The organism is Psychrobacter coccoides (assembly GCF_017498085.1).
Lineage (GTDB): Bacteria > Pseudomonadota > Gammaproteobacteria > Pseudomonadales > Moraxellaceae > Psychrobacter > Psychrobacter coccoides.
This window is the reverse complement of sequence record NZ_JAGBKM010000001.1, coordinates 179,021-236,691: the sequence shown is the minus strand read 5'-3', so window position 1 is coordinate 236,691 and position 57,671 is coordinate 179,021. Positions and strand designations below refer to the sequence as shown.

The window sequence follows — 57,671 nt, the reverse complement described above, 5'->3', positions numbered from 1 at the left end:
CCAAGTCACAGGCGGCTTTGAATGCATGAGAGTTATCAAAGTCGGTAGACATCGGCTGATAGCTTGGATCGCCAGCGTTTTGCTCATCGACGACCTTTGCCATACGCTTCATCGTGTCCATCACTTGCTGCTCGCTGACCACATCATGATGTAGCCAATTGGTGATGTGCTGACTGGAGATACGCAGTGTCGCACGGTCTTCCATCAGGCCGACGTCATTGATATCAGGTACTTTTGAGCAGCCGACGCCTTGGTTTACCCAGCGTACGACATAGCCCAAGATGCCCTGAGCGTTGTTATCCAACTCTTGCTGCTTCTCTTCTTCGCTCCAGTTGGTGTCCTTGGCCAGTGGAATGGTCAAGATGTCATCAAGGCTGGCACGCTCACGTGACTTTAGCTCATCTTGGACATCAGCCACGCTCACCTCATGATAGTGCAGGCTGTGCAAGGTAGCGCCTGTTGGTGAGGGTACCCATGCGGTATTGGCCCCTGCTTGTGGATGCGCCGCCTTGGTATCCATCATCTCTTTCATCTCATCAGGCTTGGCCCACATGCCTTTACCAATCTGAGCATGGCCTTGTAGCCCTGTCTCTAGGCCAATATCGACGTTCCACTGCTCATAAGCGGGCTGCCACGCTTGCGACTTCATCTCGCCTTTTGGTACAAAGGCACCTGCATTCATACTGGTATGCATCTCGTCACCAGTACGGTCTAAGAAGCCGGTATTAATAAAGATAACCCGCTCTTTGGCTTGGCGAATGGCTTCTTTTAGATTGACCGTCATGCGGCGCTCTTCGTCCATGATGCCGATTTTTAGCGTATGACGCTCAAGGCCGAGTAGGTCTTCTGAGGCGTTAAATAAATCATTGGCCATCTTGACTTCTTCTGGGCCATGCATTTTTGGCTTGACGATATACATAGAGCCTTTGCGTGAGTTTGACAGCTCAGTCTTGCCTTTTAGATCATTGAGCGACAGTAGCGGCGTGATCAAACCATCCATTAAGCCTTCAAAGATTTCTTCTTGACCGTCACCCAAGTCGACCAAGATAGCAGGGTTTTGCATCAGATGACCGACGTTGCGGATCAATAGTAGCGAACGCCCTGGTAGTACCAGCTTGCCACCGTCTGGCGTGGTGTATTCACGATCTGGATTTAGTTTACGGGTACGGGTTTTGCCGCCCTTCTCAAAAGTCTCTTCTAGATCGCCATTCATGAGGCCAAACCAGTTACGGTACACTTCGACTTTTTCTTCTGCATCGACAGCAGCGATAGAGTCTTCACAGTCTTGAATGGCAGTAATCGCTGACTCCAACAAGACGTCTTTGATACCAGCAGGATCATCTTTGCCTACAGGATGGCTGCTATCGATTTGAATCTCAGCATGCAGGTTGTTGTTTTTTAGCAAGATACCTGTTGGGCTGTCTGCATCGCCGACAAAGCCGACAAACTTGGCAGGGTCTTGTAGCGACGTGCTGCTCTCCCCTTGTACCACCTCAAGAGCGCCATCAACGACTTGAAAGCCAGTGGCGTCATTGTATGATCCTGAAGCCAAGGCAAAATGCTCGTCTAGGAAGTTTTTGGCATAAGCGACGACCGCTGCTCCGCGGGTGGGGTTGTATTGACGAGTGACCTCTTGGCCGTTTTCTTCACTGATGACATCTGTGCCATATAATGCATCATATAAGCTACCCCAACGGGCGTTGGTGGCGTTTAGTGCATAGCGAGCGTTACGTACGGGTACGACCAGCTGCGGCCCTGCGATATGAGCAATCTCGTCATCGACGTTTTCGGTGCTGACTTTGAAGTCATCGCCTTCTGGCAATAGATAACCAATCTCTTGTAAAAAAGACTTATAGGCTGGATAGTCAATCTCGCCGTCTTTGGCAGGGTTGTCTAGATGCCACTGGTCGATCTGCTGTTGAATCTTGGTACGGGTGGCCAGTAGTGCCTTATTACGTGGTGTAAAGTCCTTAACGACCTGTTCAAAACCTGACCAATAACGATCTGAATCAACACCAACTTTAGGTAGCACTTCATTTTCAATAAAGTCATACAGCTGTTGGTCAATTGCAAGAATGCCTTTTTGGATACGATTGGCGTGAGAAGCCTGGCTCATAGTGGTGTCCTTATCTGTTGGTGAGGGTGATTAATACGGGTTTACTACCATACTGCTTAAATAAACAGACGCTTAACGCTAAGTAGTCACTCCATGTTTGAATACGGCACTAAGCGCCTGTGATAACGCAAACTATAGACTGCCATGAGAGCGCCATTTTTATAGTGATTGCCTAGCGCTTTTTGCTGTGACTGCTACTCACTAGCATAAAACCATAGGTAATTATTTGGCAAGCTGTCACTGTCAGTCTATATATAGGCATTATCTGTATTGTTATATTTTGAGACATCTGTGGCCGTTGATATACTACTCATAGGTCAGTGCTGATTGATGAGTCGTGTCGTATTGGGCCGACCGGCTTTGCTCGGTCAAATGTCTTAATTCGAAATATCATCCTACTATCAAATAATGAAATAAACAAGAAAACATCATTTAGTTAAAAAATGTTGGGGCTGTTTATTAATGATACTCTATGCAAGGTATGCCTTGGCGGTTGTATTGTCCATAATATCATTGGATGATGACAAGCCAGTTTAGAACCGTCAGTCATCAAGATAAGGCCAATCCATAGCTAATGGTTATCTATAATACGGCCATGGCTCATATCGTCGAGACTAAATAGCATCGATACACTGCAACATAGCATTTTTATACACCCATCACACTAAGTAATATTATGACTACATCCCAATCCAATCTCTCAGAGTTTAGTGCAGCTGCTGCGACAGAAGACAGCGCTGATATCAATCAACTGCGTAAACCGCTAAAGGTAGACTTGTCTGCTGTCTATGACTTTTTGGGCAGTCGCACGTCTCAATCTTGGGTCGATGCTGCCATAGCGGATCTACCTACCATCATTCAGGATCATGCCAACTGTGAAAAAAAAGCCGCCGGTACTGCGATGAATCTTATGTTTCGCTATGAGTTCTCGTATGATTTGCAGCGTAAATTGGCGCAGCTGATCCGTGAAGAGATGCTGCATTACGAGCAAGTACTGGGCATCATGCACGAACGTGGACAGGCATGGCAATATCTTAGCGCTGGCCGTTATGCCAAGGGTATGCTCAAACATAAGCGTACTTATGAGCCTGCTGCTATGATAGATGTGCTGATTATCGGAGCCTTTATCGAGGCTCGTTCGTGCGAACGCTTTGCCGCATTGGCAGCGGTCATCGATGATGAGCGGTTGGCGAGATACTATCGCTATTTACTCAAATCAGAAAGCAGACATTTTGAAGACTATCTGGCACTCGCTCAGTCATTGTCTGAAGAAAACATCGATGAACGGGTGGCGTTTTTTAAGACGGTAGAGGCGGATCTTATCTCCAGTCCAGATAATGAGCTGCGTTTTCATAGCGGCACACCTGCTTAGGAGGTATAGTCGGAGTACTTTTAAACCACTACGGTGTTACCCGCCCTAGATGTACTCCGTGTACTATCTGCAGTCGGTCGCCTTGTAGCGATTTTAAAACTCCTTGACTATAGATAAGGTCAGAGCTCTGTACCAATGACAGTCAATAAAGACTGAGGTTCTGAGTTATACTCAAATAAAAAAGCGTTTACCGATCAAGTAATGATGCTCGGTAAACGCTTTTTTTTCAATGATGTCCTGCATACCGCATACATCATTGTCGGTAGTGTTGATCATCAGCACTGATAGACAGTCAGGGTCAGTCTTTGCTTTCCGTGAGCGTGCTGTCGTACTCTTTGCCGCCTTTAGCGACGTTATGTGGGTCATGATCAGGGGTCTGTTGCTCAGCAGCGGCAGGATTGACTTTTTGTAGGGCATCATCAGGCACGATGCCATCATTATCGTCTGCATCCTGTAACTGATAATCTTGCGTCAGGGGTTTGTCCTTTGAGGTACTCATTTGCACTCCTTATAAGGTAGGTATGCTCACCGTCCTGATAAATGGCACTGTGATTACAAATGCCGCTTATTCTATAGCGAGTCTTTTTCGTCAGGATTTAGGACGCGTTTTTGAGCATTATCAACGTTTGCATAGCGATTGCTGTCTGTTACCTGCGCATCACCTACTGTATGTGGGGCTAAAGTATCTTCATTAACGCCACCATCAAAGGCCTGACCTTCTTGATCACGGCGATCTGGTTGACGTGCAGGATTGTCCATATCATTGACATGCTCCGAATCTACTATCCCCTTTTCGAACGTGTCTGTCCCTTTATTTACAGTCGTGTTGTCTTCGATCTTATCGTGTTTGTCTTCATCAGCGATGCGTGTCTTAGTCAAGGCTGGATCCTTGGTTTTCATTATCATATCCTTATATCAATATTAGTAATTTTTATCTGGCCGTCGTCATTTCTTAGTACGATTTATGTGCCATATCAATCATATTGAGACGGTGCGATCTACATTTAAGATAAGTGTCCCAACAGCACATCAATACTTTTAGATTGAGTCAATGCTACTACAGCTTTTTTACCACACCATAAATTGATAGCGATATAAATCAGCGAGATTTTTAGAAACTACTCGTTGTCTGTCTTACCCAATTTACGGGCATCCAAGTCAGCGACATTTTTGCCACCTGCTGGCAGATTTTCTTCTTTTCTAGGATCTACATATATCTCATCTGTCTCTTGCGACGCTTGCTGCGGGCCGTCTATCTCTGGCTCGTACTTACGTCCTGCATAGCTGTCTTCTGGGTTAAGCGGACGAGATGCAGCTGGGTCATCGACGAGTACTTTTTCTTCATTATCTATGTGCTTATTGTCTGTCATGGCATATCCCTCGCTTTCGCATAATATTCGGTTCACATACTATGTTGATAGTATTTACAAAATTTTTGAATAAAAAGTTATTTATCTGTACGCAAGTCGTCATCAATAAAAGGGGTTTTTTCGTCTTCACTCAACGCTTCAGGCGTTTTGACCTGTTTGTCTTCTGTCACCATATTGTTATTTAAATTCTTTTCGATTTGCTCGCTATCTGCATGTTCGGCTGCTTTTTTGATATCTGAAACGTCTTTGTCGTTATTGTTGTCGTTATTATTTGTGGCATTACTCATCACTCTACTCCTATTGGGTCTATTTTTATTAGTCCTGTTTTTATTGGTTCTGTCTGTCCTTTGTATTGGGGCCGTGTAATGTCTGTGTAATGATGATATGACGTGCTTTTTTATTTATCACAGATGACTTTATTATAATGAGATGCTGCACGCCTTAACCAGTGTACGGCAGTATCAATATGTGAATAAATGTGAGGAGAAAACAAGGTTTGTAACTGCAGCGTATCGTGGGTCTCCATGTCAAGCATAAAAACCCAGTCGACAATATGCGTTGTAAAATTGGATATAAAAAGAGTTGATATAAAGCGTTCAGGCGGCTCTAGCTGGTTTCTCCCACATGGTTGATGGTTTTTAGCAAGTGCTCTTGAGCGATATGTATAGGCTCATTGGGTTTAGGCTGGACTTGCGTCCATGCACCCGTACCATCTAGGGTCCAAGCCTGCATATTGTCCTTTAGATAGTTTTGTAGACCGTCTTTATAAATCTGAGCAAACAGTTTTTTATTTTCGATCGGAAATGCCACTTCGACACGGTGAAATAGATTGCGATCCATCCAATCGGCGCTACCACAATACATGCGCTCATCGCCGTTATTATAAAAATAATAGACACGAGTGTGCTCCAAAAAGCGTCCCACTACAGAGCGAACCGTGATGTTTTCAGACAGTCCTTTGACTTGGGGACGCAGACAACAGATAGAACGCAATATCAGCTCAATCTTTACCCCTGCTTGTGACGCATCATAGAGCTTGGCAATCAATCGACGCTCGGTCAAAGCATTTACTTTGACGATGATATGAGCACGCTTGCCAGCCTTGGCATGAGCGATCTCAGCATCGATAAAGCGCATCAGTTTGTCATGCAACGTAAAAGGCGCATGCAGTAGCTTTTTGAGATTGGCGGGCTTGCCCATTCCGGTCAGCTCTTGAAATATTTTATGGACATCCTCTGAGATATCATAGTCAGCGGTAAACAAACCATAGTCCGTATAGACTTTGGCATTACCTGCATGATAGTTGCCTGTCCCTAAGTGCACGTAGCGGCGGATACGGTCCTCCTCACGGCGCACGATAAGCATCAGTTTTGCATGGGTCTTATAACCGACGATACCATAGACGACGACCGCTCCAGCCTCTTGCAGATAGTTGGCGACAGCGATATTGGACGCCTCGTCAAAACGAGCACGCAGCTCGATGACAGCGGTGACCTCTTTACCATTACGAGCGGCAGCGGCCAGCGCTTGAACAATCTCTGAGTTGGTCCCAGAGCGATATAAGGTCTGCTTAATCGCCAGTACCTTGGGATCACTGGCAGCTTGACGCAATAGATTGACCACGGGTGAAAACGCATGAAAAGGATGGTGTACCAATACATCAGACTTGCGCATAGCACCAAACATACTGGTCGATCGATCTAGCTTGTCAAACTCACGGCGAAAGGGTTTGGGTACGATGTGGGTGAAGGGCTCATAACGCAGTCCTGGAATGTTAAAGTCAAACAGCAGGCGTGTTAAGTTCACAGGCCCATTGACTCGGTATAGCTGCTCATGGTGCAGCTCAAACTCATTAAGCAGGTAATCGCTGATGGGCGCAGGACAGTCGGTGGTGACCTCGAGGCGTACTTTATCACCGAAGCGGCGGTTTTCGAGCTCACCTTCTAAGGCTTTGGCAATGTCGTCGACATCATCTGCTAAGTCCAAATCTGCATTGCGTGTCAGTCTAAACTGGTGGCAACCTGTGACACTCATACCCGGAAACAGCTCGCCGATGTGCTCATGAATCACTGCTGATAGCATGACGTGGTGCTCTTTGCCCCCTGTCAGCTCATCTGGCAGACGTATGACACGTGGTAGGCTACGGGGTGCAGGGACAATAGCGAGATTGATATCTCGACCAAAGGCGTCTTTGCCCTCCAAAGTGGCGATGAAATTTAGGCTCTTATTGACCAGCCGTGGAAATGGATGCGCAGGATCGATACTGATCGGTGTCAACACAGGCGACACTTGCTCAGTGAAGTAGCGCTTCATCCATGCAGACTGCTCACTATTGAGCTCATCACGCTTTAGGTAGCGGATGTCTTGCTCGGCCAGAGCGGGTAACAAGGCGTCATTGAGTATGCGATACTGCTCATCGATAGCGTCATGGGCGACCAAGGATATCTCTTTGAGCACTTCACTGGGGCGCATGCCTTGAGGCGTGTTGCTGACATCGCCATGATTGAGCTTTTGTATGAGACCTGCCACACGAATCTCAAAAAACTCGTCCATATTGGATGAAAATATAATCAGAAAGAACAGGCGCTCAAGCAGTGGATGATGCGGACTGGCGGCTTGTGCCAATACACGTAAATTGAACTGCAATAAAGACAAGTCACGGTTGATAAAGCTGCTCGGTGAGTAGCTGCCATCTTCAGAGCGCTGCCAAGACACTTGTGTTTGGCTGTGACTGGCTATGATGTTTGCTAAATGATTGAGACTGTCCGGTGTCTGAGTTTGCTGAGTACGGTCATCTTGGGTGTTGCTCTTATTGCTTTGACTGTCGCTATTTTGACTTTTTTTTGCCTGTGCCATACCATCGCTCCCTATTTATTATCATGTGCCGCACACCCCCGCTAATCCGCCAGTGGTGAGCGACATATAGTTATCCTTATATTACCGCAACTGTATGGCGCTGCAACTATATAATGACGCTCCTTATATGGTAAATCCCTTTGAATCATCTTATCACCGGCCTATCAGCCTCTTGTTATGGTAACGCAGCACTGTTCATGCGCTTTTTAACAATGCGCTGCTTGTTGCGCAGGCGTCTGTCGTTTTGGTTGTCTTGATAGTACTTGGGGTTGGTCAACATACTGATTAATAACGCCGATTCATCCCGATTCAGCTTGGCGGCAGACTTATGAAAATAATGCTGAGCGGCTGCCTCAATGCCATATATGCCCTTGCCAAACTCGGCCACATTGAGATACGCCGTCAAGATACGCTGTTTGTCCCACAGGGTTTCAATCATCACCGTGATAATGGCTTCCTCGCCTTTACGAATATAAGAGCGGTGCGAGGTCAAAAATAAGTTTTTGGCCAGCTGCTGGGTAATGGTCGACCCGCCAGCAGACATCTTGCCCGTTGCTTCGTTTTTTTTGCGAGCCACCTCGATGCCTTCAAGATCAAAGCCGTTATGCTGACTAAACTTGGCATCTTCACTGGCAATCGCAGCTTGTTTGGCAGATTTGGCGATGGCATCGTACTCCGCCCAAGTCTGGGTTACTGTGCCGCCTGTGAGACGATGGGTCAACATAAACATGCTATTATTAATCGGCTGCGTTTTCCAAATCAGCAGCAAGCCTGCGACCAATACATGAAAAACCACCACCAACAGCATAAACGCCAATAAAAACCGTTTGATAAATTTGCCAAAGCTTGTCATGGGTGTGATATCCAAGGGGTTAAGAAGAGAGTGAGATAAAGTAGATAGGACGACTACAAAACTAGATGACTATAAAACTAGATGACTATAAATAAGTTAAGTTAAATAACGGACGCTTAACTTAATATTGACTGTCGTAGGCTATGGCTTTAGCCCAGTATATATTCAGATAGATAAATTGAAAATGGGTAATTTAAGTGGATACTTATAAACCGCACGTCATCTTACCTAATCTCACAATCGCTGTCATTATTTCTCCGTCTTCTTTATCATGTATCCAAGTCGTACCTATAACGTCATACCTATATAGGTATATTTAATCAAATTACCAAGAAAAAACAGTTTTTAACTAGGGCGTATCTTCATTTTAAAAATGGTCATAAAAATGAGATAAATTGCTGTCAGACAAGGAAAATAACGCAGATAATATCGGGATATTAATCAGTTATTTGACGCAGTATGACAAAATTTAGCCATTTATTTCTAGCCCATTTAGATATCATCATTTGAATTAAAGACACGCCCTAGCATTAGGCTAAGAGAATGAAAATGCAAAACGACAATAATATAACAGCATTGCGGGCAGAGATAATAAATGCAAAGCCAAGCCTTAATACGCCTGACAATAGCACTAAATGGTGGTTGCTTGGCACCTCCAACTGTCACCTGTGTGAGCTAGCAGAGCAGCTACTGACACGCTTCGGTGCCGTGTACCCTATTGAGTATCAGTTGGTCGATATTGCTGACTTTGATGAAGCTTTGATGATGAAATTTGCCACGACCATCCCTGTACTCTTGACGCCATCAAAGCGCCTAGATTATCCATTTTCGGTTATGGACTTGCAGCAGTTGCTAGCGGCATCATAAAACCCTAAGAGCGAGAAACGCATGAAAGACTTAAAAAAAATCACTGAGATTGAAGATTTGCGCTGTGTGGCCGAGCGTAAAGTGCCGCGTATGTTTTATGACTATGTCGATTCAGGCTCATGGACACAGACTACCTACCGTAGCAACGAGACCGACTTTGACCGTATCAAGCTGCGTCAGCGGGTATTGGTAGATATGGATAACCGCAGCCTTGCCACGCAGATGATTGGCGAACAAATCAAAATGCCAGTCGCCATCGCTCCGACAGGCTTTACTGGTATGATGTGGGCAGACGGGGAGATTCATGCGGCACGGGCAGCAGAAAAGTTCGGTGTGCCGTTTTCGCTCTCGACCATGAGTATTTGCTCCATTGAAGATGTGGCGAGCCATACCAGTGCGCCATTTTGGTTTCAGCTGTATGTGATGCGTGATCAGGAATTTATGGCAAACCTGATACGCCGTGCCAAAGACGCCAACTGTTCAGCGCTTATCCTGACTGCTGATTTGCAGGTGCTCGGCCAGCGTCATAAAGACATCAAAAACGGTCTTTCAGCGCCGCCAAAGCCCACGCTTGCCAATATTTTGAATCTGATGACCAAGCCTCAATGGTGCATGAATATGCTCGGCACCAAAAGACGCACCTTTGGTAATATCGTCGGTCATGCCAAAAACGTTGCTGATATGTCGTCGCTGTCGGCATGGACAGCAGAACAATTTGATCCAAGGCTGAGCTGGGATGATGTGGCACGTATCAAAGACGCTTGGGGCGGCAAGCTCATCATTAAAGGCATTATGGAGCCAGAAGATGCGATACTGGCGGCTCGTAGCGGTGCTGATGCGCTGGTGGTGTCAAACCATGGTGGTCGGCAGTTGGACGGTGCGCCCTCTTCCATCGCCGCTTTGAGTGACATCGTGCAGGCAGTACAGTCCGAAAACAGCGCCATCGAGATTTGGCTGGACAGTGGCATTCGCTCTGGTCAAGATGTGCTCAAAGCCCTCGCACTTGGTGCCAAAGGAACGATGATCGGGCGGTCATTTTTGTATGGATTGGGTGCTTACGGCGAAGACGGTGTGCGCCGTGCACTTGAGATTATCTATAACGAGTGCGATATCAGTATGGCGTTTTGTGGTCATACCGATATCAACCAAGTGACAGATGATATTTTAGTCAAAGGCACTTATGAGCATCTCAAGATGGCACCGCCTTTTTGACCATGTATTTTTTAATCTTCTTTATCAATCATTTGTAATAGGCACAAAAACCTATGACCATACAGAACCTATTAAAAACCGCACCTGTCACCGCACTGCTCTTAGTCAGCTTCATTGGGCTGTTTATCATGCAAGTGCTGACTGGTGTCGATATCAATAACCCCTCGACAGAGGCGCTACTCAAGTGGGGCGCTAATGCCCTGCCATTTACGATGGGCGATCAGCCGTGGCGCTTGGTCAGTAGTGCGTTTTTGCATATTGGTTTGATGCACTTATTGTTCAATGGTTTTGCGATGTATTTCTTTGGGCAAGTCGCTGAGCCTATGTTTGGTTCTGCTAAGTTTTTGGCCTTATTTTTACTGGCCGCAATCGGCGGTAACTTACTCAACAATCATGTCACCTGGCTAGGTATCTTGGACGGTACGGGACAGCCAGGGCTTTCAGCTGGCGCCTCTGGTGGCATCATGGGTATCGGCGCTGCCCTACTCATTGCCGCACTGTTTAAGATATCGGTCAATGGCATGGTGCTCAATCTCAAAAGTTTGGTGTTTATTATGGGCATCAACTTGGTCTATGGTTTTGCTGTACCAGGGATTGATAATGCAGGTCATATCGGTGGGGCTATTACAGGACTGGTGATCGCACTGGGGTTTGCGGTCGCTCATCGTCACATGGCAGCCAAGCAGCAGGCCATTCCTAGCATACCTATCTATCAAAACCGTTATCCGACCGAGCAAACTGACGATATTGATGCACCTATTGGCAGCCATACTGACAGCGACATGCCTATGGACTCAACCATATACCCTTACCATGTTCGCACTGTCTCTGCCCAAGCAAATATCTCTGCCAAGCCCGCTGTAATCTGGCGACTGTTGCCTTGGATAGTGATGTTGGTTATTACGCTTGGTTTTATCTGGTGGTGGCAAGACATCCACTGGCAAATCATCGAGATACTAAAAACCATTGAGTAAACCGTCATACTTATCTATGATTAATCAATAGAGTATGAATACAGAGTATCTATAGTTGATACACTTTAAAACCGATACAGTGCTACTGGGATAAATTTTGTGCAGCTTCGAAAAGTGCGAAGCGCACAGCAAGCAAGGAAAGTTTGTACCAGTAGCACGACAATTATAGACGTATCGATTTTATTTCGAATTGACTATACCTTAAATTTGGCCTTTTCTACTCATTTACTTCCATACTGTCACCTACTAACGAGACTAAGTTATGTTTAAACTTGCAGCGCTATCCAACCTTCCTACTGGCACTCTTTATAGCGCATTGGCGGCGACTCTATTATTCAGTGCCGCTGGTGTGGCAACTGCTGCCCCCTTCAAAAACCTGCCAGCCGATCAAGATGCCCAGCTGAGTGTCGGGGCAAACGCCATGATCGTCAGCTCAGGCTACGATATGGAAGACAGCACCGAAGTGCGCGTATTGCCGGGCGTATTTTATGACAACAATAAAATCTATGCACGTGGTGCCCAAGCTGGTGCTTATCTCATCAATGATGGCACCAATCAGCTATCCGCTTACGCTCAGCTTGCTGGCAGCCAGTTCGATCCTGACGATGCCAATGGCGCACTGCAAGGCCTTGATAAGCGCAAGTGGTCAGCCGCTGCAGGTGTCACTTATCTACGCCGCACGCCTATTGGCGGTTTCCGTGGCCAGATTGCTACCGACGTACTGGGGCGCAATGATGGCACCTTTGGACGCTTGACCTATCTGGCTCGGGTGTCTAAAGACAAGCTGACGGTCTATCCTAGTATCGGTATCGAGTGGAAAAACAAAGACTACAATGACTACTACTATGGCGTCAGCGATGCCGAAGCCACTCGTACTGGCGTCGCCGCTTATCGTCCTGACTCAAGCTTTAACCCCTATATCAATATCAGCGCCAATTATGACTTTAATGATAAGTGGGCAGGGTTTGCCAATCAAAGCTTAAGCTATCTAGCGGATGAGCAATACGATAGTCCGATGGTTGACTCACGTACCGAATCACGTACCACGCTTGGCTTGTTGTATAAGTTCTAGATTTTTTCAAACTGCGTTTTTTAGTCTGCAATATAGAAAGACTGGGCTTTTTGTCCAGTTTTTTGTTTTTGTTCATGCGTTTTTTGCTATAAAGCCCTAGGGTCTTTTGAACACAAACATAAGATTTATTAGGGTATATAAAGGATAAAGGACTGCTCTTATTATGATACGTTCTACCTTTTGGATGATTGGGGCACTGACTTCATTTTGTTTGATGGCAGTGGGGGCACGTGAGCTGAATGGCCAAATCAGTGTGTTTCAGATTTTATTTTTCCGCAGTATCGTAGGCCTGTTGGTATTATTGCCAATCTTACTTTTATCTAAAAGACGTGGCCTTTTATTTCCCAAGCGCATGAGCTTACACGTCGTCAGAAACTTATTTCATTTCGCAGGACAATACGGCTGGTTCTTGGGTATAGGGCTGCTGCCTTTGGCAACCGTATTTGCGATTGAATTTACCGTCCCTTTTTGGACCATCCTCATCTCCTCTCTTTTCTTAAAAGAATCAATAACCCTGAAAAAAATTATTGCGGTATTGTTAGGCATTTTAGGCGTCATAGTCATCGTACAGCCCAGTTTGGAGGTCGCCCACTATGGGTCGCTCATCGTTTTGAGTGCTGCCATTTGTTATGCCCTCTCCCATGTGGCGACAAAGTCACTGTCCAATACTCAGCACCCTCTAAGCATTATTTTTATGATGTGTCTGATACAAGCGCCTTTGGGATTACTTTTATTTATAGAAGGGTGGACCACGCCAGTAGGCATAGAGTGGCTGTGGCTGGTCATCGTGGGTTTGACCGCCCTGTCAGCGCATTACTGCATGACCAAAGCCATGCAATATGCAGAGGTGACATTCGTGGTGACCATGGATATGTTTAGATTACCGCTTATCTCACTCATTGGTGTACTCTTATACTCTGAACACTTTAGCGTGGCTTTGGTACTTGGCATGCTGCTGATCGTTGCTGGTAATGGAGTAAATATCTACAGTAAGAGAAAAGCCCTTGAAATTTAGTAGCCAGTCTTCATATATATAGTAGGTAAGATACACAGTAAACAAGCAAATATAAGGAGACTGTTATGAGTAAGTTAGTAACACGCAACTCTATCTTTGACAACTTCTTTGATGAAATGGCACCCAGCTTTTTGATGCGCCCACTCCATGGTGATGGCTTGCCTAGCGCTCATCAGATCAAGATTGATGTCAATGAAAAGGACAATAAGTTTTACGTCAATGCTGAGATTCCTGGCGTCGCCAAAGAAGATATTGATCTGTCCATTACTGGAGATGTCGTCTCTATTAGCGCAGAAATTCAGCAAAAAGACGAACAAAAAGAAGGCAATAAGGTACTACGCAGTGAACGTTACTTTGGCTCAGTGTCACGTAGCTTCCAGTTGCCAGATAAGATAAAGGTCGATGACGCAGAAGCATCATATGAAAATGGCGTACTCAAGTTGGTATTGCCAAAAGAGACGGGCTCAGATCGTAAGAAGCTTGAAATTAAATAAAAATAAAGAAGCTTTGATAAAAATTGAATGAAACTATAAGGGCACATGATTGATTCATGTGCCCTTTTTTTTGCGGAACTATTATAGGCTAAAGGAGTGCAGTCAATGAATGTAAGGTGCGCCCAGTGCAAAGCAGGAATAGCTCCAAAATTTAAAACAAAAAAAACCTTGCCACTCTATCTAAGAGCAACAAGGTCATTTAAATTATTAGCTGAATCAACTCACCAAAAACTAGCCTTTGAGCTTGACGATAGAGGCGACGTTACAGCCCTTATAAAGAATCTCACTGTTGGCGTTTTGGATATTAGCCGAGGACTTATGATAATTATTCAAACGCAATGGCCCTGTCATAATACTAAAGTTTTCTTCATCCCCAAATACCGTTGAGATATTATCAGTACGTGCTAGATTAATGGGTAAAAATCTCTTTTTGCCATTTAAATTGGCTTCTGCAAAGGTCGGTAAATACTGTTTATTAAAGCCATAAGTGACGCTGATTTTATTATTGTTTTGGCAGGTATAATTCACTTGTCTATGCTTGATGGCGGTGTCATAGCTCTCGCTCGGTTCCATCACTTGATCTGAATAAGCGAGCGCTGAACCAGAACCAAGTGCAGCCATCAAAATACCAACAGATGAAAGTGCAGCAGTTAATTTATTCATAATACGACCTCAATTAAATGATTAGAAGGGTTATAGATAAGCAAAATATAAACACGGACTGTATCGGCGAGCTATTTATAGTTGTGCTAATTGCTCGCTCTTATTGTCTTTGTTATTATTTAGGGCTGTTATTTAAGAATTGTTATTCATCAGCGCTTACCTATGCGACTATTTTAACCAAAATTTTTGTTGGTGCTGTTATAAATATTAGTTGGCTTGTTGTCTGAGCGTAAGACATTGTTTCGCGCGATGTATGTGGTTCAATCAATAGACAAAAAAAGACCTTGCCACGATATGTGACAAGGTCTTTTTACTATTCTAAGAAAGTATTAGATGACTTACTTAGGATGTACCATATCTTCTGGTGTCACCCACTCATCAAACTGAGCTTCGGTCATCAGATCCAGCTCTACTGCCACTTGCTTCAGGGTTTTGTCTTCTTTATAAGCGGTCTTAGCAATCTTGGCGGCATTTTCATAACCCACATGACGGTTAAGTGCGGTCACTAGCATCAGCGAGTTGTGCAAGAAGTCGTCGATTTTCTCTTTAACTGGTTCAATACCCACCGCACAGTTGTCATTAAAGCTGTTGCACGAATCGCCAAGCAGTTTGATCGATTGCAGTAGGTTATAAGCGATGACTGGCTTATAAACGTTGAGCTCAAAGTTACCTGCAGAACCGGCAAAACCGATTGCAGCGTCATTGCCCATCACTTGCGCTACTGCCATGGTCATGGCTTCTGACTGCGTGGGGTTGACTTTGCCTGGCATGATAGATGAGCCTGGCTCATTCTCTGGAATCGTCAGCTCACCGAGGCCACAGCGAGGACCTGACGCCAGCCAGCGAATATCATTGGCGATTTTGTTTAGGCTAGCGGCGAGCGTCTTTAATGCACCAGAGGCAAAGACTTCGGCGTCACGAGCAGCTAGGGCTTCAAATTTGTTTGGAGAGGTCACAAATGGCAAGCCTGTTAGCTCAGCCAATTGCTCAGCGGCTTTTACGGCATAATCTGGGTGCGAGTTAAGACCAGTACCGACTGCAGTACCGCCTAGTGGTAGCTCATACAGTCCTTGTAGCGCATTATCAATACGGGTCAGCGCATGGTCAAGTTGGCTGACATAGCCGCTAAACTCTTGGCCTAGGGTCAAGGGCGTGGCGTCTTGTAGATGGGTACGGCCGATTTTGACGATACTATCGAACTCTTTGGCCTTAGCGTCTAGTGTGTCACGTAGCGCTTTTACTGCTGGGATAAGCAGGCTGTTGATCTGACGAGCCGCGGCAACACGAATAGCGGTTGGGAAACTGTCGTTGGTCGACTGTGCATGGTTGACATGGTCGTTTGGGTGTACTGGTGCATAGCTACCACGCTCAGAGCCTGCGATTTCATTGGCACGGTTGGCCAGTACTTCGTTCATGTTCATGTTTGACTGGGTACCAGAACCGGTCTGCCAGACGACGAGTGGAAACTGATCAGTAAGACCACCGTTAATCACTTCATCAGCGGCTTTTACGATCAAGTCGCGCTTGTCTTCTTCGATGCGATCAAGGCTGGCATTAGTGATGGCGGCAGCTTTTTTGACCAGTGCCATCGCTTCAATCATCGGACGTGGCAAGGTCTCGCCACCAATTTTAAAGTTCTCACGGCTACGCTGAGTTTGTGCGCCCCAGTACGCATCCGCTGGGACTTCTACGTTGCCCATAGTGTCTTTTTCGGTACGAGTTGCCTGATTCTGTGACATAACGGTCCTCTTTGGTTTTATTTATCCATAGAAAGTGCAACGCCTGCTGCACATAAAGGAGAGTAGGATGTAAAGCGTCATTATGATAGCATGACTTATCAAAAATTTCTCCACGTCTGCGAGAGAAACAAATGCTAAATACTCAAACAATGTCTCCTGTTAATCCACCCAGACGTCAGTTTACTCGCCAGCGTCGACAGCTTGTAGCCAGTGAGCGTAGAGCGTGTGGTCGGGCCGCAAGCTTGCACTTAATTAAGCTACAGCAGCGCCTACCACCGAACGCTCGTATCGGCTTATATTATGATGGGTTTGGCGAGCTGCCCACGCAGCCCTTGCTCGATTGGTGTTTGCGTTTAGGCTATCAGGCTTATTTGCCCGTCGTGGGTTCGCTCGGGCGTGATGATAAGGGAGATGATGATAAGCGTCTGCGCTTCATACCCATCTATCATGACAAATTAATCAATGTACCGACCCAAGTTCACCCCTTAGGCATGAAACAAAGCCACAATCGCAAGTTGTTTTGGGCATCAGAGTTGGACGTCATTATTTGTCCCTTGGTAGCGGTCGATAAGCAAGGCAATCGTATGGGCATGGGTGGTGGTTTTTATGATACGACTCTTGGTAAAGACTACCAGTCGGGGGTAAAGAAACCGCTGAAAATCGGCTGGTGTTATGACTTTCAAGTGGTTGAGCAGCTCAAGCGGCAACCGTGGGATGTACCTTTAGATGGTTTGATTACCCCAAGCGGTATAAGGTGGTTTTGATGAGCAATAATGATAAACAGTCTGATAAAAAACAATCTAGCGCTGCTCATTCTAGTGCAGATAATGTTGCACAGCATTTGCGTGCGCTAGGAGATGATGACACTAGAGAAACTCGTTACTATAGTCAGGAACAAGCCTTTAGCGCTGATGAGTTATCAAGCGTTATTAATGAGGCGCGTTTAAATGAGTTATTGGCGCAGAGTGATGAGTTTTTGAATAGTTTAAGCGGTGAGATTGAAGATTTTGATGAGGAAGATGATAGGTAAATAAAAAATATTGAACAGTTTTTAGGGTGTGCTCAGCGCAGCTATCAATTGAGGCTAAGCCTGTAAATAACAAAGTTATAGTCTTTGAACCAAAAACATCTAACAATCAAACCAAAAAGGCGAATGACTATAAAATCACTCGCCTTTTTTACCTCTCTAAAAGTCTATATAGTCAGCTGAATGTAAAACTGTTATGGATTTAAATGCGCTACTGGTATAAATTTTACTTGCGTGCTGCGTTCCCAGAGGCTGCGCAAAATTCACCCCAGTAGCGCTATGACATTTTTAGAGTGTATCGACTATAAGACCCATTAAAGCACCATCGCGGCAATCCAACCAAAGGCCAGTAGCGGAATATTATAATGAATAAAGGTCGGTACCACGCTATCTCTGATATGGTCATGCTGCCCATCCACGTTGAGACCCGAAGTCGGTCCCAAGGTCGAATCGGACGCCGGCGAGCCAGCATCACCCAGCGCCCCTGCCGTACCGATAATAGCCACCGTAGCCAGTGGTGAGAACCCTAACGACATACATAGCGGCACGTAAATCGCTGCGACAATAGGAATGGTTGAGAATGACGAGCCAATACCCATGGTCACAATCAGACCTATCCCCAACATCACTAAAGCGGCGATGACTTTATTGCCAGCAAATAGATTGGTCGCGCCATCGATAAGCGGTGCAATCTCCCCTGTGGCTTTCATCACTTCAGCAAAACCCTGTGCGGTAATCATAATAAAGCCAATCATCGCCATCAGCTTGATACCGTCATTAAATACCGTGTCGGCATCACGCCATTTGACCACCCCTGTCGCCATAAATACGGCAAAACCAAACATAGAGCCAAGTAATAGCGAATCCGTATACAGCTGGACCAAAAAGGCGGTAATAATAGCTGCCACTGCCACCAGCGTCTTCATCTTGCTTTGCGTTTGCGCACCCGCTGCCTTTTTGCTTAAGTCGTCAGCTTCAATGACCGCATCACGCTCTTCTTTATTGATGGTCAACTGCTGGTACTGACGCGGCTTACGATAACTGATAAAGATGGCTGTCAACAAGCCGATGAACATACCTAACGCTGGAATGGCCATGGCTTTGACGACAGAGATATCACTGACATCAATACCGGCCTCGCCAACGTTTTTAAGCATGATTTGATTGAGGTAGATATCACCAAAGCCATATGGGATAAACATATAGGTAGTGACGAGACCAAAGGTAATCAAGCAAGCGACAAGGCGTCTATCAATCTGCATACGGTTAAACGCTAAGAGTAATGGCGGCACCAATAGCGGAATAAAAGCAATGTGAATCGGAATTAAGTTTTGGCTAAAGCAGCTCATCACCACAAGCCCTGCAAACAGCATGTACTTAATCATACCACTCGTGCCGCCAGCATCGATACGTTTGATCACTGCCCCTGCCAACGACTGCGGCAACCCTGAATGCGCAATCGCTACCGCAAAGGCACCGAGTAGCGCATAAGACAGCGCAATGCCCGCCCCGTTTTGAATGCCTTCTTGAAAGGCTTCTAAAGTCGCCGTAATGCCTAAACCAGCGATTAACCCGCCCGCCAGCGCACCGATTAATAAGCTGAGCACCACATGCACTCGTGCCAACGACAGCCCTAGCATGATGATGACCGCCAGTAGTACCGCATTAATTGCCATACTTATGCCCCTTACTCTGTATTATCTCGCCCATATGTAATCTACTGCTATCATCTTAGTATCTTGTAACCGACACTTTTTGACCTGATACGCTTATCAAAGGTAAGACTGGCCATTAAGACGGGCGTCAGTTTACCTGATTTTGGTGATAAAACCTATGTCCAAAACCAAGCAGATATCAAATGTATGCCGCCTTAATTTCTGACTATCTGCTTTGTATTGTTGCTTTAGCCTTGCATTTTTTGCCAAGGGCTCCATTTATCTATCATAAACCACTAACTTGACTGAACAAGTCTGGTGAACGAGGAAAAAATATATGAGTGAACATAAAATCGATAAAGACAACATCGACATTGATGTATCAACTGCCGTCACTGATGATGAGCTAGAGACGTCATCTGAGACTGAGCAGGAAACATCGTCAGACAATACCAAGGACAGTGCGTCAGAAAACTATCTGCCACTACTGGCCCTGCGAGACGTCGTGGTGTATCCACATATGCAGATTGCCCTGTTTGTCGGTCGCGCCCCTTCAGTAAAAGCGGTTGAGCTGGCACAAAGCGAGTACGGCAATAAAGTACTGGTCGTGGCACAAAAAGACTCACTGACTGAAGATATTGATCACGACAACTTGTATCAGTACGGTACCGTGTGCCGCATCGTCAGTACCATGCCACATGACAGTGATGAAAACTGCATCAAAGTACTGATCGAAGGCCAGTATCGTGCTCGTGTCGACACCCTAGAGACACATGATGAGCTGCTAATGGCGAGCTTCGAACGTGCTGATCTCGATGTCAGTATGGATGAAAGCCAGCAAAAAAACACCATTCAAGCCTTGACCACTTTGTTTGAAAGCTATGCTGATGCTCGTTTGCGTAACGCTCGTGAGCTGACTCGTGTGGCCAAGCGTATCGATGATTTGCTCGAGCTGATGTACTTTATCTCTACCCGAGTATCGATGGATCTTGAGGTCAAACAGTCGTTTTTGGAAAAAGATGACATTAAGACGCACATCAATACTTTGACTGAATATCTGGTCAAACAAAGTGCTGAACAAAACATCGAGCAAGATATCCAAGATGCGGTACGTCAGCAAATGGAAGACAATCAGCGCGAATACTTCTTAAATGAGAAGCTAAAAGCCATTAAAAATGAGCTGTCTGATATGAGTGACGGTGCGTTTGATGGTGAAGATGATGTCGGCGAGCTTGAGCAGCGTTTAGAAGATGCTGACCTGCCCGATGATGTGCGCAAAAAAGCGGAACAAGAGCTGAAAAAACTCAAAATGATGCCGCCTGCCTCGAGCGAGTCGTCAGTCGTCCGCAACTATATTGAGTGGATACTAGATACGCCGTGGAATGCCACCACCAAAGTTTCGATCAATTTGGATAAAGCCAAAAACGTATTAGACGAAGACCACTATGGCCTAAAAGATGTCAAAGATCGTATCTTAGAGTACTTGGCAGTACAGTCACGAGTAAAAAAACTACGTGGCCCGATTCTATGTCTGGTCGGCCCTCCAGGTGTGGGTAAAACCTCACTCGGTGAGTCAATCGCCCGTGCCACTGGCCGTAAATACGTGCGTATGGCGCTTGGCGGCGTCCGTGATGAAGCTGAGATTCGTGGCCATCGCCGTACGTATATCGGCGCCATGCCAGGTAAAATCGTACAGTCACTGGCAAAAGTGGAAGTCAAAAACCCACTGTTCTTATTGGATGAAATCGATAAGATGGCGCAAGACTTCCGTGGTGACCCTGCCTCAGCCTTGCTAGAAGTGCTCGATCCGTCACAAAACGACACGTTCAATGACCATTATTTAGACATGGACTTGGACTTATCACAAGTGATGTTTATCTGTACAGCCAACAGCATGGATATTCCGCCAGCACTACTTGACCGTATGGAAGTGATTCGTCTGCCGGGTTATACCGAGGAAGAAAAGGTCAGTATCGCCCAAAAATACTTGGTGCCAAAAGCCATTAAGCAAAACGGCCTGAAAGAAGGCGAGATTGAGATCGTCGAAGCGGCACTGCACAGCATCGTACGCAACTATACCCGTGAAGCGGGCGTGCGTAACCTTGAGCGTGAAGTCAATAAGATCTGTCGTAAAGTGGTTCGTGGTTCAGTAGAAGCACATGGCGCCCGTGCGCCGAAAAAAGCCGAGCGTGAATTGGTCACAGTCGATGGTAACAATATCGATGACTATCTAGGCGTACATCAGTATGACTTTGGTCTGGCTGAAAAAGAGCCTGAGATCGGTCGAGTGACTGGTCTGGCTTGGACACAGGTCGGCGGCGAGCTGCTCACTATCGAAGCGATCGCCATGCAAGGCAAAGGTGAGCTTATCTTTACCGGTTCTCTTGGCGATGTGATGAAAGAATCGATTCGAGCGGCGATGAGTGTGGTTCGGGCTCGTGGTGACCGTTTGGGTATCGACTACGAGACGGTCAAAACCACGGATATTCACGTGCACATGCCAGAAGGTGCCACGCCAAAAGATGGCCCATCTGCTGGTGGCGCTCTAACGACAGCCTTGGTCTCTGCTTTGACAGGCATCGCTATTCGTCCTGACATCGCTATGACAGGTGAGATTACCTTGCGTGGTAAAATCCTACGTATCGGTGGCCTGAAAGAAAAGCTGCTTGCCGCCCATCGAGGTGGTATCAAACATGTATTGATACCAGAGTCCAATGAGCGTGACCTAGCGGACATACCTGATAATGTCAAAGAGGGCCTGACCATTCAGCCGGTCGCAACGATTGATGAAGTATTAAAAGAGGCTCTGGTCAGTATGCCAGTACCGCTAAAACCTGCGAAAGTGACGGTGGATAAAACCTCAGGTAAAGCACTGCATAACTAATCTGAAAAACTGCTGATGTAGTCTTATTAATTAGAGAGCCGCTTGTCGTCATGACGGGCGGCTTTTTTTGACAAAAATAAAAAGCAATCTGGTTAAAACCTTGTGCTATATTTTAGACAAATGTTTATCGAGCAGACAATCATGACTTTAATTCGTTTAATTAGTCCACTTTTAACGATTGGTCTATTATCTTCTGTAGTTTTATTGGGTTGCCAATCTACTAGTTTGAGTAGCACGGTATTTACTAATCCTGCTGTAGACAACGAAAACTGGTCAACCTCTACGCCTAAACCTAGACTTTTTCAAACGATTACCAAATACCAGTGGCAACTAACCCACGTAACCGATGAAAGTGGACAAATACAACCGTTTAATCATAAGCCTCCTTTGATAATGCAAGTCCGCCCCGATATTTTATTATTTGAAGAAGGCTGTCATCGTTATCAGGGTACTTTTAAGGCTATGCGTCCTTTGCCTTACCCCTACTCATTGCCTGATATAAGAGACTTACCTGATGACTGCATAGCTATTTCTCATCCGGGCAGTGACTTAAATAAGGGCGATATTCAACGAGCTTTAGAAATTGTATTTGCGCCTTATTCAGATTCATATTTTAAGTTTGATCCTATACTGCCTTCATCGCCACTCTTTTCTAAAAAAGCATCGAAACAACTGGCTCTAAAAACCGATAAAGGCAAAATGCTTATTTTTTCTGGCGCCGCTATGCCTAAACGAGCCGTCTCTGGATTACCCATTACTAATGAAATATTAGAGCGCTATCAATGGCATCTTATCAGTGCTACTGACCATACCAATAAATCTATTAGCGAATTAAATCATCCAAACGCACCTATTACTGCAAGCTTTGATATTGACTCATATAATCATAGCGACTATCAACAAGGGGCTTTCAGTCAAAGCGTTGGGTTTTTTACGGGATGTAACGGCGTTGGTGGCTCTTACGCGCTCTCCTCTAATCAAACCCTATTGATTGGCGCTTCTCCTTCAACCTTAATGGGATGCGGTGATTTAGTTAATGGGATTGAAGATTATCTTGATCGCATTATGCACAACAGTTCTAGTCAATTAACCCTGACCCACCCAGATATTACATCGACATCTAATATTTCTAGCGTACCTATACCTGGCTACTTACTCACTCAAGAGCTAGATTCTGGCAAAACGCTTATCTGGAAGAATGAAATAAAGAAAACACCTTAGCCCCTATTCATTTTTATATTTTTAAAAAGGATTTTACAATGCTCCTGCCAACTATAAAGCGCTCATTAACTATTATCAGCTTGTCTGTAGCAGTGGGATTAATGGGTTGCCAGTCTGCGCCATTGAATAATATCCAGCAGACCTCTATCGTCAACGCACCTGTTATTAAAGCTAACTCTAACTTTACTGACGAGATAGTAATCAAAGAATCACAAGTAATGCAATGGGTAGCTCATTATGATTGGCAGTTGGCACAAGTGATTAATCAAGGCGGTAAAACCGTCGATATTAATGATTTTGCGCCAATTACCTTACAAGTAAAACCCAGCTCAATCAGCTTTTATCAAGGCTGTGAGCACTATAGGATGGATTTTCATGCGCTGTCCGCGCCGCCTTACCCCTATTATTCTCATCTTGCTAAAGCACCCACAACTTGTCATAACGACACTAATTCTGATAATAAAACGGCGATTAAAGAGAATAATAGTATTCAATCATTATTTGCTAAATACACGCCTGTCAGACTCAATTTTGAATTATTGCCAACTTCATCTTTAACATCAGAATCAGCACCAGTCGATAAAAAAGCCGCCCCTAAACACTTGGTACTTAATATCGAAAATGGCAATCGCTTAATCTTCACAGGCGCAGCAAAAGCGCTAGCTGCTGCTAATGGCTTACCCATCAACAATGAGCTTTTGGAACAATATAATTGGCAACTGGTAAGCGCTGTCAGTAATACTTATGATGATAATGGTCAGTTAGTTAGAAAACCTATGGGCAATTTTTATCATCCTGATCACCCTATTTCAGCGAGCTTTGAGAGTTGGCCTAATAATCAATACGCATCCTTTAACTCAGGCTGTAACGGCTCGCGCGCGCCTTATTTCTTACTCAATGATAATACCTTTAAAGTCGGCTCTATTATTAGTACCGTAATGGGCTGTGGTGAGACAGGCAACAGAATCGAGTCCGCCTTGTTTGATTTAATGCGTGATAGCAGCAGTCATCTAATGCTAAGTTTGCAACCTTCACAACCGATATCGTCAACGGCAAACAATCAGACAGATACGCCTCGTTATAACTTATTGCAAACGATGGCAACAGGCGAAACCTTGGTCTGGCAAAACGAAGCAAAGAATATACCGTGATCGACTTTCAAACCCATACGTTACTTACATTTATTAACCGATTGTTGCGCATTTGATGAATAGTTATGAACCATGTTTGGCTATACTGATTGCGATATTAACAAATGTTGATGTAACTTTTGATGACATGATAAGTATAAATACCCCTTAATATCACTACTAACAATAAATGGAGAATATAATGAAGAAGTTGATGCTTACCAGTGCGTTATTATGTGGCTCAGCGTTGGCGCTTACTGCCTGTCAAACCGTAGAAGGCCAAATGCAAACTGGCAACCCTCTTGATCAGCCTGCACTAAAATCTACGCTTAAAGCAACGGATGGCTCTGACCGTGAAGTGGGACAGCTGTTTTTACGTCCTGTCGATGACGGTGTACAGGTCTATGGTAAGCTGATGAATATGACACCAGGGGCGACGGTTGCATTGCATATTCATGAGACGGGTAGCTGCGCCAATATGGGTAAAGCTGCAGGTGGTCATTTCAATCCAGACAACAACCCCCACTCAAACCCAGACGACATGGATGGTCATGCCGGTGACTTACCAAATCTAACTGCAGATGAAGATGGCATCGCAACTGTAAACTACGTGAATAAAAAAATCTCTGCTGCTGAAGCAGGTAAGTACAGTGTCTATCGTCGTGCCTTTATCGTCCACGCTGGTGCTGATGACTATACGAGCCAGCCAGCAGGTGCTGCCGGTGATCGTATCGCTTGTGGTATTATCGAAAAAAATTAGTCACAAAACACATGTATAGCGGTTGGCATACAACCTTAAATCGCATAAAAAAACCTCTTAGATCTTCTAAGAGGTTTTTTATTGTGCCATGATTTATCGATAGGACTACTCTTCTACCCACTCACCATTACGCCAGTAAACGCCCCAACGGGTGGCTTTACCGTTTTTCTCAGAGCCAATATATTGCTCTTTTTTCTTGCGAGACCAACGTAGAATGGTTGGGTTACCGTCTGGATCTTCGTCCGGCCCTTCAAACAGATACTGAAACTTATCTTCCATTTTATCCTTGATAGGGCGCAGTTCAGCCAGTTTTGGCGCACGTGTCTCACGTACTTTTGGAAACTTGGACGCTGCTAAAAACATCCCAGCTGCCCCTTCACGCAAGATAAAGTAATCATCATGCTTGGTCGATTTTAGCTCGGGTATGTGAATAGGATCCATACGTGGCGGCGCCGCTTCACCAGTCTTTAACACTTTGCGGGTGTTGTCACATTTTTGACAAGCAAAATAAGGACCAAAGCGTCCTGTTTTCAACTCCATCTGCCCATCACACTTATTACAGTCAATGGTCGGCGCATCTGAGCCCGGTACTTCAAACTTACCTTCTTCAAGGATATAGCCATCACAATCTGGGTTGTTACCACAAACGTGGAGTTTAAGGCCACCATCGACGATATAGCCATTCATCGCCGTGCCACATTTCGGACAGCGCTTTTTTTCCATCAAATCTTTGACTTCAGCGGTATCGTCATCGCTTTCTGAATCATCAAGATTGGCAAAGGCTTCTACCGGCATCAAGTTTTTAGTGCCTTTACAGCGCTCTTTTGGTGGCAAGTTATAACCTGTACAGCCCAAAAACACACCCGTAGAGCCAGTACGTAACTGCATCGGACGATCACATAGGTCACAATGCACGTCGGGGACATCAGTAGGATCGTTCGGACGCATGCCATCTTTATCTTTGGCCTTGTCGAGCTTGATTTTAAAGTCGCCATAGAAGTTATCCAAGACGTCTTTCCAGTCACGCTCACCAGTCGCCACATAATCTAGCTTGTCTTCAAGTGCGGCAGTAAAGGTATAGTCCATCAAGTCAGGAAAGCTGTCGGTCAATCTGTCAGTGACAATATCGCCCATCTTTTCAGCAAATAAGCGTTTGTTTTCGAGCTTCACATAGCCACGGTCCTGAATAGTGGAGATAATAGAGGCATAAGTCGATGGTCGACCAATGCCTTTTTTCTCCAGCTCTTTGACCAGACTGGCTTCGGTATAACGTGGTGGCGGCTTGGTAAAGTGTTGACTCGGATCCAGCTTATCGAGTGTGAGCTCATCGCCTTTTTTGACATCAGGCAACAAGGTTTCATCTGTTTTTGCTGGCGGCATCACACGAGTATAGCCATCAAAGGTCATGGTACGACCACGGGCTTTTAGCTCGACATTGCCCGACTCTACAAACAAGCTGACGGACAGGTATTTGGCAGGGGGCATCTGACAGGCCACAAACTGTCGCCATATCAGCTCATAAAGACGTATGGCATCACGCTCTACACCTTTGAGCTGGGTTGACTTCATGTGCACATTAGAAGGTCTGATCGCCTCATGCGCTTCTTGTGCGCTTTGTTTATTGCCATAGAAGTTGGGCTTTTCTGGCACGTACTTGGCCCCAAAGCTGTCTTCAATATAGCCACGAGCAGCAGCCAGTGCGTCACCAGACAAGAATGTCGAGTCAGTACGCATATAGGTAATATGACCCGCTTCATAGAGACGCTGCGCCAAGATCATGGTCTTTTTGACCGGAAATCCTAAACGAGTACTGGCGGCTTGCTGTAAAGTTGAGGTAATAAAAGGGGCGCTAGGGCGTGACTGAGTGGGTTTTTCTTCACGTTCTTTGACGATATAGTCATTGGACTTCAGCACCTCTAGGACTTTATCGGTCTGCTCTTTGTTGGCCAGTTTGAGCGTTTTGCCGTTTTGCTTGGTCGCCTCCAAGCGAATACCATTCTCTTCAGCGTCTTTTTTACCCTTTATGTGTGTGTCGGCATGAATTTGCCAATACTCTTCGGGAATAAAGGCACGAATCTCATGCTCACGCTCTACCACCAGACGCATGGCTACTGACTGCACCCGGCCGGCAGACAGACCACGAGCGACCTTTTGCCACAATAATGGAGACACCATAAAACCCACGACTCTATCCAAAAACCGGCGGGCTTGCTGAGCATTGACACGGTCAATATCGAGCTTAGAGGGCTCTTTGAAGGCATTTTGAATGGCAGACTTGGTAATCTCGTTAAACACCACTCGTTGATATTTACTGTCAGGGCCACCGATGACTTCTTTGAGGTGCCAAGCAATGGCTTCCCCCTCTCTATCCATATCCGTTGCCAGATAAATTTTATCGGCATCTTTGGCGAGTGACTTTAGCTCTTTGATGACTTTTGTTTTATTGGGCAGCACTTCGTAAACCGCTTCCCAGCCATGCTCAGGGTCTACGCCCATGCGGCGCACCAACGCTTGCCGTGCTTTTTCTTCTTTAGATAACGTCTCATCTTTTTTAGTGCTACTGGTTTTTTTAGTGCTTTTACTCGCACTCACAGGTAGGTCTCGTACATGCCCAATACTTGAGCGTACGATAAAATCATCACCAAGGTATTTGTTAATGGTTTTTGCCTTGGCGGGTGATTCGACGATTACCAAAGATTTGCCTTTGCTACTATCGCTGGTAGACGTTTTTTTTGTACTTTTGGTTTTTGCCATGTGTGACGACACCATAATAAAATGATTAAATGTGGATAAAATTTTGCAGTGTTATAACTTATTAGAATAGTCAGGATCAGCCCATATAATCACTGCCAGCCCTTTAAGGTATATAAAAAAGGCCGCAAACTTGTCATGACGTTACACTGCTATACGTTAAACTGTCAACTGCAAAAAACAAGCGATGCTATAAAATGGCTCGAATAACGTTTGATTTATCACGCTCAAAACCAGCATCTTGCTTGATTAGCGGCGCACTTATAGACTCTAAGCACGGTATAACCTCCAGTCCTTAATACGACTGCGACTTGCCGTGCAAACTGGCCTGCATTTGTAGCGCCCAACTCTCAAGCTGAGATTTTAGTACACTCAAGTCAGGCTTTATATTACGAGCTTGAAAGTTTGGACTGCTTGAAGGGCGCACATAAGCGGCGTCCTCCCAATAAATGATAATACAGTTGGCTTTTATCAATAGCGCTTTTACAAAAGGCTCAATCGTCGCTGGCAGATCTAACGGCACGTTGTCTAATACAAAGTTTATTGGACGTGCTGAGCCATCATTCTGGACAGCGCTGGCCATACTACTGTCTGGCCGCCATCTGCCATCAATCGGCTGATAACGAGCATGGGGGAACCTGACATCTTCTAGTACTAAGGCGTACTGACCGATCATGCCTTTGCCATACTCATCGTCTTTACCTTTTACCCAATCGGGGCAAGTCACCAGCTTAGGGTTGAGCTGCAGCCCGCGAGCACTCATTCGCAAATTGTCTATACGTTGATCTGTGCCATTAGGTTTAAGTGCCATCATATTCCCTAATACAAACAGTACAATGGCAACTGCAATCCATACACCCATGGCAATCTTACCTTATCAATGAATAAAAAACCGCTAACGACAGCTCACTGTGTTTTGCTATAGCCCTATATTGTTCGACATCATGACTATTTCAAGGCGTCGCTGATTCATTGTAAAGTCGATATATAGTCGATACACTCTAAAAGTGTCATAGCGCTACTGGGATGAATTTTGCGCAGCCTCTGGGAACGCAGCACGCAAGTAAAATTTATACCAGTAGCGCGTTTAAATCCATAACAGTTTTACATTTAGCTGACTATAGTATTGGCGTATCAGCTTTTTGCTCTCATGATGTAAACAAATGAGCACATCGTCCAAAAAAGTCGCTAGTATAAAAAAATGCTATGATAAACCATAACTTCAGACACAAGCAGGTTTATTATGATTTATTTTTCTAAAAAAAATCATTCGTCATGCTGTCAGCCTATAAAAAAACACGTTACTCCTACTATCAAACCACTGGCTAGCCTGTCTCTTATAGCGGCCACCCTACTCGCACTGTCAGGCTGCGCCACCACGCAAAGCTTGACCCCAAGTCAGTGCCAAACCAGTAACTGGCAAGCGCTCGGCTATGCCGACGGTATCCAAGGCCGCTCTGGTGCTTATTTCGGTCACTATACCAATAGCTGCGCCAATGTCGCAGGGGCGGCCCCCAATCGTATCCAGTGGGAGCAAGGACGCCAGCAGGGTCTAAAAAGATATTGTACAGAGCTAAACGCCTATAAGCTTGGGCGTGAAGGCTATGACTGGCAGCCAGTGTGTCCGCTGGAAGGGATTGAGAAGTTGGAAGAAGCCTACTCGCAAGGGCGTTATTACTATATTCGTCAACGTGACCTTGACTATCTGCGCTCGCCCTATCCATTCGGCTATGGCTATGGACGCTTCGGTTACCGCCCCTTTGGCTACGGTTGGTAAGTATAGTCAGTTCGAAATAAAATCGATACGCTGATGTTATCGTGCAGTTGGTATAAATTTTCCTTGCGTGCTGTTATCACAGAGGCTGCGCAACTGTATTTTAAAAGAAAGCATCCCAACCGCACTGTATCGTTTTTAAAGTGGGTAAACTATAGTAAGCGCCCTAGTCGGATACTCTATGCATAGCGCCTTGTTCTGCTGATAGCTCGATAGACTGCGCCAACAAGTCATGCGCTCTGTCATTGGCGTGGTACATGATTTGGCGATTAATACGCACAGCCAAGTTATAAAACACCACAGCTGGAATAGCCACTGCTATACCAAGCCCTGTCATAATCAGCGCCTCACCGACTGGCCCTGCGACTTGCTCAAGTCCTGCTTGTCCGCTAGTACCGATACTATGTAACGCATGAAAGATACCCCACACCGTACCAAAAAGCCCGATGAACGGTGCAATCGCTGCCGTTGTCCCCAAGATAGGCAGCCCACGCTCACTGGCAAACCGATAGCGCCCAATATGTTTCAATAGCGCCTGCTCTACGACCAAACGGCGAGTAGCAGCGTCTGAGTCTTGTAGCTCAAAGATCTTGGCTTGTAATTTCTGGCTTAAATCATCCGCAACCTCGCCTGCTAACCTACGACTTTGAATGATGCGTATGATACCTGTGACCCAAGAAATGATGGATAATATTAGGAGCAGAAAAAATAAACTCTTGGTCACCATGTCGCTGTACTGCCAGTAGCTTGCCAAGTCCATTCACGACTCCTTGATACGTTGGTTGAGATTGATCTGATTAGGTTTATGCTTCTTATCCGTGTTTATTGCAGCTGTGGCTGCAGTCTCAGCTCTATGTTATTTGACGGTATAATCCACAGGTAAGGACGCTTGCCTTATTTCTAATGTCGACTCTTTGAGTACTCCAGAACGCACTTGACGCATGGCAATGCGATCGACCTTCACATCTCCCGAAGACTTTTTTACCTCTACCTTTGTGATCTTACCTGTTTTATCTGCTTCTAACAGCAATACCAGCTCAAAGGTTTTACTTTGGGTCAGCTTGCTTATCATGCTTTTGGGTAGTCTAAAGTCTGGCTTTATTTGCCAGTCATCAGTACCAATCCTATAGTCTGCCAGCTCATGGGCAAACGGCATAGCCACAAGCTGCTCGTCATTTGCGCCCTCTTGATTTGTATTATCTTGATTGGCTTTTCCTCGATTAATAGTATCTTTATCGTTATTTGACTGCTCCCTGACATCTGATCTGCCACCTGCAGGGTCATCAGGGTTATTTAATTGATTCACCTTATCCTGCGCAATACTGCTGGATGTCGGCGCTGTGGGTATGGTTGAATGTGCTGTATACCCTCCAGTATAAGTAGGCTGCTCTGTGACTCCGGAGGCGCTGCCAGACGCTGCAGTGGCATCGCTGTTAGATATGCCTATGGTAGTGCTTTCTGTTGTTGTTACTCCAGACATGCTTTCTATCGCTGACAGGGGTGCTTGTTGATAGTCATTCTCAGGCTCTATTTCAGTTTCAGTTTCAGTTTCAGTTTCAGTTTCAGTTTCAGTTTCAGTTTCAGTTTCAGTTTCAGTTTCAGTTTCAGTTTCAGTTTCAGTTTCTGCTTCTGCTTCTGCTTCTGCTTTAATATCTGATGCTATTGAATTATTAGCATCACTATTTTTAGTATTACTGCTTTTAGTATTATTATTAGCGTCTGTGCTTTGGATACCCTGTGCTTGATCAGTGCCACTCATCAGTTGAATCTCAATCGGTACTATCTCTGGTAATGGCTCAATGGTAGGCGCCTCTATCTTAATCGTCATCAAGGCTACAGCTATCAATAGATGCAAGCCCACTACAGCAAGGACTACCGTGATTTTTAATGTGCGTGATGCTGTAGTGTTGTGGCTCAAGCTCATGATATCCTGATATTCAAGTGAAACGATATTTATGACAAATAGGCTGATACTATCGCAGTTATTATCATAAAGTAGATGATAACAATAAATGCTTAAATTATGGTAAAACGCTCTGTTTTATTAAAGCGACGATATGTATTTTGACCCAAGCAGCGTGCTTCCGTTTACTGACATTCACATGACGCAGGATGGCGTATATATGCCAGTAAAGGCTGTCTTTTATTATGTGAGGTTAGCGCTATAATGGGCAGTCTATGAGGGCGTATCATCAGTTCTTCGATATAGAGTAAAAAAGAGATTTTTATGGCAAATACCCATAGCGCAATGTCAGCCCGGCAATCATGGATAGGCACCATGCAAATCATCACCGCCGCTGTCTGTTGGGGGACGTTGGGGATTTTTTCAACCTACCTAAACCAAAACGGCTTTAGCGGCTGGCAGATTACCATTTTGCGTATTGTCAGCGCTGCCTTTCTGGTACTGGTAATGCTGCCAAAGTTATGGCCACATCTGATTACGCTACGTCCGAAGCAGTGGCTGGGGTTAGCCCTGCAATCATTGATTGGTGTACTGGGCATGTCGATATGCTATTTTTTCGCCGTTATCTATGTTGGTGCTGGCCCTGCAGTTGCTCTGCTTTATACCGCTCCTGTGTTTAGCTTGTTGTTTTCTGCTGTTTTACTCGATGAGTCCATCACTCGCCAGTCAGCACTACTGGCACTGATGGCTGTATTTGGTGTGGGTTTGACCATGCTGGGAGATAAGGCTCAAGTCAATTGGGGTATCGTGCTTGGCCTGCTATCAGGTATTTGTTATTCGCTCTATGGGGTGCTCGGTAAGCGTGCGATGCATCATGCTCATCCTGCGCCATTAGTGTTTTTTACTTCGATCATCATCAGTGCTGGCGTACTGCTATTATTGCCTGAGACCTATCATACTTATGAGCAGCTACTGGCTCTGCCGTTAGCCTCTTGGGGTTATGCTTTAGGGCTGTCTTTGATTGGCACCGTCATGCCTTTTGCGCTGTATATGAAAGCGCTGGAGAAGCTGCCTGCCACTCGTGCATCGGTGTTTACTATCTTTGAGCCACTAACCGCCATTGCTTTGGCGCTACTGCTCCTGCATCAAGCGCTTTCATGGATACAATATGTGGGCGTGGTGCTAATTTTACTGGCAGCTTTATTAAATGCCATGTTAAATGGTACGACTACGCGCGTACCAAGATGGCTCAGACGGCGGCCAAAACCTTTTTAGCTAAAAAGCGGCTCAAAAAAAATAAAGCCCCAACCATGATATCGTTGGGGCTATTTGTGCTAAAAACTTTGCATAAAAGGTGCAGGGTTGCGCCAGATAACGTCTATTGCGGCCAATTACTGCTCAATACGCTGCAAAAACGCCTGCGTACGAGGATGGGTTGACAGTTCAAACATCTGCTGCGCACTGCCCTCTTCGACCACATTTCCGTCTGCAATCAAGACCACATGGTCGGCGACATCACGGGCAAAATTAATCTCATGCGTCACCACCACCATCGTCCAGCCCTCACTTGCCAGCTGCTTCATCGTCTCAAGTACGTCTTGTACCAGCTCTGGGTCAAGTGCTGAGGTTGGCTCATCGAACAATAGCAATGACGGCTCGATAGCGAGTGCACGCGCGATACCAATACGCTGCTGCTGCCCACCAGACAGCTGAAACGGATATAGATCCGCTTTGTCTGCCAGACCAACTTTATCGAGCAAGGTCAGCGCCTGCGCACGGGCTTGGGCTTTGCTCTGTCCTTGTACCACCGTCGGCCCAAGCATTAAATTCTCAAGCGCTGTCTTATGCGGAAACAAATTATACGATTGAAACACCATGCCAGACTTACGCTGCAGTGCCAGCAGGGCTTTTTTCTTAGGTGCGGTGGCAAAGTCTACCGTCAAGCTGCCATCGTCAAAGGCAATGACGCCTTGATCTGGAATCTCCAGCGCATTTAAGCAGCGTAAAAATGTGGTTTTTCCTGATCCTGATGGCCCAAGTATCACCACCACCTTGCCTTTTTCGATGGTCAAGTCGATGCCTTTGAGCACTTGATTACTACCAAAAGCTTTGTGAATGTTGCTGACTTGAATCATAGAGGGTCCTGTTGTGCTGATAATACTAAAACTGCGGGTGAATAAGTAAGTTAGCTTTCATAAGCTACTTGGCCACATAACGATCGAGTCTGGTCTCAAGCTTGCCTTGGATAAAGGTCAAAAACAGACAGATCCCCCAATAAATAAATGCCGCCTCAGTATAAACCAGCATAAACTCATAGTTACGTGCGGTAATAATCTGTGCTTGTTTAAACAGCTCAGTGACCAGCACCAATGACGCTAATGACGTGTCCTTGACCAGACTGATAAAGGTATTGGACAATGGTGGTACCGATACCCGTAATGCTTGCGGCAAAATCACATGACGAAAGGTCTGCAGATACGTCAAACCGACGGTCGAGCCTGCTTCCCATTGGCCTTTGGGTATCGACAAAATCGAGGCACGTACCGTTTCTGAGGCATAAGCGCCGATATTCAATGAAAAAGCAATAATCGCTGAGGGAAATGGATCGAGCTTGACGCCAACACTTGGCAGACCATAGAAGATAATAAACAGCTGCACCAGCATCGGCGTACCACGAATCGCAGACACATAGACACGAGCCAATCTATAGACAATCTCATGTAGCCAGCCAGCACGTGGCACGATACGAATCAACGCCACAATCAGTGCAATCACCATACCAATGGTAAATGAGATTAGGGCCAGTGGTATCGAATAATAGATACCCCCTTTTAGCATCGGCCAAAACGAGTCAATGACGATTTGGGCTCGATCAGGGCTCATAAATGGCAACAGTGCCAGCAGTTCCGCCAGCACTGTGGTTACAGACGCCAGCATTATTGTTGTTGACTTATATCAGCACCAAAGAACTCTTCGCTAAGCTCAGTCAATGTGCCGTCTGCTTGCAACTCGCTCATGGCTTCGTTTAGCTTGGCCACGACAGCATCATCACCTTTTAACAGTATGATGCCTGAGCCTCGCTGCTCACTTTTTGGTGCGACCAGTTTAATCTCAAGCCCACTGTCTGGGAATTTTTTGAGATAGTCTAATACAGCCAGCTGGTCGTTCATGGTAAAGTCAGCACGACCTTGCTTGACCAATTGTATCGCTTGCGCCATTCCTTCGACTGGAATCACTTCCGCTTCGTATTGCTCTGCCAGCTCGCCATAGTTACTGCTGAGTGATTGTGCTGTACGTAAGCCCTTTAAATCACTCCAAGCGCTAAAACGCTCGTCATAATCCGGTGCTAGGACCACAGCACCAGACCAGCTATAAGGCTGCGCAATATCATACTTTGCTTGGCGCTCAGGCGTCGTCAAGCTGACTTGGTTGGCCACCATGTCAAAACGCTTTGAATCAAGTCCTGCCAACATCGCATCCCACTGGGTTTCTTTGAACTCCACATCGACGCCCAGCTTATCAGCAACAGCTCGTGTCACCTCAACATCATAACCCGTCAGCTGACCCGTCTCATCATGATAGGTAAATGGTGGGTAAGTCCCTTCGGTACCGACGTTGATCGTACCGCCATTATTGATGCGTTGTAGCAAATCTGAACCATCTGTAGCTGTGCTGTCTGTTGCGTCGTTGGTAGTAGACTGACCACAAGCGGCAAGCAATACAGTACTGGCGGCGAGGGCTAAAAGAGTACGACGTTTCATAAAGCGTCCTTATATAATAAGTGAGTGATGCAAAAATATATCTGCATAAAAAGTTAGATAAGACTCTAGAGCCAAAATACTACCATAAAATATGTGCATTATAATATCTAGCTTTAATTGCCAGAATTGAGGATATTGAGCATTTTTTCAATACCATTTTATATTATTTTCCATAGTAAAATTAGCAGTATAGTTAGTCCTAAATAGAATAAGAAAAATATGACAATGCGCTATTGGCATCATATTTCCTGAGTGACTGACATCAAGATGAATATTGGCTACCTAAACAGCATCTCACTTATATACTATCGTACTGTGGCAAGGATAACCGTACAAAAAAAGTGAGCAGGCGTAAAATCGCTATAATTCTCCCGAAAACTGATAGCGCTCCCCTGCGTGCCACATTTTTACAAAAGTCAGCACTTGTCCTGCCGAAAAAGTCTGTCGACATAGCACCAGCGTCGGTGACTGCGGAGCAATCTGTAACGCCTCAGCGATCTCATTAGGTGCTGCCAACGCTCGAATGGTGTAGCTCCCTCGTTCCAGTGGACTTTTGGCAATCAAGTATTCACTGGTATTTACCTCGCTAAAGTCCTGCTCGATAAACTCAGGTATCTTGTTGGCATCGACCCAACGTTCCTCAAACTGTATCGGCAAGCCGTCGGCGAAATGAATGATTTTTACTTCGTATAAAACAGCCGTCTCAGGGTTATTGATTTTTTTTGAAGCGGCGCTCTTAGAGTGAGAGGACACTGCCACTTCCTCAATATCAAACTTACGGCGCATCTCATCATCCAACATGCTTACGGTAATGGTGCGTTTGCTCACCACCTGTGCTTGATAATCCCGCTTGGCTGACCTTAAGTCTTGGGCGATGTTGCGCACCTCTACAAAAGTATGATTAAACTGCTGCTGAGCAACAAAGGTCCCTGAGCCTTGCCGACGCTCTAATACTCGCTCCTCACTCAGCTCCTTTAAGGCACGATTGACTGTCATCCTAGATACGCCAAACTCTTCTGCCAGCGTCATTTCGGTGGAGATCGCTTCGCCCGCCTGCCATTTCCCAGAATGGATGTTATCCAATATGGCATTTTTAATCCGCTGATATGCTGGAACTGATTTTGTCATGTCACGCTTCACCTTTGTCATGCTTGTCTCTAACCGCTGGTTTCAACTATCGACTATGCAGCTATGAAAGTGCTGACATAATATCACGACAGTGATGACAATCACCATGAGAACACCTTATCCAATGCAGTCATTTCATCCACACTGTATCTATCTATAAAAAATGCTTGCGCAACAAAACAATCTTTGATAATTTGTATATACAACTTATGAATTATCCCAAATATTATCGTCAAAAGCGAAATAAGAAAGCGACGCAAACATTCAAAGGATCTGGTCATGACTACTGATAATCAAATGAGCAATAACGAAACAAACGACTACACCACCTCTACCCGCCGTGATGAAAGCCGCAATATTGCAGCGCCAATTGGCAGTACGCTGCATTGCAAGAGTTGGCTGACCGAAGCGCCTTATCGTATGATTCAAAATAATCTACATCCTGATGTGGCCGAAAACCCAAAGAGCCTAGTCGTCTATGGCGGGATTGGCCGAGCTGCCCGTAACTGGGAGAGCTATGATCAAATCCTCGCCTCTCTTAAAGCGTTAGAAGACGATGAGACTTTACTCGTACAATCTGGCAAACCGGTTGGCGTCTTTCAAACGCATGAAAATGCCCCACGTGTGTTGATTGCCAACTCTAACCTTGTCCCGCGCTGGGCGACATGGGAGCACTTTAACGAGCTGGATCGTAAAGACTTGTTTATGTACGGGCAGATGACCGCTGGGAGCTGGATTTATATCGGCACCCAAGGCATCGTCCAAGGCACTTATGAGACCTTTGTCGAGGCAGGCCGCCAGCATTATGATGGCGATTGGAGCGGACGCTGGATTTTGACCGCGGGTCTTGGCGGTATGGGCGGCGCACAGCCATTGGCCGCAAGCTTTGCTGGTGCAACCTCTTTAAACATCGAATGTCAGCAATCCAGCATTGATTTTCGTTTGCGCACCGGCTACGTCGACAAGCAAGCGGATGATCTTGACCATGCTTATGAGCTAATTAAGCAGCACACTGCCGCAGGCGAAGCTATTTCTATCGCCCTACTCGGCAATGCCGCCGATATCCTGCCTGAGATGGTCAAGCGTGCTAAAGCTGGCGAGATAAAACCTGACTTAGTCACTGATCAAACCTCCGCTCACGACTTAATCAATGGCTACTTGCCAAGTGGCTGGAGCGTTGATGAGTGGAAGGCGGCGCAAGAAAACCCAGAGCAACATGCGGCGTTGAGCAAAGCTGCTGCCGCCTCTTGTGCCGTACACGTACAGGCCATGCTGGATCTACAAGACATGGGAATCCCTGCCACGGATTATGGCAATAACATTCGCCAAGTGGCCTTTGATGAAGGGGTAAAAGACGCCTTTAACTTCCCAGGTTTTGTCCCCGCTTATGTGCGTCCGCTGTTTTGCCAAGGTAAAGGGCCGTTTCGCTGGGTGGCGCTATCAGGCGATCCAGAAGATATCTATAAAACCGATCAAAAAATCAAAGAGCTGTTCCCTGAAAACACCCATGTGCATCGCTGGCTGGATATGGCTAAAGAGCGTATTCAATTTCAAGGTCTGCCAGCGCGCATTTGCTGGTTAGGTCTGGGCGAGCGTGACAAAGCAGGACTTGCCTTTAACGAGATGGTCAAAAACGGTGAGCTCAAAGGCCCTATCGTCATCGGCCGTGACCATTTAGACACCGGCTCCGTTGCCAGCCCAAACCGTGAAACTGAAAGCATGAAAGACGGCTCAGATGCAGTGTCTGATTGGGCGCTATTAAATGGTATGCTCAATGTCGCAGGTGGCGCCACTTGGGTGTCCCTCCACCATGGTGGCGGCGTGGGCATGGGCTACTCGCAGCACTCAGGTATGGTCATCGTCGCCGATGGTACAGAGAGCGCAGCCAAGCGCTTGGCGCGCGTACTGGTCAACGATTGCGGCTCAGGGGTGATGCGTCATGCCGATGCCGGCTACGAGCTGGCGATCAAAACCGCCAAGGACTATGGTTTACATCTGCCGATGATTAAATAGCTTGCCTCTTGTCCTTATATGCTCAAATGATATAAGGACATCATCAACACTTTATCAAGGACGATAATATGTCTGAACGTGATATTTTGCCCCCAGGTAGCTCCGTACCTAGAACGCCTCTAGACAGTCCAACACCTGCTAGCCCGCCGCCTGAAAAGCTGCTATCCAAACCTGTTGCACTGATACAGCTAATCGTATTTAGTGCTATCGGCTTGGTAATGTTCTTCGTTCCCTTCACTATTGGTGAAAAGAGTACGATTTTATTTGATCATGGGGCAACTTATCTGGTCACTCAGCAGCACACCCTTGCTGTATTTTTGCTATTTCTACTGATGATTTATGGTGTCAGCAAACCTATTTACGACGGTTCATGGCGTAAAAATATCACTAATATGATATTAACTGCCTTTAAGATTATCGGGTTAGTACTTGCCATCATGTATATCACTGATATAGCACCTGCTATCATCATGGAAAAGGACATGATGCCGTTTTTGTTTGAAAAGCTGGCATTGCCGGTGGGTATGATTGTCCCTATTGGTGCATTAATCCTCGCTTTTTTGCTCGGTTTTGGTTTGCTGGAGATGTTTGGGGTGCTTATGCAGCCTATTATGAAGCCGATTTGGAAAACACCCGGCTCATCGGCGATTGATGCCGTTGCGTCCTTTGTTGGCAGTTACTCTATCGGGCTGCTCATTACCAATCGGGTATTTCTACAAAAACAATATTCGGTCCGTGAAGCCATCGTGATTGCTACTGGGTTTTCTACAGTATCGGCAGCCTTTATGGTCATCGTTGCCAAAACCTTAAACTTGATGGCGTTTTGGAATCTGTTCTTTTGGTCAACACTGTTTATTACCTTTATTGTCACTGCCATTACCGCACGTATTCCACCGATTCGAAGTTTTGATGACAGTGTCAATCGTCCAGACTTGGATAACCAACAAGGCAATCGCTTAGCCGCAGCGTATCATTTGGGACTGGCCACATCACGTCGTGCAACTGACCTCAAACAAATTATGTGGTCGAACTTTCGCGATGGTGTGACGATGGCGGCAGCGATTGTACCCTCGATTATCGCGGTAGGGTTAACGGGTTTATTATTAGCCAAATATACCCCTGTCTTTAATGTGCTAGGTTTGCTCTTGTATCCATTCACTTGGATAACCGGTATGCCTGAGCCACTAGTGGCTGCTAAAGGTATGTCAGCGGGATTAGCTGAGATGTTCTTGCCTGCCTTACTGTTAGCGGAAGCTGAGGTGTTGACCCGCTATGTAGCAGGGGTCATCTCTATCAGTAGTATTTTGTTCTTTTCAGCGATGATTCCTTGTGTGTTGGCAACTGAGATTCCGCTGTCAGTCCCTAAGATGGTCATCATTTGGTTTGAGCGCGTAGTACTTAGCATTCTAATCGCCGCACCTTTTGGGCATTTAGCGATATATTTGGGCTGGATCAGTTAGACCGATTAGAACTAGCAGGATTGGTTAAGAGAATTTAGACAGCATAGCTTTTAACGGTTTATAAATAACAATGCATAAACTAAAATGTATAGACAAAAAAATACAATTAATATAACTCATAAAATTAGGACAACTCGCATGACTGACATCAAAACTCTGACCCTCCATCCACGCAAGCTAAGCTTTGAGATACTACGTGATATCTATAATCACCCAGTCCACCTCACCTTGCCCGCCAGCGCTTATGAAGCGATAGATGCCTCACATGAAGATGTACGTACCATCATCGCACGTGATAAGAGCGCTTATGGTATCAATACTGGTTTTGGCCTATTAGCCAAGACTCGTATCAGCGACGACCAGCTTGAACTACTCCAGCGTAACCTTATCGTTTCTCACTCAGTGGGTACGGGCGAGGCACTGCCAGACAACGTGGTCAGGCTAATTATGGTGATGAAAGTAGCCAGCCTCGCACAAGGCGTCTCTGGCGTCCGCCGCGAGGTAGTCGATAGTTTACTTGGCTTAATTAATCATCGAATTACGCCAAACATTCCGGCCAAAGGTTCTGTTGGTGCTTCTGGCGACTTAGCGCCTTTATCGCATATGACGCTGGCAATGATGGGCGAAGGCGACGTCTATGTTGACGGTAAGAAAGTCCCTGCCGCTGAGGCGTTAGCGCAGCATGGTCTTGAGCCTATCACCCTAGCAGCCAAGGAAGGCCTTGCCCTTATTAACGGTACACAAGTCTCAACAGCACTGGCATTACGTGGTTATTTTTTAGCACGAGATTTACTTGAAACAGCAACCATCGTCGGCTCTATGTCTATTGATGCCGCCAAAGGCTCGGATGCGCCATTTGATGCGCGTATTCATGAAGTGCGTGGTCACCATGGTCAGATAGAGATCGCCAAAGCCCACCGTCAACTGATTAAAGGCAGTGCTATTCGTGCTTCGCACAATGACGAGCAAGATGATCGAGTACAGGATCCGTATTGCTTACGTTGTCAGCCACAAGTAATGGGCGCTTGCCTTGATATCATTAACCAAGCAGGCAAGACGTTATTGATTGAATCCAATGCAGTAACGGATAATCCCCTTATTTTTAACAATGAAGATGGCCCAGTGGCTATCTCAGGGGGTAACTTCCATGCCGAGCCAGTGGCCTTTGCCGCAGATATGCTCGCTTTAGCAATCGCTGAGATTGGTTCTATGTCTGAGCGCCGTGTGGCACTATTGATTGATGCAACCTTATCAGGTGGCTTACCGCCATTTTTGGTGGAAAATGCGGGGGTAAACTCCGGCTTTATGATTGCACACGTGACGGCAGCAGCGCTGGCTTCAGAAAACAAGTCTATGGCTCACCCAGGCAGTGTCGATAGCATCCCAACCTCTGCCAACCAAGAAGACCATGTGTCGATGGCCACCTATAGCGCCCGCCGCCTATATGAGATGGCGCAAAATACCGCTACCATCGTTGGCATTGAGCTATTGGCTGCTGGTCAAGGGATTGATTTTCATCGTAACCTTGCTACTTCCGAAGCATTACAGGCCGCCCATCAAAAGTTGCGTGAGCAAGTGACTTTTTATGACAAAGATCGCTACCTAGCCCCCGATATCGAAGTGGCAAAACAGCTGGTATTAGATGGTGCACTGACAAAGCATTGGCAGGCACTGCGCAGCGATTGGTACGAGTCTAAATAAATAGTATCCTTCTATAGTAAGTGCTAAATAAAAAGAGTACAGCTTTTATGGCGTGCTACTGGGATGAATTTTATGCAGCCTCTGGAGTGACGAAGTCACACAGCAAGCAAAGAACATTTATACCAGTAGCACTGTACTTATTTTATAGCGGATCAAATATACACAAGCCATACGGATTAAAGGAAATCAGCGATGAGCCTATCAATGCCTGACACAGCCGTGAGCCACAGCGCCGCTGATATGAGCCGCTGGACTGGACGTGCCGAGCCGTTTGAGTCTGCACGCGCCCGCTATTGGTATCAAATAGCGCAGCCTTATACCTTTGATAGCAGCAGTCAACAAAAAAGCCAGCAAAACGGCCAGCGCATTGGGCTAGTCGGTTTCGCTTGTGACCAAGGCGTCAGACGCAATCAAGGACGCGTGGGAGCCAGAGCGGCGCCGCCTTTGATTCGTCAAGCATTTGCGGCGCTGCCCATCATCGCTGAGCTACAACAACGCTATGATGGTCAACTATCAACGCTACTGGGTGATGCGGGCGATATTCACTGCCATGATAATGATGACTTTGCCGAGCGCACCCTCGAGCAAGCTCAATTAACCTACGCTGATAAAGTCAGTCACATGATCCAGCAAGGCGGGCTACCCATTGGACTTGGCGGTGGTCATGCGATTGCTTATGGTAGCTTTTTGGGATTGTGGCAGGCGCTACAGCAGACAGATGCTACCAGTAACAACAATTCGCCGCGTATTGGCATTATTAACTTTGATGCGCATCTAGATATTCGTCAGTCTGATGTCGCCACCTCTGGCACGCCCTTTCGCCAAATAGCCGAGCACCTTGCAGCGCAAGACCAGCCATTTCACTATTGCTGTATCGGCGTTAGTCGGTTGTCTAACACTGCCGCACTCTTTGACCGTGCTGAGCAGTTAGGCGTGCATATTATCAGTGACGAAGATTGCGCCAATAAAAAATGGAAAAAAATTGTGGCGCAAATAGAGACCTTTATCAATGACGTTGATGTCATCTATTTAACCATTGACATGGATTGCTTGCCAGCAAGCGTGGTACCGGGCGTCAGTGCGCCCGCTGCTTATGGCATTAACTTGGCCTTCGTTGAGCGTGCGGTCAAATGTATCATGGCATCAGGCAAAGTAAAAATGGCTGATATCGCCGAGATTAATCCGACCTTTGATATTGATGCACGCAGCTGTAAAGTCGCCGCTCGCCTCTTGGCCACTATTATCGAGCAGCATTTACTTTTAACATAGACAAAAAATAGTTGGTTAACCACAAGCAGGAGCTTATTATGAACCACACTAGCGCCCAGATACTTGACAACAATACTACTAATACCCTGACTTCATTTGATCACGTTATTATCAATGCCAATCTCGCCACTTTTTCAGCGCAATATGGCTTTGATATTTGCAGTGACAATCAAAGCGCCAATCAAAGCGCCAATCAAAGCAATGATCAAAACAAAAGCACCCCTTATGGTCAATTAGAAAACGCTGCTATCGGTATCAAAGACGGCAAAATCGCATGGGTTGGTACGCATAAGCAAATCAAACCGCATCTAACTCATTATAAAAGCGATCAAATCAAAGACGTACATGGCAACTGGATCACGCCCGGACTTATCGATTGTCATACCCATATCGTGTATGGCGGCAACCGCAGCAACGAGTTTGAAGCACGCTTGCAAGGTGCCAGTTATCAAGATATCGCGGCACAAGGTGGCGGCATCGTCTCGACAGTGAGCGCCACCCGCGCAGCGAATGAGGAAGAACTATTTATTCAAAGCGAAAAACGCCTGCTCGCGCTCATCAAAGAAGGCGTGACCAGTATCGAGATCAAATCTGGCTATGGGCTAGACTTAGACACTGAGCGAAAAATGCTAAAAGTCGCCCGCGCACTCGGTGACAAACACCAAATTCATGTGAGCACCACGTATTTGGCCGCCCATGCGCTACCGCCAGAGTATAAAGACCGTGCCGATGACTATATTGAGCAAGTTTGCCAGTGGTTGCCCATCTTACATAGCGAGGGCTTGGTCGATGCGGTCGATGGTTTTTGTGAAAACATCGCCTTTAGTAGTGAGCAGATTAAGCGGGTCTTTGACGTTGCTCGCTCATTAGACTTGCCAGTGAAGTTGCATTCCGAGCAGCTCTCAAACATAGGCGCTAGTGCTTTGATAGCAGAATACCAAGGACTATCAAGCGACCATCTTGAGCACTTGGCAGAAGACGATATTAAAAAAATGGCCGCAAGCAACACGGTAGCCGTGCTATTACCGGGGGCTTTTTATACGCTGCGTGATACCAAGCTGCCACCGATTGAAGAGTTGCGCAAGTATCAGGTGCCGATGGCTATCTCAACCGATTGCAACCCCGGCACCTCACCGCTCACCTCGCTGTTATTGGCGATGAATATGGGCTGTACCTTATTTTATCTCACTACGGAAGAAGTATTGGCAGGGGCAACCGTACATGCAGCGCAAGCCTTAGGCTTAACCAAAAAAGGCAAGATAGAAGTCGGCTGTGATGCTGACTTGGTATTATGGGACATCGCCCGCCCTGCTGACCTTGCTTATCAGATGGGGCTAAATCCTATCGCAGGTATCATGGTACAAGGCAGATGGCGTGAAACGGTATAACAAACCACTATAAAAACCTATCCATAACAAAGCCCCAATCATCGCATGATTGGGGCTTTGTTATGGATAGTAGTTGACTAAAAATGAATATAGTCGATACACATTAAAAGCGTTATAACTCGACTGCAGACATATCTGGCACAGCATCTATATCTTCCATTGAGTTTTCAAACACTGCACCCGTCTCTGCGTCTATATTTAATTCAAAAATTTGATTGTCCTTGAATACCTTAACCTCGTAGTAAGTCTGATAGTTAGCATGGTCGTCATCATTCTCAAACTCAATTTCTATCGCTTGACCCTTGGTTTGTTTTTCAGCAATATCAATGGCATCCGTCATCTTTATTTTTGCTTGCTGCTGAATGTCATAATCGCTGATATCGCCTTTATCAAGCTGCTCGGTCTCAGACGTTACGATCTGGCCTGTCATGGCATCAACTTTTACCTCGTAGCTAGTCGTACTGGTATTGAACTCTAACTCGTAGACAGCATTACCACTTTGGGCATCGCCATCATTATCGTCCAACTCTGCACTGACCAAAGTGCCAGAGGCTTGCTGGCTTGCTGTAGCAATGGCTTGTTTTAAACTGATTTTTGCTGCTTGCGCCACACGCACTTCATCAGCATGACTGGCCGCAACCACAGCGGTACTTAATGCCCCTGTCGTCAATGCCAGAGTCAGACAAGCACCCAATGTTGTTAGTTTAAAATTCTTCAGCGTATTTTTCATAAATCATTCCTTAGAGTTTTAATAGGAGTACTCATATGCTACGGATATATCTAAATGACTATAAGGTAAAAAGGTTGCAAAATGTAGCGCTCGTGTACGATTGAATGATGTTCGACAATTATTCTTTTTACTAGGTTTATCATTACCTTATACTATGTTACCTTGATAAATGCACGCTATAATGTTTCTCTTGTTTTTATAATATTAATGTTTCTTTTTACTTAGACTACCGAAACCTCAATGCCAAAAACACCGCATCCCACAAGCTTGCGATACCCTAACGGTGATACTTCTCTAGCAAGCATCGATCGCCATGATACTGGGGCTGTCGACGCTAAGGCTGCATCAGCTTTTACAAACTTACCGCTTGTCCTTCAAAAACCATTATTACAGAGTAAGCGGATTATATTAATTGCCAACAACCCGTCGATAGACACAGCAAGCTTAGAGACGCTGTTGCAGCCTACTGATATGTTGGTGTTATTTAATGACTTTATTCATGCAGACTTCTTTGCCCATCATCCGCTCGCCAAAGATTTGCCAAAGCTGCTATTTTTTAGACAAATCGGTGACAGTAAACTGCATTTTGGCCTACCACCGCGCAGCAATAATGTGACAGCGATGCTCGATATGACTAAGCAAGCACCGCTTGGCATCTTGTTTGGGAATGCTGCCTATCAGTTTCCCATGCCATGCGATGATCCAAACCCCGCTGATGATCCCATAACGGCTAACCGAGTGCTAGAGATTCCAGAACCGCTTGATAAACTATTACGCAGCGATGAGCATTGCGCTGTGCTATCAGAACAGCACAGTGTGGTAGCGGATTATCCTATCTTTGCAGATATCCATTCATCGGCACCGACGTCAGGGTTTTTGTTATATCGGTTACTCTTATCTGCACGCCTGCATATTCAGCAAAAACAGAAAGCCAAGACGCCGCTATCGATCATCATGTTAGGTTTTAATAATGATGATAAGACCGCACATTTTTGGGAAGGTCATAACTGGGCGTTTGAACGGCAAGCGCTTGCAACGCCGCCTACAGGTGTGGAGATTATTCGTCAGTATTAGTTGCTCATCAAAACTAAATACTCATTGCTACTAGTGATGTATCGGTATTAGAGTGCTAAGAGCCGTCTACACATACGGCGCATCTGGACAATGTGCAGCGTCAATCTCAGCGCTACTTGGCTGCCGAAGAATCTCAATGGGCGCTGTCTGCGCCTCTTGCCAGTCAATCAAACCTAGCTGCGCAAACTCTGTCAGCCAGCCTGCCATCGGCCAATGCTGCCATTTGTCATAAAAGCGATTGGCATTGATGACTATGCTATCGAGATGATTGAGTGGCGGCCGGTAGACGCTGTGCTGCTGATGGTAAACCACGTCATTGGCCAGATAAAAATCAATGTCTAAAACACGTGCCATAAAAGCAAAATCTGTGTCTTCAGCGCCGTAGCCGACATAGTCGGTATCAAAGCCGCCAATCCGCTCGAACTGATGACGCATTATGGCAAAGCATAGACTCCAAAATGCGCCATAGTCTTGCGTTTTCTTAATATTAGCATCGACATTGTCATTGCGATGTTGGGTAAAATTATCACGATAAGGGTTAAATACCGATAGCTTGTCTAAGGCATCGGCGGCCATTTGACCTTGCTGTAGTTGACTACCCTCATCATCCGTCAAAGGCCGTGTCAAATAACGTGGCTGGCCCATCAGTAGCGCATCAGGATACGTTTGCAATTTATCATATAACCCTTCGATAAAGTCATAGGCGACGATACAATCCACATCCAAGAAAATCATGGCCTCATAGCTAGCATGTGCAGCGCCAAGATTGCGGTTACGGCCGATATCAAACGAGGCGCTACTCGCCAATCCATGCTCAGTCGCTGTAGTCGTTGCTATCTTAATAATATCTAAATCGTAGTCTGCCAGACGTTCAGCCTCGGCGTCATCATTAACGATAACCACCTCGCTCGGCCTGACGCTACCTTGCGCCAGACTAGCAAGTAGATTGTAAAGATGACGATTGCGCCCGTAGCAGGTAGTGATGACCGTTAAAGGAACGCTAGTGGGAGTGGGGTTATGTGCAGCGTTTGCTACTTGGGGTATGGTAGTCATAAATATCTTCTTTGCTTTTATTATTATAAATTTCTTTGTTATTTGTTACTTTTTAGGTTTTAAGTCCAACTGCGGCAATAGCCATTCTGCAAACCAAGCTTTTACGGAAGTATAGTCAGCAATGCTATTCATAAAGCGTTGCGCCGCCAAATTGGCTTGCTTACCCGTCAAAGCAGTCTGCTCATAGTCAATCGACTTATTATTTATGGAAAGAGAAGACAATAGGTTCTGAGTGTCCATACTAGAGGCTTTAGCGATAAACTGTGGCCAACTAAGGGCACGACCTTGTTCGATTAATGCCTCTGCCATCACTTCTTGCTCACGGTGCGGGCGCACATCAGGCAATACAATAAGCGGCGTCGCATAGTCATAGGCCTGCGCAATTGCATTCAAGCCACACGCCATCAACAGCAGATGACTATAAGCAATAAATGGCGTTACATCGTCGACATGGGCGGCAATATCAACACAATGCCGTACTTCATCGTTGATAGGACCAAGAGAGACAATTATAGCGTCTGGTAGTATTTGGCGTAGCTTTGGCAACTTGGCATCAATCGCTTCGTGCCCGCCATAGCCTTTAATCACAGTAACGATAGAAGACTTATCGACACTGGCGACCAGTTGTTTATGAATAGCATCATCATTGGTCAATGTCATAAGCTCGTCCATAAACTCACAAAAGCTAGGCAAACCTTGGGCTTTACTTGGCAAAAAATCCAAATATAACGTTTTTCGTCGTACCCAGTCCGGCGTTGCTGCCGCCTCCAATGCTTTAGGATAAGGAGCTAACAATCCAAGCGCGCCCGCAAAGGCGTTTAAGTGCGGCGCATCATCGCGCTCGCCTGCCAGCCGTACATAGAGATAAGGCACACTAGCGGTACGGCATAGCATAGCGACTTCGGCGCTCACATCAATAATCATCAGGTTAATCTGGCGCTGATAAATGGCATCAAGCAGCTGCCAACTGCGTCTCTGGATGTCTTTGTTACCTACTGGCGAGTAGTGCAAACAGCTTGGCTGCCAATACTCACCTGCTCGCCCCGCTAGCACATCATCTGGTCGCTCATCCTCAGCGTCTAAACGTACGATGTGCTCATCATTTATACTGCTAAAGCGATAACCATCGGCAGGTAAGCTGGTAAACACCGTCATTTGCGAACGCAGCTCTATTGATAGTAAGGCGGCCAGTTTGTCTGCTTGGCGGCAGTGCCCCGAGCCGTGATGATGAGCATAGTAGCCGATACGCATAGTAAATAGCTCCTAACGAATTAAGGCAGTCATTGATATTCACTACATAAAGAAAAAAGGAAAGAACGCTAGACAAACATCTTTCAAGTGCCATTGCTGTCATCAACCGCTACTGCTTGCTCATATAAACGCAGATAACCATCAACCATCGTAGCGACTGAACAGAACTGCTCAGCACGAAGGCGGCACGCTGCTCGTGAAATATGCTGAATGTCAGCAAACGCTTGTATGAATGCTTTTTCATCCTTTTTGGGCACGATAATACCCGTCTGATGCGTGATAATCTCAGCACTGGCACCGACATCAAAGCCAATCACGGGTGTACCGCAAGCGAGGCTCTCAGCGAGCGTCAGACCATAAGGCTCATCCCAAATACTGGTAAATAGCATGGCGGTCGATTGGCTTAACTGCTCGTTGATTTGATCCTTACTTAAATGTCCAACATAATCAAATAACGGCGCAGTGCTCGCTCTATCGGCTTCTAATAACGGTGCCACATAGTCATCGAAGTACTCCTCATTACTTTTGGGTCCTGCAATAATCAGGCGCTTGCCTGCCGCTTTGCAGTATTCCATCGCCAAATGCGTGCCCTTTTCAGGACAAATGCGCCCGTACCAAAAATACACTTCATCAGCAATTGGGTTTGTATTGGCAGTAAATGAGTGGACATCGATGCCGTTATAGACCACATGCGAGGGCACAAACTCAGCAAACAACTGCTGCTGATGACCACTGATCGCCGTAAATTGGGTTTGAGTACCCAGACGTAGCGTCAGTAGTGCCAGACGCAGTTGTGGAAAAATAGGCGTATGAAACGTGGTAAAAAACCGTGCGCCAAACGCCTGCCCCATCATCATCGGCACATGATGCAAGCTATGATTGTGTACCACATCAATCATTCCCATTTCATCACGGCTAATGATATCTCGCAGCGCCTGCTGGTAGACCAAATACTGATACAGCTCCTCGCGGCTCATCTCTACTGACTCATGCTCATTGGGATAAACTGTCTTTTCAAATTCGTCACGGGTCATAAAGGGTATTAGTGTGGCGTTGGTTTGACTGTCGGCGTGAGCGTAGAGTAGCACTTCATGACCTTGAGCCACCAATGCGTCACAGATCAGCTGGGTTATCATCTCAAGACCGCCTGCATAAGGCTGGGCAATGGGATATAACGAGTGAGCGATGATGGCAATACGTCGTGGTTTTCTTACTTTAACGTTTGCCCCATCGATTGTCTCACACGCCGCTGATGACTCAGACAAATCATATGTCTTATGCTTAATAGCGTTAGGATTTTTAGCTTTTATATGACTATTCGGGTTGGTTTTGATAGAGGTCTGCATACGTCATCCATTTTTTATTTTATTATTCAGCTATATATTTTATTGTGGCTTATGTTATTTGGGCGCTTGTTTTTATTAAGGTTAATTTTGCCCTCGTTGTTTTCAGTAGTATTATCTCTAGCGGTATTTTTATTTTTAGCGACACTATTTTTAGTCGCATGGCTTTGGTTTACAGTTTTATTGATCTCGTCATACATGTCTTGCCCCTCAGCATAGCGCTCATCCACCTCAGGATGATACCCATAGTTATCAAAAGCCACTTTTGCAGACCATAGCTTGAGGACAGTGACCACAAACGCACTAACAAATAACAAAGGCGAATACAGCGCTGATAGCGGTGAAGTCACGGCTAAGGTAATGACATTAAGTATGAGTAGCAGTTTTGGTAATGCAAAAACATTGGCCTGCCACACACTGCGGCGGCTACTGATCACCGCCTGTTTGGGCGTACAGACAAATGGCTTGTCGCGGCCCCACAGCACAGGCCACCATGACAATGCACCGATTTCCCAAAAGTTTAGATGCAGCGCCCACGCTCGTAGCTTATTGGCAAAGGTTGGCGCAAAGCGCTTAGCTACCTGCTGATTAAGTGGTGAGCGGTCTTGCACATAGGCCCACAGCCGTCGCAACAAAAACACGCCATAAGCGGCATAAACCATATATAAGGGCGCAAGCAGCATTGCCATATCCACCTGTGCGCCCATTATCAGAGCCGCCAGCACGATAAGCAGCGTACAAATATGCAGCACGATAAAAATCCCCGTGAAATTGATCCAGGCACTCAGCTGCGAAAAATGCGCACGCATATACTGCAAACGCTCGCCCATCGTCTGGCTTACATTTGTATTGGCGCTGCTATCGGCGGTCAAAGACGGCGGCCTAACAAAGTAACTATTGAGCACTTGTGCATTGCCATATACCCAGCGCTGCCGCTGAGCGATCAGATCACACAGCGTGGTGGGCAATATACCGGTAGCAATCACCTTGGGTATAAAACGACTGTGCAAACCCATACGATGGAGCAGCACCCCCATCTGCGCATCTTCAGTAATGGACGCTCCTGACCAACCGCCTAAACCCACCAAAGCATCTCGGCGTATCACCGCATAAGTACCGGTAGATAACGCCCGCTGACGGTTAAAAAATCGATATAAGTGATGGTTAAAATAATGGTTTAATTCGCTATGGATATCCGCTTTATCTGCATCACGGTAAAACTGCGGAAATTGCAATAAAGCATGCTCAGGATATTCCTTGATAGCGCTGATGATGGCATCACGAGCATGTGGCAATGCTTGATAATCACTATCGACCACCACCACATGACTGGCGCTAGGGTCCATCAGTCCCAGCGCCAAATTGAGCGCACCAGACTTAAACCCTGTCACCGCATCGATATGATAAAAATGCACGTTGAGATGCGGCTCCAAGCCATGACAAAAATCTGCCAAAGGCTCATAAAGCTCACGCTTAGTATGGTTGTTATCTATGATTAAAATCTCATCGTCGACCGCTTTGATGGCTAGCAACGATTTGATGGTCGCAATCACCATTGCCGCAGGCTCAGCACGGGTCATCAACTGAAAGCTTAAACGAACAGGCGTTGTGCCTTGGCTATTATCTTCATAACTATAGGCAACAGGCCTCGTACGCTTATCGATAAAGCCATCATCGCTGGTATCAAAGCCGCCATGATCAAACCATCTATCACGATGAACACCCTGATCAAAAAAAGTAGCGCTCAATCGGCTCTTTAGCACAGGCAACGAGTGCAGACAAATCGAATGAATGTCAGGACGAACTTCCTTGTTGACTGTCATTGCTAATCCTTTCATCAAGTGATGTTTTATGAGTCAAACGACCTTAGACAACTGATGATAATAGAAAAGAGCGATGGTGATTATTTATGATCTGTCAAAGAAAAAGGAATAATGTAATCTTAGGTAAAAACTGTTGTATATTAAGCACTTATCTACAATATTCACTATAGTTTACTTATATTACAACTGCTGTCATGTTATCGAAGAAGACTGTGCTGATAGACCTATTGTTATAAGACAGTTTTTGGACAAAAAAATACCGCATCTATAAAAGGTAGATGCGGTATTTCAGACGATGCTGACAGCCAAGTCGCTGTACTATAGTCAAGGAGTTTTAAAATCGCTACAAGGCGACCGACCGCAGATAGTATACTAAGTACATCTAGGGCGGGTAACACCGTAGCAGTTTAAAAGTACTCCGACTATATCATGACTTTTTATCGATTGGCTCGCTGCTCATTAGTTTAAGATGCCATAAGCACACAAAGCATCAGCCACACGTTTAAACCCGACAATGTTTGCACCAGCCATATAATCAATATAACCATTATCTGTTCGGTTGTATGCTTCTGAAGCATCTGCGGCACAATCATGAATGTTTTTCATGATATTTTTCAGGCGCAAATCAATTTGTTCAAAAGTTTTATACTGGCGTACTGAGTTTTGTGACATCTCAAGCGCAGATACAGCCACGCCGCCAGCATTGGCTGCTTTACCTGGTGCGTAATGCACACGGTGCAAACGAATATGATCAACAGCATCAGCAGTCAACGGCATATTAGCGCCTTCAACGACATATTTGATACCGTTTTCGACCATCAGCTTGGCATCGTCCTCATTAACTTCGTTTTGCGTCGCTGAAGGGATTGCGATATCGCCTTTGATATGCCATGGTTTTTGCTGAGCAAACCACTCTCCACCATAGACACTAACATAGTCAGCTAAGGGCTTACCTTCTTCTTTTTGATTTTTTAGCCAATCAATTTTTTCTTGATTTAGGCCTTTTTCATCATACAAACACCCTTGAGAGTCAGAGACAGTCACCACTTTACCGCCCAACATACAAACCTTTTCGGCCGCATGCAATGAGACGTTACCTGCACCTGAGATGAGTACTGTTTTGTCTTTGATGTGTTCGTGCTGTGCTTTTAGCATATTTTCTAAGAAGTAAACTGCGCCGTAACCTGTGGCTTCTGTACGCATCAAACTACCGCCAAAGCCCACACCTTTACCCGTCAATACGCCGCCGTATTCGTGGGTTAGGTTTTTATACATGGCAAACATATAGCTGACCTCACGGCCACCGACCCCGATATCTCCGGCCGGTACGTCAATATCTTTGTTTACATAATGATGCAGCTCACGCATAAAGGCATAGCAAAAACGGCGAATTTCACTATCGGTTTTTCCTTTAGGATCAAAGTCTGAGCCACCTTTACCACCACCCATAGGCAGGCCAGTCAAAGCGTTTTTAAATATTTGCTCAAAACCCAAAAACTTGAGTACCGATTGGTTGACGGTTGGGTGGAAGCGAACACCACCTTTGTACGGCCCTAACGCATTGCTAAACTGCACACGCCAACCGCGGTTAACCTGTACTTCTCCTTTATCGTTCTCCCAGTTGATACGAAAACCAATAACCCGATCTGGCTCTACCAAACGCTCAAATATTTTGAATTTTTCGTATTCTGGATGGGCTTCATATAAAGGAGCAATGGTAAGGGCAACTTCTTTTACTGCTTGAACAAACTCGGGCTGGTGCGTATAGCGTGCTTCAATATTTTGGATGGCCTGGCTAATACTCATATAGTTTCCTTAACGATAGTACAGGTAGTGTGACTGGATTACATCAGAGCAACATCATATTGCTATAAATAACACTGCTGCTGCATGCTTATGCTTTTGTGCCTTTAATACACAAAAGCAGGCGGGATTGTGGTTTGACAGGCTAGGCGACTGAGCAGCCGCTATGACACATAGAGGATGACCTTATCATTCTTGAACTTCATACATACTGATTTTAATCACTGAGATGGTATGAATGGAGACAGTATTACATAGATCATGCAGGTAGTAAGCAGCTTTAACGTGGGATTAGATACAACTCGTTACTTAACCTATCCCATTTAATTTACCTTGCTGCTGAAAAAAGTCAATCCCAGATACACATATAAATGCTACTAATTATGAACGGTTATAGCAGCTGACAAATAGAGCAGTACGTCTAAATCTTTCACAAGTAGTGATATATAGCTACAAAAACGTATTTAGCGGTACTAAAATACATACAAGCGGTATAAAACCATCTATTTTTTAAAATAAAATCCAAACATCCATATCAATATAAGTAGTAAGGTATTATAATGCCTGCACTAGTGATTGCACTATTATTTATGTTTTATCAATGACTGGTTTGTATCCATTTAATAACAAGTAGCAGAGAAAACCTATGCGTACAGATTCTTTCCAACAAATTCTAGAAGACCTAAATAGCTCATCAGCTGATGTGGAAGCATCTGCTCTAATTTCTAATGATGGTTTAATGATTGCCTCAGCCCTACCGACAGGCGTTGATGAAGATCGTGTTGGTGCGATGTCAGCGGCCTTATTGTCTTTGGGTGATCGAGCAGGTAAAGAGCTGGCTCGCGGTAGTATTGATCGCATCATGATTCAGGGTGAGGATGGTTACGTCATCACTACTTCAGCAGGAGAAGAAGCCGTATTGACGATTATGGCAAAACCAAATGCCAAGCTTGGGCTTATATTTTTGGATATCAAACGTGCCTCAGCAGCTCTGTCAAAGCTCATCTCATAAGTTGCTTTTGAACAACTGCACTTTTACTCATTATAACTATAACGATAAATACAGGAGATTATTATGGGTTCTCCAATCCCTAATGCCGTCAAACCTGACAAGCCTTTTGAGCAGACCACATTGACTTATTATGATGGTACCTCACGCACTGTCTATGATACGGGTATCGAACGCCCTTATCCTGACGGCAAGCTTATCGTCTCACGTACTGATTTGGATGGTGTCTTAACCCACGTCAACGACGCCTTTGTCGAGATTAGCGGCTACAGCGAAGACGAGCTTATCGGTCAGCCACAATCCATCTTGCGTCACCCTGACATGCCAAAAGCGGCTTATAAAGACCTCTGGGATACCGTAAAGTCAGGTAATAAATGGCATGGCTATGTCAAAAACCTATGTAAAGATGGCAGTCACTACTGGGTTTACGCCACTGTCGTACCCAATGTGCGCCGCGGTGAGACTGTCGGATATACGTCAGTACGCCGTAAGCCATCACGTAGCAAAATCGAAGCCGCTACTGCCCAATATGCGCAAATGCAACAAAATGAGGAGGGCTAAATGATGACAACACACAATATGTTAATTGCCCCTGACTTCTCTCCTGAACGCTTTGCAGGTTGGCATATGTTCAACACGCTACTACAAAAACGTGCGAGCATGAAACTACATCTAATCACGCCTGCATCACACTCTGAGCAAATCGAAAAAATTGACGAAGGCAATATCGATTTAGTCTATGCCAACCCATTTGATGCCGCAACTTTGATCCGTGAAAAGGGATATCGTGCTATCGCTCGCCCTATCGGCAAGTCTGATGAAATGGTAATTGCGGCCTCTGCTGCAAGCGATATCCATACCCTAGAGGACTTGTCTAAAGGTGCTACTGTCGCTATGGCAGACAACCGTGATGTCAAACTGATCGGTTTACGTTTGCTAGAAGCCGTCGACTTAACAGAGCCTGATCTCAACTGGACAGTGACTGAAAACTACCAGGCAGCAGCAAGACAGCTGATCAAGGGTGAGGCGCAAGCGGCTATGTTTTTGGCAGAGATTTATCATGGCTTATCTCGTCTGACCAAAATGCAGCTGACGGTACTGATTGAGAGTGACTTGGCAACCATCAGCCACGTTTTGTTGGTAAAAGATGGCTTTGTCAAAGAGGATGAACTACGTCAAGCGGTGCTTGATTTTCACAAAGACGATGATGGCAAAAATGCGCTCATAGAGCTTGGGATGCCTGAAGGTTTTGAGGCCATGAATGAAGAAGACGCTGAATTCATGATTGACTTGATGGAAACTTTGCTCGACTAGCAGCGCATTCGTGTTTTTTACCTTGTTTAAATAGGTCATGTCCTCAGCTGGCCTAGTAACCACTGTCACTATAATGCGCCTATTATAGTGATGGTGTCAATCACAACGATGATATGACCTAAAGGACACCCTTATGTCTGATATAGACCTTGTCAATGAAACTGAAATAGAGGCACGCCAAGCCTTTCGTTACTATTCACGCAAGATTTTTTTGACCCCTAATAACCGTCATTATCATGAACAGCGCCTTGATGCAGCCTTACTGCTGAGCGAAAAAGAGCCGTTACAAGGTGCGGTTGCTGACTTTTTTTATGGCTGTTGGTATGATATTCCTTATGATATTGAAGAGATATTCAGTCGCATCAAAGGTCGACTACATCCACAGATAGAGCAAGCCTTCCATAACTGTATGAACAAGCTTGACTACATCAAGCACAGCAGCGAGTTTGCAACTCGGTGGAGCGTCTTAGTGACCCCTTCGCTAAACGTGCAAACCCACCGCTTACGTATCAGTAGTGATGACGCTAAAGAAATCGCCAAAAACATTACTAACGAGCTGATGGCAGCACGTGACGCAGGTAACTTAAGCACCATTCAACAAGTTGAGCATGAGTTTTTTGCGCATTGTCTGGCTTGTAATGACCGGCTGGCATTTTCTATTGTTTGGTTTCGTTTAGGTAAAAGCGATTGGCAGTTTGATGAACGCTGGAATGCGTGTCAAAGACAGCTAGAGCAGATTGACACTGAACATCAAACAGAAAGTGAACCCTCAAGTGTACATTAAGACAATAAGACATCCTCTTATGGCCTGGTTTTTGCATGTTCATAGATCATAGATTATTTTTCTTCTAACGATTTACAAGGTATCTCTCATGTCCACGTCTCATAAAAACTATATCACTCTGACGCCTGCTGGTGTGTTTGAGGCATTTTCTCAAAGTGAACCAACGCCGATGCAGTTGGCATTACAAGCACTTCTGTCGGGACGTGAGACACTGCTGGTATCTGAATGGCTAGAAGACTACTCAGAGCTTTGGCTAGATAGTTTTGTCGAACAAGGCTTTATCGAAAAGCTCTCTACATTTTTGCCCGCCCCCAACCTACCTTTAGATCAGTTCTTACCTTATGTCGTCGCAAGCTTATCGGGTAAACGCCGAGCAGCCATTGCTTCAGATGAAGGGTTTTGTCTGGCACGTATCGGCTATACCCAAGAAGAAGCAGATATGCTCAGTGTGGCAGCGGCAGACTTCTCCGGCTTTATGCTGCGCCAAAAGCAACGGGGCTGGGCGATCGAAAGCCAAGCCATCTCGTTTTTTCAAAAGGTAAACTTACTTATTCCTGAGACCAGTTTTGTGTTTTTGTGGATTGATGGTAGTGGCTATGCACTCATCATCGATGGTGAGCCACTGACCAACAACCGTGCCTTTGTCGAGCTGATTTGGGGCATCAAGACGTCTGGTCTTCGATTTGACAGCTAGAGCTCCCTTTCTATCTATAGTGGGCTTTATATAAATACTGAACCTCTTGTGCATCTGTCACTATAGTCAATCTACTATAGACCAGATGCACCTATATTCCCAACTGCTTCAATCGTCACTTCAACCATCGCCTCACTCACTTTTTTATACACTCTGCTATACATATCCTTACTATAACCGAGCCTTGCTATGAGAGTCCTCCCTGCAATACTCTTAATGATAATGTCCTACTAAGTAACAACAACTCACCAAGTTATCAGGCATACTGATATTAGGGCGTGTCCTCATTTTGAAAATTATGATAAAAATGAGATAAATTGAAGTCAAACAAGGAAAATAACGCAGATAATATCGGGATACTAGCC

General features: G+C 45.6%; 50 protein-coding genes (1 of these 50 cut by a window edge). 26 read left to right on the top strand and 24 right to left on the bottom strand.

Features of this window, described 5'->3' with window-relative positions:
• Window positions 1-2,116 carry the 5' portion of a malate synthase G gene (locus tag J3492_RS01110; RefSeq protein ID WP_207988831.1) on the bottom strand. It extends 95 nt beyond the left edge of the window, so only the first 2,116 of its 2,211 coding nucleotides appear in the window; it begins with the start codon at window positions 2,114-2,116; its stop codon lies beyond the left edge, outside the window.
• Between the two features lie 676 nt (window positions 2,117-2,792).
• On the opposite strand from J3492_RS01110, the gene J3492_RS01105 reads away from it, so the two are divergent.
• Window positions 2,793-3,488, top strand: coding sequence for a MiaE family protein (locus J3492_RS01105; protein ID WP_207988829.1), 696 nt, complete (start codon window positions 2,793-2,795; stop codon window positions 3,486-3,488).
• Between the two features lie 298 nt (window positions 3,489-3,786).
• Here the strand turns inward: J3492_RS01105 and J3492_RS01100 are convergent, their stop codons facing one another.
• The 6 genes from J3492_RS01100 to mtgA form a co-directional block, all read right to left on the bottom strand.
• Window positions 3,787-3,987: a hypothetical protein gene (locus J3492_RS01100; protein WP_207988827.1), complete on the bottom strand. Its 201-nt coding sequence runs from the start codon at window positions 3,985-3,987 to the stop codon at window positions 3,787-3,789.
• Window positions 3,988-4,058: 71 nt separating this feature from the next.
• The gene (locus J3492_RS01095; RefSeq protein ID WP_207988824.1) at window positions 4,059-4,388 is read right to left on the bottom strand and encodes a hypothetical protein; all 330 of its coding nucleotides are present in this window, start codon (window positions 4,386-4,388) and stop codon (window positions 4,059-4,061) included.
• A 218-nt stretch (window positions 4,389-4,606) separates the two neighbouring features.
• Window positions 4,607-4,858: a hypothetical protein gene (locus J3492_RS01090; RefSeq protein WP_207988822.1), complete on the bottom strand. Its 252-nt coding sequence runs from the start codon at window positions 4,856-4,858 to the stop codon at window positions 4,607-4,609.
• 77 nt (window positions 4,859-4,935) lie between these two features.
• Window positions 4,936-5,145 (bottom strand): hypothetical protein, encoded by a 210-nt coding sequence (locus J3492_RS01085; protein WP_207988820.1) that lies wholly within the window; start codon window positions 5,143-5,145, stop codon window positions 4,936-4,938.
• Window positions 5,146-5,464: 319 nt separating this feature from the next.
• Entirely contained in the window at window positions 5,465-7,714 is a 2,250-nt protein-coding gene (gene ppk1 / locus J3492_RS01080) for a polyphosphate kinase 1 (protein WP_207988818.1), read from the bottom strand.
• Between the two features lie 175 nt (window positions 7,715-7,889).
• The gene (gene mtgA / locus J3492_RS01075; protein WP_207988816.1) at window positions 7,890-8,567 is read right to left on the bottom strand and encodes a monofunctional biosynthetic peptidoglycan transglycosylase; all 678 of its coding nucleotides are present in this window, start codon (window positions 8,565-8,567) and stop codon (window positions 7,890-7,892) included.
• A 543-nt stretch (window positions 8,568-9,110) separates the two neighbouring features.
• On the opposite strand from mtgA, the gene J3492_RS01070 reads away from it, so the two are divergent.
• The 6 genes from J3492_RS01070 (at window position 9,111) to J3492_RS01045 (ending at window position 14,201) form a co-directional block, all read left to right on the top strand.
• Window positions 9,111-9,434, top strand: a complete 324-nt coding sequence (locus J3492_RS01070; protein WP_243453025.1) for a glutaredoxin family protein — start codon at window positions 9,111-9,113, stop codon at window positions 9,432-9,434.
• Between the two features lie 21 nt (window positions 9,435-9,455).
• Window positions 9,456-10,646: an alpha-hydroxy acid oxidase gene (locus J3492_RS01065; protein WP_207988814.1), complete on the top strand. Its 1,191-nt coding sequence runs from the start codon at window positions 9,456-9,458 to the stop codon at window positions 10,644-10,646.
• A gap of 53 nt (window positions 10,647-10,699) precedes the next feature.
• Window positions 10,700-11,620, top strand: a complete 921-nt coding sequence (locus tag J3492_RS01060) for a rhomboid family intramembrane serine protease (RefSeq protein ID WP_207988812.1) — start codon at window positions 10,700-10,702, stop codon at window positions 11,618-11,620.
• Between the two features lie 262 nt (window positions 11,621-11,882).
• Window positions 11,883-12,692: a MipA/OmpV family protein gene (locus tag J3492_RS01055; RefSeq protein WP_207988810.1), complete on the top strand. Its 810-nt coding sequence runs from the start codon at window positions 11,883-11,885 to the stop codon at window positions 12,690-12,692.
• A gap of 163 nt (window positions 12,693-12,855) precedes the next feature.
• Window positions 12,856-13,707: a DMT family transporter gene (locus J3492_RS01050; protein ID WP_207988808.1), complete on the top strand. Its 852-nt coding sequence runs from the start codon at window positions 12,856-12,858 to the stop codon at window positions 13,705-13,707.
• 65 nt (window positions 13,708-13,772) lie between these two features.
• Window positions 13,773-14,201, top strand: coding sequence for an Hsp20/alpha crystallin family protein (locus J3492_RS01045; protein WP_207988806.1), 429 nt, complete (start codon window positions 13,773-13,775; stop codon window positions 14,199-14,201).
• Between the two features lie 231 nt (window positions 14,202-14,432).
• On the opposite strand, the gene J3492_RS01040 is transcribed toward J3492_RS01045, so the two are convergent.
• Complete coding sequence (locus J3492_RS01040; RefSeq protein ID WP_243453024.1) at window positions 14,433-14,864, bottom strand: ACP-like domain-containing protein; 432 nt, start codon at window positions 14,862-14,864, stop codon at window positions 14,433-14,435.
• 338 nt (window positions 14,865-15,202) lie between these two features.
• On the bottom strand, window positions 15,203-16,603 hold the full coding sequence (gene fumC / locus J3492_RS01035) for a class II fumarate hydratase (RefSeq protein WP_207988804.1): 1,401 nt from the start codon (window positions 16,601-16,603) through the stop codon (window positions 15,203-15,205).
• A gap of 131 nt (window positions 16,604-16,734) precedes the next feature.
• Here fumC and J3492_RS01030 point away from each other — a divergent pair, with 131 nt between their 5' ends.
• On the top strand, window positions 16,735-17,367 hold the full coding sequence (locus J3492_RS01030) for a 5-formyltetrahydrofolate cyclo-ligase (protein ID WP_243453023.1): 633 nt from the start codon (window positions 16,735-16,737) through the stop codon (window positions 17,365-17,367).
• Window positions 17,367-17,633: a hypothetical protein gene (locus J3492_RS01025; RefSeq protein WP_207988802.1), complete on the top strand. Its 267-nt coding sequence runs from the start codon at window positions 17,367-17,369 to the stop codon at window positions 17,631-17,633. Before J3492_RS01030 ends, J3492_RS01025 begins: the two co-directional genes overlap by 1 nt.
• A gap of 311 nt (window positions 17,634-17,944) precedes the next feature.
• Here J3492_RS01025 and J3492_RS01020 read toward each other — a convergent pair whose 3' ends face one another.
• Window positions 17,945-19,306, bottom strand: coding sequence for a Na+/H+ antiporter family protein (locus tag J3492_RS01020; RefSeq protein ID WP_243453022.1), 1,362 nt, complete (start codon window positions 19,304-19,306; stop codon window positions 17,945-17,947).
• A gap of 316 nt (window positions 19,307-19,622) precedes the next feature.
• Between J3492_RS01020 and lon the strand changes: the two genes are divergently transcribed.
• The 4 genes from lon (at window position 19,623) to J3492_RS01000 (ending at window position 25,280) form a co-directional block, all read left to right on the top strand.
• Entirely contained in the window at window positions 19,623-22,169 is a 2,547-nt protein-coding gene (lon, locus tag J3492_RS01015; RefSeq protein ID WP_243453021.1) for an endopeptidase La, read from the top strand.
• A 141-nt stretch (window positions 22,170-22,310) separates the two neighbouring features.
• Window positions 22,311-23,390 carry an META domain-containing protein gene (locus J3492_RS01010; RefSeq protein ID WP_207988800.1) on the top strand — a complete coding sequence of 360 codons (1,080 nt, stop codon included), beginning with the start codon at window positions 22,311-22,313 and terminating at the stop codon, window positions 23,388-23,390.
• 38 nt (window positions 23,391-23,428) lie between these two features.
• Window positions 23,429-24,541: an META domain-containing protein gene (locus J3492_RS01005; RefSeq protein ID WP_207988798.1), complete on the top strand. Its 1,113-nt coding sequence runs from the start codon at window positions 23,429-23,431 to the stop codon at window positions 24,539-24,541.
• Between the two features lie 181 nt (window positions 24,542-24,722).
• The gene (locus J3492_RS01000) at window positions 24,723-25,280 is read left to right on the top strand and encodes a superoxide dismutase family protein (protein WP_207988796.1); all 558 of its coding nucleotides are present in this window, start codon (window positions 24,723-24,725) and stop codon (window positions 25,278-25,280) included.
• 105 nt (window positions 25,281-25,385) lie between these two features.
• Here J3492_RS01000 and topA read toward each other — a convergent pair whose 3' ends face one another.
• Together topA and J3492_RS00990 are read right to left on the bottom strand one after the other, a co-directional pair.
• The gene (topA, locus tag J3492_RS00995; RefSeq protein ID WP_207988794.1) at window positions 25,386-28,034 is read right to left on the bottom strand and encodes a type I DNA topoisomerase; all 2,649 of its coding nucleotides are present in this window, start codon (window positions 28,032-28,034) and stop codon (window positions 25,386-25,388) included.
• A gap of 292 nt (window positions 28,035-28,326) precedes the next feature.
• The gene (locus J3492_RS00990; protein WP_207988793.1) at window positions 28,327-28,893 is read right to left on the bottom strand and encodes a hypothetical protein; all 567 of its coding nucleotides are present in this window, start codon (window positions 28,891-28,893) and stop codon (window positions 28,327-28,329) included.
• Between the two features lie 381 nt (window positions 28,894-29,274).
• Here J3492_RS00990 and J3492_RS00985 point away from each other — a divergent pair, with 381 nt between their 5' ends.
• Entirely contained in the window at window positions 29,275-29,808 is a 534-nt protein-coding gene (locus tag J3492_RS00985) for a DUF2799 domain-containing protein (RefSeq protein WP_207988790.1), read from the top strand.
• A gap of 163 nt (window positions 29,809-29,971) precedes the next feature.
• Here J3492_RS00985 and J3492_RS00980 read toward each other — a convergent pair whose 3' ends face one another.
• Together J3492_RS00980 and J3492_RS00975 are read right to left on the bottom strand one after the other, a co-directional pair.
• On the bottom strand, window positions 29,972-30,565 hold the full coding sequence (locus J3492_RS00980) for a MotA/TolQ/ExbB proton channel family protein (RefSeq protein WP_207988788.1): 594 nt from the start codon (window positions 30,563-30,565) through the stop codon (window positions 29,972-29,974).
• Window positions 30,566-30,661: 96 nt separating this feature from the next.
• Window positions 30,662-31,723, bottom strand: a complete 1,062-nt coding sequence (locus tag J3492_RS00975; protein WP_207988786.1) for an energy transducer TonB — start codon at window positions 31,721-31,723, stop codon at window positions 30,662-30,664.
• A 309-nt stretch (window positions 31,724-32,032) separates the two neighbouring features.
• Between J3492_RS00975 and J3492_RS00970 the strand changes: the two genes are divergently transcribed.
• The gene (locus J3492_RS00970) at window positions 32,033-32,983 is read left to right on the top strand and encodes a DMT family transporter (RefSeq protein WP_207988783.1); all 951 of its coding nucleotides are present in this window, start codon (window positions 32,033-32,035) and stop codon (window positions 32,981-32,983) included.
• A gap of 116 nt (window positions 32,984-33,099) precedes the next feature.
• Here J3492_RS00970 and J3492_RS00965 read toward each other — a convergent pair whose 3' ends face one another.
• From J3492_RS00965 to J3492_RS00945, 4 genes are all read right to left on the bottom strand, one after another.
• Window positions 33,100-33,843, bottom strand: a complete 744-nt coding sequence (locus J3492_RS00965; RefSeq protein ID WP_207988781.1) for an amino acid ABC transporter ATP-binding protein — start codon at window positions 33,841-33,843, stop codon at window positions 33,100-33,102.
• A gap of 64 nt (window positions 33,844-33,907) precedes the next feature.
• Window positions 33,908-34,591, bottom strand: coding sequence for an amino acid ABC transporter permease (locus J3492_RS00960; protein WP_207988779.1), 684 nt, complete (start codon window positions 34,589-34,591; stop codon window positions 33,908-33,910).
• 53 nt (window positions 34,592-34,644) lie between these two features.
• Window positions 34,645-35,469 (bottom strand): amino acid ABC transporter substrate-binding protein, encoded by an 825-nt coding sequence (locus tag J3492_RS00955; RefSeq protein ID WP_207988777.1) that lies wholly within the window; start codon window positions 35,467-35,469, stop codon window positions 34,645-34,647.
• A gap of 360 nt (window positions 35,470-35,829) precedes the next feature.
• Window positions 35,830-36,597, bottom strand: coding sequence for a UTRA domain-containing protein (locus tag J3492_RS00945; RefSeq protein WP_243453020.1), 768 nt, complete (start codon window positions 36,595-36,597; stop codon window positions 35,830-35,832).
• A 297-nt stretch (window positions 36,598-36,894) separates the two neighbouring features.
• Between J3492_RS00945 and hutU the strand changes: the two genes are divergently transcribed.
• From hutU to hutI, 5 genes are all read left to right on the top strand, one after another.
• On the top strand, window positions 36,895-38,610 hold the full coding sequence (gene hutU / locus J3492_RS00940) for a urocanate hydratase (protein ID WP_207989021.1): 1,716 nt from the start codon (window positions 36,895-36,897) through the stop codon (window positions 38,608-38,610).
• A gap of 68 nt (window positions 38,611-38,678) precedes the next feature.
• Entirely contained in the window at window positions 38,679-40,070 is a 1,392-nt protein-coding gene (locus J3492_RS00935; RefSeq protein WP_207988773.1) for a YjiH family protein, read from the top strand.
• Between the two features lie 138 nt (window positions 40,071-40,208).
• On the top strand, window positions 40,209-41,771 hold the full coding sequence (gene hutH / locus J3492_RS00930) for a histidine ammonia-lyase (protein WP_207988771.1): 1,563 nt from the start codon (window positions 40,209-40,211) through the stop codon (window positions 41,769-41,771).
• A gap of 192 nt (window positions 41,772-41,963) precedes the next feature.
• On the top strand, window positions 41,964-43,040 hold the full coding sequence (gene hutG, locus J3492_RS00925; protein ID WP_243453019.1) for a formimidoylglutamase: 1,077 nt from the start codon (window positions 41,964-41,966) through the stop codon (window positions 43,038-43,040).
• 38 nt (window positions 43,041-43,078) lie between these two features.
• Entirely contained in the window at window positions 43,079-44,428 is a 1,350-nt protein-coding gene (gene hutI / locus J3492_RS00920; RefSeq protein WP_207988769.1) for an imidazolonepropionase, read from the top strand.
• A gap of 112 nt (window positions 44,429-44,540) precedes the next feature.
• Here hutI and J3492_RS00915 read toward each other — a convergent pair whose 3' ends face one another.
• The gene (locus J3492_RS00915) at window positions 44,541-45,158 is read right to left on the bottom strand and encodes a PepSY domain-containing protein (protein ID WP_207988767.1); all 618 of its coding nucleotides are present in this window, start codon (window positions 45,156-45,158) and stop codon (window positions 44,541-44,543) included.
• A gap of 240 nt (window positions 45,159-45,398) precedes the next feature.
• On the opposite strand from J3492_RS00915, the gene J3492_RS00910 reads away from it, so the two are divergent.
• Complete coding sequence (locus J3492_RS00910; RefSeq protein WP_207988765.1) at window positions 45,399-46,232, top strand: hypothetical protein; 834 nt, start codon at window positions 45,399-45,401, stop codon at window positions 46,230-46,232.
• Between the two features lie 66 nt (window positions 46,233-46,298).
• Here the strand turns inward: J3492_RS00910 and J3492_RS00905 are convergent, their stop codons facing one another.
• The 5 genes from J3492_RS00905 to gdhA all read right to left on the bottom strand — a co-directional run bounded on the left by J3492_RS00905 (window position 46,299) and on the right by gdhA (window position 53,508).
• Entirely contained in the window at window positions 46,299-47,285 is a 987-nt protein-coding gene (locus J3492_RS00905; protein ID WP_207988763.1) for a glycosyltransferase family 2 protein, read from the bottom strand.
• Window positions 47,286-47,330: 45 nt separating this feature from the next.
• A complete protein-coding gene (locus J3492_RS00900; protein WP_207988761.1) occupies window positions 47,331-48,536 on the bottom strand; it encodes a hypothetical protein in 1,206 nt (401 codons plus the stop codon).
• Between the two features lie 83 nt (window positions 48,537-48,619).
• Complete coding sequence (locus tag J3492_RS00895; RefSeq protein WP_207988759.1) at window positions 48,620-49,882, bottom strand: glycosyltransferase; 1,263 nt, start codon at window positions 49,880-49,882, stop codon at window positions 48,620-48,622.
• A 26-nt stretch (window positions 49,883-49,908) separates the two neighbouring features.
• Complete coding sequence (locus tag J3492_RS00890; protein ID WP_207988756.1) at window positions 49,909-51,702, bottom strand: glycosyltransferase family 2 protein; 1,794 nt, start codon at window positions 51,700-51,702, stop codon at window positions 49,909-49,911.
• A gap of 459 nt (window positions 51,703-52,161) precedes the next feature.
• Window positions 52,162-53,508 carry an NADP-specific glutamate dehydrogenase gene (gene gdhA, locus J3492_RS00885; RefSeq protein WP_207988754.1) on the bottom strand — a complete coding sequence of 449 codons (1,347 nt, stop codon included), beginning with the start codon at window positions 53,506-53,508 and terminating at the stop codon, window positions 52,162-52,164.
• A gap of 643 nt (window positions 53,509-54,151) precedes the next feature.
• Between gdhA and J3492_RS00880 the strand changes: the two genes are divergently transcribed.
• The 5 genes from J3492_RS00880 (at window position 54,152) to J3492_RS00860 (ending at window position 57,306) form a co-directional block, all read left to right on the top strand.
• Window positions 54,152-54,517 (top strand): roadblock/LC7 domain-containing protein, encoded by a 366-nt coding sequence (locus tag J3492_RS00880; protein ID WP_207988752.1) that lies wholly within the window; start codon window positions 54,152-54,154, stop codon window positions 54,515-54,517.
• 63 nt (window positions 54,518-54,580) lie between these two features.
• Window positions 54,581-55,075, top strand: coding sequence for a PAS domain-containing protein (locus J3492_RS00875; protein WP_207988750.1), 495 nt, complete (start codon window positions 54,581-54,583; stop codon window positions 55,073-55,075).
• Window positions 55,076-55,828 carry a PhnD/SsuA/transferrin family substrate-binding protein gene (locus tag J3492_RS00870; RefSeq protein ID WP_243453018.1) on the top strand — a complete coding sequence of 251 codons (753 nt, stop codon included), beginning with the start codon at window positions 55,076-55,078 and terminating at the stop codon, window positions 55,826-55,828. It begins immediately after the preceding gene.
• Window positions 55,829-55,961: 133 nt separating this feature from the next.
• The gene (locus J3492_RS00865; protein WP_207988748.1) at window positions 55,962-56,612 is read left to right on the top strand and encodes a hypothetical protein; all 651 of its coding nucleotides are present in this window, start codon (window positions 55,962-55,964) and stop codon (window positions 56,610-56,612) included.
• An 88-nt stretch (window positions 56,613-56,700) separates the two neighbouring features.
• Window positions 56,701-57,306, top strand: coding sequence for a hypothetical protein (locus J3492_RS00860; protein ID WP_207988746.1), 606 nt, complete (start codon window positions 56,701-56,703; stop codon window positions 57,304-57,306).
• The last annotated feature ends 365 nt before the right edge of the window (window positions 57,307-57,671 follow it).

What these genes read in the sequence shown, in the direction of transcription:
- J3492_RS01105 (WP_207988829.1), top strand. Translation starts at nt 2,793, where the DNA reads ATGACTACATCCCAATCCAATCTCTCAGAGTTTAGTGCAGCTGCTGCG.
- J3492_RS01100 (WP_207988827.1), bottom strand. Translation starts at nt 3,987, where the DNA reads ATGAGTACCTCAAAGGACAAACCCCTGACGCAAGATTATCAGTTACAG.
- J3492_RS01095 (WP_207988824.1), bottom strand. Translation starts at nt 4,388, where the DNA reads ATGAAAACCAAGGATCCAGCCTTGACTAAGACACGCATCGCTGATGAA.
- J3492_RS01090 (WP_207988822.1), bottom strand. Translation starts at nt 4,858, where the DNA reads ATGACAGACAATAAGCACATAGATAATGAAGAAAAAGTACTCGTCGAT.
- J3492_RS01085 (WP_207988820.1), bottom strand. Translation starts at nt 5,145, where the DNA reads ATGAGTAATGCCACAAATAATAACGACAACAATAACGACAAAGACGTT.
- ppk1 (WP_207988818.1), bottom strand. Translation starts at nt 7,714, where the DNA reads ATGGCACAGGCAAAAAAAAGTCAAAATAGCGACAGTCAAAGCAATAAG.
- mtgA (WP_207988816.1), bottom strand. Translation starts at nt 8,567, where the DNA reads ATGACAAGCTTTGGCAAATTTATCAAACGGTTTTTATTGGCGTTTATG.
- J3492_RS01070 (WP_243453025.1), top strand. Translation starts at nt 9,111, where the DNA reads ATGAAAATGCAAAACGACAATAATATAACAGCATTGCGGGCAGAGATA.
- J3492_RS01065 (WP_207988814.1), top strand. Translation starts at nt 9,456, where the DNA reads ATGAAAGACTTAAAAAAAATCACTGAGATTGAAGATTTGCGCTGTGTG.
- J3492_RS01060 (WP_207988812.1), top strand. Translation starts at nt 10,700, where the DNA reads ATGACCATACAGAACCTATTAAAAACCGCACCTGTCACCGCACTGCTC.
- J3492_RS01055 (WP_207988810.1), top strand. Translation starts at nt 11,883, where the DNA reads ATGTTTAAACTTGCAGCGCTATCCAACCTTCCTACTGGCACTCTTTAT.
- J3492_RS01050 (WP_207988808.1), top strand. Translation starts at nt 12,856, where the DNA reads ATGATACGTTCTACCTTTTGGATGATTGGGGCACTGACTTCATTTTGT.
- J3492_RS01045 (WP_207988806.1), top strand. Translation starts at nt 13,773, where the DNA reads ATGAGTAAGTTAGTAACACGCAACTCTATCTTTGACAACTTCTTTGAT.
- J3492_RS01040 (WP_243453024.1), bottom strand. Translation starts at nt 14,864, where the DNA reads ATGAATAAATTAACTGCTGCACTTTCATCTGTTGGTATTTTGATGGCT.
- fumC (WP_207988804.1), bottom strand. Translation starts at nt 16,603, where the DNA reads ATGTCACAGAATCAGGCAACTCGTACCGAAAAAGACACTATGGGCAAC.
- J3492_RS01030 (WP_243453023.1), top strand. Translation starts at nt 16,735, where the DNA reads ATGCTAAATACTCAAACAATGTCTCCTGTTAATCCACCCAGACGTCAG.
- J3492_RS01025 (WP_207988802.1), top strand. Translation starts at nt 17,367, where the DNA reads ATGAGCAATAATGATAAACAGTCTGATAAAAAACAATCTAGCGCTGCT.
- J3492_RS01020 (WP_243453022.1), bottom strand. Translation starts at nt 19,306, where the DNA reads ATGGCAATTAATGCGGTACTACTGGCGGTCATCATCATGCTAGGGCTG.
- lon (WP_243453021.1), top strand. Translation starts at nt 19,623, where the DNA reads ATGAGTGAACATAAAATCGATAAAGACAACATCGACATTGATGTATCA.
- J3492_RS01010 (WP_207988800.1), top strand. Translation starts at nt 22,311, where the DNA reads ATGACTTTAATTCGTTTAATTAGTCCACTTTTAACGATTGGTCTATTA.
- J3492_RS01005 (WP_207988798.1), top strand. Translation starts at nt 23,429, where the DNA reads ATGCTCCTGCCAACTATAAAGCGCTCATTAACTATTATCAGCTTGTCT.
- J3492_RS01000 (WP_207988796.1), top strand. Translation starts at nt 24,723, where the DNA reads ATGAAGAAGTTGATGCTTACCAGTGCGTTATTATGTGGCTCAGCGTTG.
- topA (WP_207988794.1), bottom strand. Translation starts at nt 28,034, where the DNA reads ATGGCAAAAACCAAAAGTACAAAAAAAACGTCTACCAGCGATAGTAGC.
- J3492_RS00990 (WP_207988793.1), bottom strand. Translation starts at nt 28,893, where the DNA reads ATGGGTGTATGGATTGCAGTTGCCATTGTACTGTTTGTATTAGGGAAT.
- J3492_RS00985 (WP_207988790.1), top strand. Translation starts at nt 29,275, where the DNA reads ATGATTTATTTTTCTAAAAAAAATCATTCGTCATGCTGTCAGCCTATA.
- J3492_RS00980 (WP_207988788.1), bottom strand. Translation starts at nt 30,565, where the DNA reads ATGGACTTGGCAAGCTACTGGCAGTACAGCGACATGGTGACCAAGAGT.
- J3492_RS00970 (WP_207988783.1), top strand. Translation starts at nt 32,033, where the DNA reads ATGGCAAATACCCATAGCGCAATGTCAGCCCGGCAATCATGGATAGGC.
- J3492_RS00965 (WP_207988781.1), bottom strand. Translation starts at nt 33,843, where the DNA reads ATGATTCAAGTCAGCAACATTCACAAAGCTTTTGGTAGTAATCAAGTG.
- J3492_RS00960 (WP_207988779.1), bottom strand. Translation starts at nt 34,591, where the DNA reads ATGAGCCCTGATCGAGCCCAAATCGTCATTGACTCGTTTTGGCCGATG.
- J3492_RS00955 (WP_207988777.1), bottom strand. Translation starts at nt 35,469, where the DNA reads ATGAAACGTCGTACTCTTTTAGCCCTCGCCGCCAGTACTGTATTGCTT.
- J3492_RS00945 (WP_243453020.1), bottom strand. Translation starts at nt 36,597, where the DNA reads ATGACAAAATCAGTTCCAGCATATCAGCGGATTAAAAATGCCATATTG.
- hutU (WP_207989021.1), top strand. Translation starts at nt 36,895, where the DNA reads ATGAGCAATAACGAAACAAACGACTACACCACCTCTACCCGCCGTGAT.
- J3492_RS00935 (WP_207988773.1), top strand. Translation starts at nt 38,679, where the DNA reads ATGTCTGAACGTGATATTTTGCCCCCAGGTAGCTCCGTACCTAGAACG.
- hutH (WP_207988771.1), top strand. Translation starts at nt 40,209, where the DNA reads ATGACTGACATCAAAACTCTGACCCTCCATCCACGCAAGCTAAGCTTT.
- hutG (WP_243453019.1), top strand. Translation starts at nt 41,964, where the DNA reads ATGAGCCTATCAATGCCTGACACAGCCGTGAGCCACAGCGCCGCTGAT.
- hutI (WP_207988769.1), top strand. Translation starts at nt 43,079, where the DNA reads ATGAACCACACTAGCGCCCAGATACTTGACAACAATACTACTAATACC.
- J3492_RS00915 (WP_207988767.1), bottom strand. Translation starts at nt 45,158, where the DNA reads ATGAAAAATACGCTGAAGAATTTTAAACTAACAACATTGGGTGCTTGT.
- J3492_RS00910 (WP_207988765.1), top strand. Translation starts at nt 45,399, where the DNA reads ATGCCAAAAACACCGCATCCCACAAGCTTGCGATACCCTAACGGTGAT.
- J3492_RS00905 (WP_207988763.1), bottom strand. Translation starts at nt 47,285, where the DNA reads ATGACTACCATACCCCAAGTAGCAAACGCTGCACATAACCCCACTCCC.
- J3492_RS00900 (WP_207988761.1), bottom strand. Translation starts at nt 48,536, where the DNA reads ATGCGTATCGGCTACTATGCTCATCATCACGGCTCGGGGCACTGCCGC.
- J3492_RS00895 (WP_207988759.1), bottom strand. Translation starts at nt 49,882, where the DNA reads ATGCAGACCTCTATCAAAACCAACCCGAATAGTCATATAAAAGCTAAA.
- J3492_RS00890 (WP_207988756.1), bottom strand. Translation starts at nt 51,702, where the DNA reads ATGACAGTCAACAAGGAAGTTCGTCCTGACATTCATTCGATTTGTCTG.
- gdhA (WP_207988754.1), bottom strand. Translation starts at nt 53,508, where the DNA reads ATGAGTATTAGCCAGGCCATCCAAAATATTGAAGCACGCTATACGCAC.
- J3492_RS00880 (WP_207988752.1), top strand. Translation starts at nt 54,152, where the DNA reads ATGCGTACAGATTCTTTCCAACAAATTCTAGAAGACCTAAATAGCTCA.
- J3492_RS00875 (WP_207988750.1), top strand. Translation starts at nt 54,581, where the DNA reads ATGGGTTCTCCAATCCCTAATGCCGTCAAACCTGACAAGCCTTTTGAG.
- J3492_RS00870 (WP_243453018.1), top strand. Translation starts at nt 55,076, where the DNA reads ATGATGACAACACACAATATGTTAATTGCCCCTGACTTCTCTCCTGAA.
- J3492_RS00865 (WP_207988748.1), top strand. Translation starts at nt 55,962, where the DNA reads ATGTCTGATATAGACCTTGTCAATGAAACTGAAATAGAGGCACGCCAA.
- J3492_RS00860 (WP_207988746.1), top strand. Translation starts at nt 56,701, where the DNA reads ATGTCCACGTCTCATAAAAACTATATCACTCTGACGCCTGCTGGTGTG.